Origin of the sequence: Streptomyces sp. NPDC001634, assembly GCF_040298185.1 — a bacterium.
Lineage (GTDB): Bacteria > Actinomycetota > Actinomycetes > Streptomycetales > Streptomycetaceae > Streptomyces.
In genome coordinates this window covers 1-56,939 of record NZ_JBEOZU010000042.1, presented here as the reverse complement: position 1 = coordinate 56,939, position 56,939 = coordinate 1, and the positions used below count along the sequence as shown (strand labels likewise).

At 70.0% G+C, this 56,939-nt stretch carries 49 protein-coding genes and 5 pseudogenes (1 of these 54 running past the window's edge); 20 read left to right on the top strand and 34 right to left on the bottom strand.

Going from position 1 to position 56,939, the window contains the following annotated elements; genetic code table 11:
* Positions 1–1,051, top strand: partial view of an acyl-CoA synthetase gene (locus ABT186_RS26505; RefSeq protein WP_351927149.1) — the 3' portion only. The gene continues 569 nt to the left of window position 1, outside the view; 1,051 of the gene's 1,620 nt are visible here — the last part of the coding sequence; the start codon falls outside the window, past its left edge; its stop codon occupies positions 1,049–1,051.
* 113 nt (positions 1,052–1,164) lie between these two features.
* Here ABT186_RS26505 and ABT186_RS26500 read toward each other — a convergent pair whose 3' ends face one another.
* Positions 1,165–2,214: a GAF domain-containing protein gene (locus ABT186_RS26500; RefSeq protein WP_351229581.1), complete on the bottom strand. Its 1,050-nt coding sequence runs from the start codon at positions 2,212–2,214 to the stop codon at positions 1,165–1,167.
* Between the two features lie 823 nt (positions 2,215–3,037).
* On the opposite strand from ABT186_RS26500, the gene ABT186_RS26495 reads away from it, so the two are divergent.
* The 7 genes from ABT186_RS26495 (at position 3,038) to ABT186_RS26465 (ending at position 12,166) form a co-directional block, all read left to right on the top strand.
* Positions 3,038–4,978, top strand: a complete 1,941-nt coding sequence (locus ABT186_RS26495; protein WP_351229579.1) for a beta-ketoacyl synthase N-terminal-like domain-containing protein — start codon at positions 3,038–3,040, stop codon at positions 4,976–4,978.
* A complete protein-coding gene (locus tag ABT186_RS26490; protein WP_351927147.1) occupies positions 4,975–6,513 on the top strand; it encodes an amino acid adenylation domain-containing protein in 1,539 nt (512 codons plus the stop codon). The genes ABT186_RS26495 and ABT186_RS26490 overlap by 4 nt, the downstream gene beginning before the upstream one ends.
* A 67-nt stretch (positions 6,514–6,580) precedes the next feature.
* The gene (locus tag ABT186_RS26485) at positions 6,581–7,765 is read left to right on the top strand and encodes an NAD(P)/FAD-dependent oxidoreductase (protein WP_351229575.1); all 1,185 of its coding nucleotides are present in this window, start codon (positions 6,581–6,583) and stop codon (positions 7,763–7,765) included.
* Positions 7,766–8,001: 236 nt separating this feature from the next.
* A complete protein-coding gene (locus tag ABT186_RS26480; RefSeq protein ID WP_351927145.1) occupies positions 8,002–10,776 on the top strand; it encodes a sensor histidine kinase in 2,775 nt (924 codons plus the stop codon).
* 14 nt (positions 10,777–10,790) lie between these two features.
* Positions 10,791–11,222 (top strand): roadblock/LC7 domain-containing protein, encoded by a 432-nt coding sequence (locus ABT186_RS26475; RefSeq protein ID WP_351235564.1) that lies wholly within the window; start codon positions 10,791–10,793, stop codon positions 11,220–11,222.
* A complete protein-coding gene (locus tag ABT186_RS26470; protein WP_351235563.1) occupies positions 11,215–11,589 on the top strand; it encodes a DUF742 domain-containing protein in 375 nt (124 codons plus the stop codon). The genes ABT186_RS26475 and ABT186_RS26470 overlap by 8 nt, the downstream gene beginning before the upstream one ends.
* Positions 11,570–12,166 carry a GTP-binding protein gene (locus ABT186_RS26465; RefSeq protein WP_351235561.1) on the top strand — a complete coding sequence of 199 codons (597 nt, stop codon included), beginning with the start codon at positions 11,570–11,572 and terminating at the stop codon, positions 12,164–12,166. Before ABT186_RS26470 ends, ABT186_RS26465 begins: the two co-directional genes overlap by 20 nt.
* Before the next feature lie 245 nt (positions 12,167–12,411).
* Here the strand turns inward: ABT186_RS26465 and ABT186_RS26460 are convergent, their stop codons facing one another.
* A complete protein-coding gene (locus ABT186_RS26460; RefSeq protein WP_351927143.1) occupies positions 12,412–13,248 on the bottom strand; it encodes an alpha/beta fold hydrolase in 837 nt (278 codons plus the stop codon).
* Positions 13,249–13,436: 188 nt separating this feature from the next.
* Between ABT186_RS26460 and paaK the strand changes: the two genes are divergently transcribed.
* A complete protein-coding gene (gene paaK / locus ABT186_RS26455) occupies positions 13,437–14,732 on the top strand; it encodes a phenylacetate--CoA ligase PaaK (protein WP_351235557.1) in 1,296 nt (431 codons plus the stop codon).
* Positions 14,733–14,808: 76 nt separating this feature from the next.
* Here the strand turns inward: paaK and ABT186_RS26450 are convergent, their stop codons facing one another.
* The 3 genes from ABT186_RS26450 to ABT186_RS26440 all read right to left on the bottom strand — a co-directional run bounded on the left by ABT186_RS26450 (position 14,809) and on the right by ABT186_RS26440 (position 19,034).
* Complete coding sequence (locus ABT186_RS26450) at positions 14,809–16,308, bottom strand: acyl-CoA synthetase (RefSeq protein ID WP_351927141.1); 1,500 nt, start codon at positions 16,306–16,308, stop codon at positions 14,809–14,811.
* Positions 16,309–16,377: 69 nt separating this feature from the next.
* Positions 16,378–17,928, bottom strand: a complete 1,551-nt coding sequence (locus ABT186_RS26445; protein WP_351235553.1) for an acyl-CoA synthetase — start codon at positions 17,926–17,928, stop codon at positions 16,378–16,380.
* The gene (locus ABT186_RS26440) at positions 17,925–19,034 is read right to left on the bottom strand and encodes a nitronate monooxygenase (RefSeq protein WP_351235551.1); all 1,110 of its coding nucleotides are present in this window, start codon (positions 19,032–19,034) and stop codon (positions 17,925–17,927) included. Before ABT186_RS26440 ends, ABT186_RS26445 begins: the two co-directional genes overlap by 4 nt.
* A gap of 187 nt (positions 19,035–19,221) precedes the next feature.
* On the opposite strand from ABT186_RS26440, the gene ABT186_RS26435 reads away from it, so the two are divergent.
* Positions 19,222–19,875, top strand: a complete 654-nt coding sequence (locus ABT186_RS26435; protein ID WP_351235549.1) for a DUF4232 domain-containing protein — start codon at positions 19,222–19,224, stop codon at positions 19,873–19,875.
* Positions 19,876–19,910: 35 nt separating this feature from the next.
* Here the strand turns inward: ABT186_RS26435 and ABT186_RS26430 are convergent, their stop codons facing one another.
* The 3 genes from ABT186_RS26430 to ABT186_RS26420 are packed head-to-tail and all read right to left on the bottom strand — an operon-like array spanning position 19,911 to position 24,664.
* Positions 19,911–21,479: a phytoene desaturase family protein gene (locus ABT186_RS26430; RefSeq protein ID WP_351927139.1), complete on the bottom strand. Its 1,569-nt coding sequence runs from the start codon at positions 21,477–21,479 to the stop codon at positions 19,911–19,913.
* Between the two features lie 57 nt (positions 21,480–21,536).
* Positions 21,537–23,765: a serine/threonine-protein kinase gene (locus ABT186_RS26425; protein ID WP_351927137.1), complete on the bottom strand. Its 2,229-nt coding sequence runs from the start codon at positions 23,763–23,765 to the stop codon at positions 21,537–21,539.
* Between the two features lie 56 nt (positions 23,766–23,821).
* Complete coding sequence (locus tag ABT186_RS26420) at positions 23,822–24,664, bottom strand: oxygenase MpaB family protein (RefSeq protein ID WP_351927135.1); 843 nt, start codon at positions 24,662–24,664, stop codon at positions 23,822–23,824.
* Between the two features lie 93 nt (positions 24,665–24,757).
* Between ABT186_RS26420 and ABT186_RS26415 the strand changes: the two are divergent.
* The 4 genes and pseudogenes from ABT186_RS26415 to ABT186_RS26400 form a co-directional block, all read left to right on the top strand.
* Positions 24,758–25,878: pseudogene (locus ABT186_RS26415) on the top strand (phytanoyl-CoA dioxygenase family protein); the annotation flags it as partial.
* Positions 25,879–25,902: 24 nt separating this feature from the next.
* Positions 25,903–26,061: pseudogene (locus ABT186_RS26410) on the top strand (short-chain dehydrogenase); the annotation flags it as partial.
* Positions 26,061–27,011: pseudogene (locus ABT186_RS26405) on the top strand (Gfo/Idh/MocA family protein); the annotation flags it as partial. The pseudogenes ABT186_RS26410 and ABT186_RS26405, both read left to right, overlap by 1 nt.
* A complete protein-coding gene (locus ABT186_RS26400) occupies positions 27,008–28,045 on the top strand; it encodes a Gfo/Idh/MocA family protein (protein WP_351927133.1) in 1,038 nt (345 codons plus the stop codon). The pseudogene ABT186_RS26405 and the gene ABT186_RS26400, both read left to right, overlap by 4 nt.
* Positions 28,046–28,177: 132 nt before the next feature.
* On the opposite strand, the gene ABT186_RS26395 is transcribed toward ABT186_RS26400, so the two are convergent.
* The 12 genes from ABT186_RS26395 to ABT186_RS26340 form a co-directional block, all read right to left on the bottom strand.
* A complete protein-coding gene (locus ABT186_RS26395) occupies positions 28,178–30,034 on the bottom strand; it encodes an RICIN domain-containing protein (protein WP_351927131.1) in 1,857 nt (618 codons plus the stop codon).
* A gap of 65 nt (positions 30,035–30,099) precedes the next feature.
* Positions 30,100–31,836: an amylo-alpha-1,6-glucosidase gene (locus ABT186_RS26390; protein ID WP_351927129.1), complete on the bottom strand. Its 1,737-nt coding sequence runs from the start codon at positions 31,834–31,836 to the stop codon at positions 30,100–30,102.
* A gap of 89 nt (positions 31,837–31,925) precedes the next feature.
* Positions 31,926–32,786, bottom strand: a complete 861-nt coding sequence (locus ABT186_RS26385; protein ID WP_351236783.1) for a carbohydrate ABC transporter permease — start codon at positions 32,784–32,786, stop codon at positions 31,926–31,928.
* A complete protein-coding gene (locus ABT186_RS26380; protein WP_351927127.1) occupies positions 32,783–33,766 on the bottom strand; it encodes a carbohydrate ABC transporter permease in 984 nt (327 codons plus the stop codon). Before ABT186_RS26380 ends, ABT186_RS26385 begins: the two co-directional genes overlap by 4 nt.
* Before the next feature lie 21 nt (positions 33,767–33,787).
* Complete coding sequence (locus tag ABT186_RS26375; protein WP_351236787.1) at positions 33,788–35,029, bottom strand: sugar ABC transporter substrate-binding protein; 1,242 nt, start codon at positions 35,027–35,029, stop codon at positions 33,788–33,790.
* Between the two features lie 148 nt (positions 35,030–35,177).
* Positions 35,178–36,200 carry a LacI family DNA-binding transcriptional regulator gene (locus ABT186_RS26370; protein WP_351927125.1) on the bottom strand — a complete coding sequence of 341 codons (1,023 nt, stop codon included), beginning with the start codon at positions 36,198–36,200 and terminating at the stop codon, positions 35,178–35,180.
* A gap of 208 nt (positions 36,201–36,408) precedes the next feature.
* On the bottom strand, positions 36,409–36,702 hold the full coding sequence (locus ABT186_RS26365) for a hypothetical protein (protein ID WP_351927123.1): 294 nt from the start codon (positions 36,700–36,702) through the stop codon (positions 36,409–36,411).
* Positions 36,703–36,766: 64 nt separating this feature from the next.
* Positions 36,767–36,934: a hypothetical protein gene (locus ABT186_RS26360; RefSeq protein ID WP_351927121.1), complete on the bottom strand. Its 168-nt coding sequence runs from the start codon at positions 36,932–36,934 to the stop codon at positions 36,767–36,769.
* A gap of 45 nt (positions 36,935–36,979) precedes the next feature.
* Complete coding sequence (locus ABT186_RS26355) at positions 36,980–37,168, bottom strand: hypothetical protein (protein WP_351237701.1); 189 nt, start codon at positions 37,166–37,168, stop codon at positions 36,980–36,982.
* A gap of 253 nt (positions 37,169–37,421) precedes the next feature.
* Positions 37,422–37,562: a hypothetical protein gene (locus ABT186_RS26350; protein ID WP_351927119.1), complete on the bottom strand. Its 141-nt coding sequence runs from the start codon at positions 37,560–37,562 to the stop codon at positions 37,422–37,424.
* A complete protein-coding gene (locus ABT186_RS26345; protein ID WP_351237709.1) occupies positions 37,514–37,744 on the bottom strand; it encodes an amidohydrolase family protein in 231 nt (76 codons plus the stop codon). Before ABT186_RS26345 ends, ABT186_RS26350 begins: the two co-directional genes overlap by 49 nt.
* A 60-nt stretch (positions 37,745–37,804) precedes the next feature.
* A complete protein-coding gene (locus tag ABT186_RS26340; RefSeq protein WP_351237705.1) occupies positions 37,805–38,437 on the bottom strand; it encodes a TetR/AcrR family transcriptional regulator in 633 nt (210 codons plus the stop codon).
* Between the two features lie 262 nt (positions 38,438–38,699).
* On the opposite strand from ABT186_RS26340, the gene ABT186_RS26335 reads away from it, so the two are divergent.
* Complete coding sequence (locus ABT186_RS26335) at positions 38,700–39,359, top strand: nuclear transport factor 2 family protein (RefSeq protein WP_351237706.1); 660 nt, start codon at positions 38,700–38,702, stop codon at positions 39,357–39,359.
* Positions 39,360–39,779: 420 nt separating this feature from the next.
* On the opposite strand, the pseudogene ABT186_RS26330 reads toward ABT186_RS26335, so the two are convergent.
* From ABT186_RS26330 to ABT186_RS26310, 5 genes and pseudogenes are all read right to left on the bottom strand, one after another.
* Positions 39,780–40,277 (bottom strand): annotated as a pseudogene (locus ABT186_RS26330) (carotenoid oxygenase family protein); the annotation flags it as partial.
* An 8-nt stretch (positions 40,278–40,285) separates the two neighbouring features.
* On the bottom strand, positions 40,286–40,984 hold the full coding sequence (locus ABT186_RS26325; RefSeq protein WP_351237707.1) for an alpha/beta fold hydrolase: 699 nt from the start codon (positions 40,982–40,984) through the stop codon (positions 40,286–40,288).
* Between the two features lie 22 nt (positions 40,985–41,006).
* A complete protein-coding gene (locus ABT186_RS26320) occupies positions 41,007–41,597 on the bottom strand; it encodes a hypothetical protein (RefSeq protein ID WP_351927117.1) in 591 nt (196 codons plus the stop codon).
* Between the two features lie 178 nt (positions 41,598–41,775).
* The gene (locus ABT186_RS26315; RefSeq protein ID WP_351927115.1) at positions 41,776–42,030 is read right to left on the bottom strand and encodes a putative antibiotic biosynthesis monooxygenase; all 255 of its coding nucleotides are present in this window, start codon (positions 42,028–42,030) and stop codon (positions 41,776–41,778) included.
* Positions 42,031–42,044: 14 nt separating this feature from the next.
* Positions 42,045–43,499: a carboxylesterase/lipase family protein gene (locus ABT186_RS26310; RefSeq protein ID WP_351927171.1), complete on the bottom strand. Its 1,455-nt coding sequence runs from the start codon at positions 43,497–43,499 to the stop codon at positions 42,045–42,047.
* Positions 43,500–43,667: 168 nt separating this feature from the next.
* Here ABT186_RS26310 and ABT186_RS26305 point away from each other — a divergent pair, with 168 nt between their 5' ends.
* Complete coding sequence (locus tag ABT186_RS26305; protein WP_351236728.1) at positions 43,668–44,591, top strand: Lrp/AsnC ligand binding domain-containing protein; 924 nt, start codon at positions 43,668–43,670, stop codon at positions 44,589–44,591.
* A gap of 598 nt (positions 44,592–45,189) precedes the next feature.
* Here the strand turns inward: ABT186_RS26305 and ABT186_RS26300 are convergent.
* The 8 genes and pseudogenes from ABT186_RS26300 to ABT186_RS26265 all read right to left on the bottom strand — a co-directional run.
* Entirely contained in the window at positions 45,190–46,368 is a 1,179-nt protein-coding gene (locus tag ABT186_RS26300) for a Gfo/Idh/MocA family oxidoreductase (RefSeq protein ID WP_351927114.1), read from the bottom strand.
* 233 nt (positions 46,369–46,601) lie between these two features.
* Positions 46,602–47,819, bottom strand: coding sequence for a cytochrome P450 (locus tag ABT186_RS26295; RefSeq protein WP_351236730.1), 1,218 nt, complete (start codon positions 47,817–47,819; stop codon positions 46,602–46,604).
* A 35-nt stretch (positions 47,820–47,854) separates the two neighbouring features.
* On the bottom strand, positions 47,855–49,237 hold the full coding sequence (locus ABT186_RS26290) for an NAD(P)/FAD-dependent oxidoreductase (protein ID WP_351236731.1): 1,383 nt from the start codon (positions 49,235–49,237) through the stop codon (positions 47,855–47,857).
* On the bottom strand, positions 49,221–49,436 hold the full coding sequence (locus tag ABT186_RS26285) for a ferredoxin (protein WP_067051804.1): 216 nt from the start codon (positions 49,434–49,436) through the stop codon (positions 49,221–49,223). The genes ABT186_RS26290 and ABT186_RS26285 overlap by 17 nt, the downstream gene beginning before the upstream one ends.
* Before the next feature lie 478 nt (positions 49,437–49,914).
* Entirely contained in the window at positions 49,915–50,655 is a 741-nt protein-coding gene (locus ABT186_RS26280; RefSeq protein ID WP_351236733.1) for an SDR family NAD(P)-dependent oxidoreductase, read from the bottom strand.
* Between the two features lie 458 nt (positions 50,656–51,113).
* Positions 51,114–51,707: a hypothetical protein gene (locus tag ABT186_RS26275; protein WP_351927112.1), complete on the bottom strand. Its 594-nt coding sequence runs from the start codon at positions 51,705–51,707 to the stop codon at positions 51,114–51,116.
* Positions 51,708–51,794: 87 nt separating this feature from the next.
* Positions 51,795–52,136, bottom strand: coding sequence for a carboxylesterase family protein (locus tag ABT186_RS26270; protein WP_351927110.1), 342 nt, complete (start codon positions 52,134–52,136; stop codon positions 51,795–51,797).
* 82 nt (positions 52,137–52,218) lie between these two features.
* A pseudogene (locus ABT186_RS26265) lies at positions 52,219–52,536 on the bottom strand (response regulator transcription factor); the annotation flags it as partial.
* 404 nt (positions 52,537–52,940) lie between these two features.
* Between ABT186_RS26265 and ABT186_RS26260 the strand changes: the two are divergent.
* The 3 genes from ABT186_RS26260 to ABT186_RS26250 are packed head-to-tail and all read left to right on the top strand — an operon-like array spanning position 52,941 to position 55,572.
* The gene (locus ABT186_RS26260) at positions 52,941–53,594 is read left to right on the top strand and encodes an alpha/beta hydrolase (protein ID WP_351927168.1); all 654 of its coding nucleotides are present in this window, start codon (positions 52,941–52,943) and stop codon (positions 53,592–53,594) included.
* A 29-nt stretch (positions 53,595–53,623) separates the two neighbouring features.
* Positions 53,624–54,172 (top strand): transposase, encoded by a 549-nt coding sequence (locus tag ABT186_RS26255; protein WP_351927108.1) that lies wholly within the window; start codon positions 53,624–53,626, stop codon positions 54,170–54,172.
* Complete coding sequence (locus ABT186_RS26250; protein WP_351927106.1) at positions 54,130–55,572, top strand: multicopper oxidase family protein; 1,443 nt, start codon at positions 54,130–54,132, stop codon at positions 55,570–55,572. The genes ABT186_RS26255 and ABT186_RS26250 overlap by 43 nt, the downstream gene beginning before the upstream one ends.
* Positions 55,573–55,593: 21 nt before the next feature.
* On the opposite strand, the gene ABT186_RS26245 is transcribed toward ABT186_RS26250, so the two are convergent.
* Positions 55,594–56,103, bottom strand: coding sequence for a VIT1/CCC1 transporter family protein (locus ABT186_RS26245; protein WP_351232298.1), 510 nt, complete (start codon positions 56,101–56,103; stop codon positions 55,594–55,596).
* A gap of 191 nt (positions 56,104–56,294) precedes the next feature.
* On the opposite strand from ABT186_RS26245, the gene ABT186_RS26240 reads away from it, so the two are divergent.
* Positions 56,295–56,939, top strand: a 645-nt coding sequence (locus ABT186_RS26240) for a LysR family transcriptional regulator (protein WP_351927104.1), incomplete at its 3' end; no start/stop codon positions are given.

Genomic DNA, 56,939 nt, shown 5'->3' with positions numbered 1-56,939 from the left:
GCGCCAGGAGGACCTGTTCTTCTCAGGGCTGGGCGGCGGCGCCCCGACCGGGGAGCCGGTCAAGAAACCGGAGGAACTGGCCGAGCGGGTGTCGGCCGGCGGTGAGGGCATCACCTTCTTCCCGACTCCCCCGTTGATGCACGGCACCTCGACGCTCACGGCGTTCATCGGCTTCAACTTCGGGCAGCGGATCGTGATCCACCGCAAGTTCGTGCCGGAGGAGGTCCTGCGGACCGTCGAGAAGGAGAAGGTCACCAGCATGTCGCTGGTGGGCGACGCGATGCTCCGGCCGTTGATCGACGCCCTCGACGGGCCGATGAAGGGGACCGACTGCTCATCCCTCTTCAGCGTGTCGTCGTCCGGGGCGATCATGTCGGAGACCGTGCGCGCACAGTTCCGGGCGCTCCTCCCGAACGCGATGCTGCTGAACAACTTCGGCTCGTCGGAGTCGGGCTTCAACGGCACCGCCACGCCCGACTCGGGCCCGGACAACGGTTTCCGCATCCGCGTCAACTCACGTACGCAGGTGGTGGATCCGGCTACCCATGAGCCGGTCGCGGTCGGTGAGCCGGGCCGCATCGCTCAGCGCGGGCATGTGCCCCTCGGCTACTACAACGACCCGGGGAAAACCGCCGAGACGTTCTTCCAGCGGGACGGCGAGCGGTGGGTGCTGCTCGGCGACATGGCGACCGTCGACGAGGAGGGCGTCGTCACGGTCCTCGGCCGCGGCTCGCAGTGCATCAACACGGGCGGCGAGAAAGTGTACCCGGAGGAGGTCGAGCAGGCCCTCAAGTCGCATCCCGACGTGTACGACGCGCTGGTCGCCGGGGTGCCGGACGCCATGTGGGGCAACCATGTGGCGGCGGTGGTGCAGCTGCGCGTGGGCGCGGCCCGGCCGTCCCTGGAGGACATCCAGACCCACTGCCGGGCCCGCCTGGCGGGCTACAAGGTTCCGCGCCAGCTGGTGATCACGGACACCATCCAGCGCTCGCCCAGCGGCAAGGCGGACTACCGCTGGGCCAAGCAGGTGGCGGTGGCGGCGGACCGCTGAGGGCCCCGTCACGGCCGGCCGATGCAGGCGGCCATGGACAGGACGAGCGTCGACGGCGGTCAGGGCTCGGGCAGTTCAGGAACCCGAGCCCCTTGCGGCGGGCACACGGACGGTCAGTTGCGGTATCCGCCGCTCTCCACCCGCTGGCCCGGCATCCCGCCCGGCAGGCCGCCCACGCCCAGCCGCTCGAACCGCTCCTGCACGTTGGCCGCGAAGGCCTGCTGCTCCGAGCCCGGGTAGGCCTGCCCGGTGGTGTTCATCGCCACGGTGAGGACACCGCTGATCGGCGCCCCGGGGGACGTACGCACCGGAGTGCACAGGAAGTTGAAATCCTGCGGTGACGGGTAGTCGTATGTGGTGATCGACGCCCGGGACAGCGTGACGGGCTGCCCGGTGTGGAAGGCGTCGTCCATCGCGTTGAAGACGCCTATGGACTCCAGTCCCGGCAGCACGAGGCGGCCGGGGCTGAACTGCGGAACCATTCCGAAGGCCGCGCCCTGCTTGCCGTTGGCGTAGCGCAGCAGGTGGTTGGGGCCCTCGGTGAGCATGATGGGGAACGGCGCGCCGTCGAAGACGGCGAACAGTTCCTGCTGCTGAGCCAGCAGGCTGTCGCGCAGCTTGAAGTCGGACAGCAGGGTCTGGCTGAGCTCCTGCATGCCCTCCCGCAGGCCGCGGTCCCAGGAACGGGGCTTGAAGTCGGCGACGCACACGGTACCCAGGATCATGCCTGTGTTGTCGCGCAGCGGCGTGCCCAGGTAGGAGCGCACGCCCAGGTCGTTGACGAGGGGGTTGCCCTTGAAGCGCGGGTAGTCGAAGACGTCGTCCAGGGCCAGTTGGGACCCCTGGGCCACGACATGGGGGCAGAAGCCGTAGTCGCCTGGCGCCTCACGGGAGAGGTTGCTCAGGTCGAAGGCGATCCCGCCGCCGTCCGGGTTCACCTTGTCGTCGGGCGAGGCGGTGGGCACATACATGCCGCGGAACATCTGCCGCTCGTCGTTGATGAAGTTGACCATGGCCAACGGTGACTGGGTGAAGCTGGCCGCCAGGCGTGCGACACGGTCGAACGTGGCCTCCGCGTCGACGGTGTTGAGGCCGAGAACCTGCAGTCGCAGCCTTCGCTGCTCGCCCGCGAGCCGGGCCTGGTCAGATGAGAGGGGATCCATAGGATCAGATGAAATCAGAATCCCAGCTTCCGCGGATCGCCCCTCCCGGTAATTTCCGTATCACTTCTCTCACGTCCAACGCCCCTCAGCGCGAGGCGACTTGACTCACGACCCCCTCGCGCCCCCTCCGTCCCGCCAGTCCCCCACGGATGCCCAATCTCGGATTCTGTCCAAATATTTCCAGGTTTCAACCTCCGGCGATCACTTCCCGCCAATCCTTGAGCGGCAATCGAGCGGAAACGATTTTGCGTACGACAATCGTGCGGCGGGCTGGTTTTCGCCGCTGGCATGTTCGACCCGACGCACCATCGGGTGATCGAACTTTGGTTCGAATGCCTGGTGGATGGGGCGGGGCGGGGCGTGTACGGCTGATGCGGCCCGTGTGTAATGAGTTTGTGCGATGCACCTGCGAGAGAGGGCACAGCGGGGTGGGGCAAGTGCGGTTCGAGCTGCGAAGCGCCCGTCGTGAGCGGGAGCGGCAGGGCCGTTTCGGCCAAGACGCCGTGCGTGAGTTCACGCCAAGATCCACACCGCTCCTGACGGTCCGGTGTCCCTGTGCGGGCGAGGGCCCGCCGACCTGCTCGGGAGACTCGCCTGCCTGACGGATGAGCCCGGACGATCAAGTACCGGGCCGAAAACGAACCGTCCTCTTCCGCCCGGAACCGGGGGCCTGGCGGTACGGCGGCGCGACGGACGCCATGCCGCGTTCGCGGCGCCGCCCTCAGCAATGCCGTGATGCCGCGTCAGCACTCACAAGGTCGTGCGGCAAGGTCAACTGCGCCATCTCCTCAGGACAGTGGCGAAGCATCGAAGGAGAAACGTCATGAACAGGTCGGACGTGGACGCCCGGTCGGTGGCGGTGATCGGCATGGCCTGCCGGCTCCCCGGCGCGTCCGGCACCGACGAGCTGTGGGCCCTCCTCAGGAGCGGTGTCGACGCCACCACCGAGACTCCTCCTGAACGTTACGACGTGGACGCCCTCCACTCCCCCGTCCCCGTCCCTGGCCGCATCGCCAGCCGTCGCGCGGGCTATGTGGACGAAGTCGCCGATTTCGACGCTGAGTTCTTCGGGATGTCGGCCACCGAGGCTCTCGACCTCGACCCGCAGCAGCGGCTGTTGCTGATGACGGCCTGGGAGGCACTGGAGGACGCGGGGCAACGGCCCGACCTGCTGGCCGGCAGCCGGACCGGCGTCTTCGTGGGCAACGCCCGCGCGGACTACCTGGAGCTGGCCCTGCGCCGGGGTCCGGACGGTGCCACCGCCTCGCAGCTGAACAACTTCCGCTCGCTGCTGCCCGCACGCATATCCCACACCTTCGACTTCCGCGGGCCCAGCATTGTCGTGGACACGGCGTGCTCGTCCTCGCTCGTCGCCGTCCATCAGGCCGTACAGAGCCTGCGCGCCCGCGAGAGTCCCCTGGCGCTGGCCGCGGGTGTGAACATCAAGCTGCGCCCCGACGAGGGCCTGGTGATGAGCCAGGCGGGCGGCATGGCCGCAGACGGGCGCAGCAAGTTCGGTGACGCCAGTGCGGACGGCCACGCCCCCAGCGACGCCGTGGCGGTCGTCGTCCTCAAGCGCCTGGCCGACGCGCTGGCCGACGGCGACCGCATCCGGGCCGTCATCCAGGGCAGCGCCGTCGGCAACGACGGCCGCACCAGCGACTCGGTGCTCAACCCCTCCCTGGAGGGCCAGATCGAGGTGCTGCGCTGGGCGTACGAGGACGCCGGGATCGATCCCGCGGACGTCGACTACGTCGAGGCGCACGGCTCCGGATCTCCCGCGCTCGACCCGCTGGAACTGAGCGCGCTGGGCCGGGTCCTGGGCGAAGGGCGCCCGGCGGACCGGCCGCTGCTCGTGGGCTCGGTCAAGACGAACATCGGGCACGCGGAGGCCGCGGGCGGCATGGCCGGGCTGATCAAGGCCGTGCTCTGCCTGGAACACGGCCAGGTCCCCGCGAGCCTGCATCTGTCCACGCCGAACCCCGATGTGCCCTGGGAGGAACTGCCGTTGGCGGTACCGGGCACGCTCGTCGACCTGCCGGACACGGGCCGACCGGCCGTCGCCGGGATCTCCGGGCAGGGCTCCTCGGCGCTCAACGCGCACGTGGTGATCCGCCGTCCCGACCCCGTCGAGACAGCCGTCGCACCGGCCGCGGACGGCACGCCGTACCTGCTGATGCTCTCCGCGCGCAGCCCCGCCGCCCTGGAGGCGCTCGCCCGGTCGTACGCCGACCATCTCTCCCCCGGCGGCGCGGGAAGCGCGTACTCCGTGCGGGACATCTGCTTCAGCGCGGCCAGCCGCCGCCAGCACCACGCGCACCGGCTCGCCGCCGTCGGGTCGAGCCACGAGGAGCTGGTCGCGGCGCTCACCGGGTCGCCGGGTCTCGGCGGCAGACCGCTGTCGGCCGTCGCCGACCGCTACCGCCGGGGCGAGGACGTGGACTGGGAGAAGGTGTTCGGGGGCCCCGGCCGCTACGTGCCACTGCCCACCTACCCCTGGCAGACCAAGCGGTACTGGCCCGGTGAGCAGCACGGCGACGGCAGCGACCTGGCGACCTGGGTTCTGCGCGAGCACGCCCGCACCGGCTTCGACGACGCCTCCACGCTCACCGACATCGGCATCGACTCGCTGGCGAAGCTGCGGATCGTGGTCGAACTGACCAAAAGGTCCAGCCAGGAGATCGACCCGGAGGAATTCGGCAGGCTGCGCACCGTGGGCGAGCTGCGCCAGTGGACGCGCGCCCTGGAGGCGGCCGCCCGATGAGCGCACCGCAGACCGCGTACGCCTGGTTCGTCCGTTCCGCCGACGCTTACGGTGACGACGCCGTCGCGCTGGAGGTGGGCGAGGACCGGCTCACCTACGCCCGGCTGCGTGATCTGGCGGAGCGGCTCGCCGCCCGTCTGGTCGCGGCAGCCGGCGGCACCCCGCCGCGCCGGGTGGGCCTCCTGGTGGGCCGCTCGGTGACCGCGTACGCCGGCTATCTCGCCGTCCTGCGGGCCGGCGCGGCCGTGGTACCCCTCAACCCCGAGCATCCGCGGGCGCGTACGGCCGACATCATGAAGGCCGCCGAGGTGGAGGTCGTACTGGCCGATGCCTCCGCGGCGGACACCGACCCCGGGGTGCCGGTCCTCACGGCGGGCCCCGAGGAACTGGCCGCCCTCGCGGACGGACCCGCGCCGGAACTCCCCGGTCCTCGGACCGGTCCGGACGACACCGCGTACATCATCTTCACGTCCGGGTCGACCGGCGCGCCCAAGGGCGTACCGATCCTGCACCGCAACATCTGCGCCTATCTCGAACAGGTCGCCCCGCGGTACGACATCGCGCCGGGCAGCCGGCTGTCGCAGTCCTTCGAGCTGACCTTCGACGGCTCCGTGCACGACCTCTTCGTCGCCTGGGCGGGCGGCGGCACCCTCGTGGTGCCCCAGCGCAGCCAGCTTCTGTCCCCGGTGAAGACGATCAACAACCTGCGGCTCACCCACTGGTTCTCGGTGCCGTCGCTGATCTCCTTCGCCTCCCGCCTCGGCACCCTGAAACCGGGCAGCATGCCCACGCTGCGATGGAGCATCTTCGGCGGCGAACCGCTCACCCTGGACGCGGCCCGGGAGTGGCGGGCCGCCGCGCCCGGAAGCCGTCTGGAGGTGCTCTACGGCCCGACCGAACTCACCATCTCCTGCACGGCGTACCGGTTTCCCGACGACCCGGCCGAGTGGCCCGGCACCCCGAACGGGACCGCCCCCATCGGCACCGGTTACCCGCTCCTCGACCTGCTGCTGCTCGACGAGGACGGCAGCCCCGCCGACAGCGGCGAACTGTACGTCCGCGGGCCGCTGCGGTTCCCGGGCTACCTCGACCCGGCGAACAACGTGGGGCGCTTCCTGGCCCCCGACGGCCGGCCGGGCGACGACGAGCCGCCCACCGACCAGCACTGGTACCGCACCGGCGACCGGGTCGCCATGCGCGACGGGCACCTCGTGCACCTCGGGCGGACCGACCACCAGGTGAAGATCCGCGGGCACCGGATCGAACTCGGGGAGATCGAGGCCATGTTGCGGCAGCAGCCGGGCGTGCGGGACGCGATCGTCCTCGCGGTGCCCGCTCCCGACGGCGAACCGGAGCTGGAGGCCGCGGTCGGCGGCACCGGCTGCACCTCCGACGGGCTGTACGCGGCGCTGGGCGACCGGCTGCCGCCCTACATGCTGCCCCGCCGGATCACCGTCCTCGATCAACTGCCACTGAACGCCAATGGGAAGATCGACCGGCGGGCCCTGCTCGGCGAACTCGGACGCTCCCGCTGAACCACGCGCGTCCGGGTCACAGCACCACAACACCCAACTTCCCGACGTCCGTTGTGAGGCAACCCACATGTTCGACGCCATCGTGGTAGGCGCCCGCTGCGCTGGTGCGCCCACCGCCATGCTGCTCGCCCGCGCCGGGTACCGGGTACTCCTGCTCGACAAGGCACCCTCCGGCACGGACACGCTCTCCACCCATCTCATCCACCAGCCCGGCGTGGCCGCGCTCGCACGCTGGGGACTGCTGGACGCGGTGCGTGCCTCGGGGTGCCCGCCCCTGGACCACGCGGTCTACGAGGTCGCCGACATCCGCCTCGAAGGGTGCGCCCGGGGGGTGGAAGGGCAGCGGGCCGGGTTCGCCCCGCGCCGCCACATCCTGGACGCCATCCTGGTTCGGGAGGCGGTCGCGGCGGGCGTCGAGGTGCGCGACCGTTGCCGGGTGACCGGACTGCTGCGCAACGACAGCGGGCGCGTCGTCGGCGTGGAGGGCAGTCACGGCGGCCAATCCTTCACCGAACGTGCACATCTGGTGATCGGCGCGGACGGAATGCGCTCGACCGTCGCCCGGCTGGTGCAGGCGCCGTACACGGTGGAGGATCCCCGGCTGACGTGCGCCTACTACACGTACTGGCAGGACGTCCCGGCCACGCTGGAGCTGTACGAGCGGCCGGGGAGCTGGGTGGCGGCGGTGGCCACGCACGAGGATGCGACGCTCGTCCTCGCCTACTTCCCTCAGTCCCGGTTCGAGGAGGTCCGCGCCGACGCGCACCACGCCTACCGGGAACAGATCCGCACCACCGCGCCCGACCTGTACGAACAGCTCGAAGGAAAGGAACCCGTCGAACGGCTGCGCGGCACCGGCGACCAGCGGAACTTCTTCCGGCAGGCGGCCGGGCCCGGCTGGGTCCTGGTGGGCGACGCGGGGCACCACAAGGACTCCATCACCGCGCGCGGGATCAGTGACACTTTTCTCCAGGTCGACGCGCTCGTACGCCGTCTGGACGGCCGGCTCGGCGGCGATCCGGCCGAACTCGACGCGGCTCTTGTGGAGTTCGCCAAGGAACGTGACGCTTCTCTCACTCCCGGTTATGAATCCACGCTGGGAGTGGCTCAGCTCACGACGCACGAACAGCGGCTCTCGCTGCTGCGGGCCGTGCAGACCGACGCCGAACTCACCGCGATCTACTTCGACATGGTGGCCGGAATCGAGACGGCGGGGGCCCTTTATACGCCCAAACTTCTCGCTCTGCTCTGAGCCGCTGCGCACTTACTCGGGTAACGGCGGCAATTCATCCAGGCGACTGCCAACCAACTCCTTGGAGTCAGCTGGCAGTTGCCATCGGCGGATGCTGACGCTGCGCCATGATCCTGATACGGTTCAGCCTGATCGCCGACTGCGATGGCGGTGAGTCAAGTCGGCTCGCCGGAAACAATCCGGTATTTCGAACCGTCCCCACCGAATCAGTGTTTCGCTGCCGTACGAGGAATCAGATGCCAGGCAACCGCGACCGGCGGACACGTCATCGGTCCGCCCCGCGCAGATCTCTCCGATTCTCGTTCGTCCTGCCCTTCGTCGTGCCCGCAGTCTGCCTCACCGGACTGTGGGGATACACGGCGGCCGGTCTCGTGGACGAGCACATCCAGTTGCAGGCCGACGCGGACCATGACTCGTCCGTCGCCCGGCCGGCGCAGGCGGTGCTGTCCGCCCTGCAGAACGAGCGCCGCCTCACCGCCGTCTGGCAGGCGAACCGCACCGGCACCACGCGTACCGACCTCGACTCCGCCCGCAAGAAGACCGACACCGCAATCACCGCCTACCGCGGATCCCCGGGGCGGGACACCGCGACCCTGCAGCGCCGGGCGAAGTCGCTCGACGACGCGCTGGCCTCCCTCTCCGACCGCCGCGACGCGATCGACGGACGCACCCTGTCCGCCACCGACACCTTCCAGTACTTCACCGACACCATCTCCCAGGGCGTCCGGCTGGTGACCGCGGCCGTCCGGAGCGACAACGGTTCCCTCGCGCATGGCGGTACCGCCACGGCCTCCCTGGTGCAGATCACGGAAATGCTCTCGCGCCAGGACGCACTGCTGTCCGGCGCGCTGCCCTCCGGCCGTATCTCCGAGGCGACCCGTGCCCAGTTCGCCGAGTACCTGGCTCTCCAGCGTGAGTTCCGCGCGGGTCTGACCACCGATGACCTGCCCGCCGGTGCGGCCGCCGCGTACGCGCGGATCACCGACGGCGCGCAGTGGACGACGCTGGGGTCCATCGGCGACGCGGTGACCGGAGCCCAGGGCACGACACTGCCCAGGACGGCCTCGCCCTGGCCGGACGCCGCCGGCAGTGTCCTCGGCGATCTGCAGCCACTGGGTGCGGACTCCCTGCAGGACCTGGCGGACGACGCGTCGGGCCGGGCCAACGACCTGCTGCTCGGCATACTGCTGGGTACCGCTGCCACCCTGGCCGCGCTGGCCGGCGGCGCGGTGCTGGCGCTGCGCGCCCGCCGCTCGACGCTCACCCGGCTCTCCGAGCTGCAGTCGCGGACCGAGGACCTGACGCGCACGCTGCCCCAGCTGCTCGCCCGAATCGAACGGGGCGAGCGGGTCGACCCGGCCGTACTCGCTCCGCAGGGCCACCACGCCACGGACGAACTGGAGCGGCTGGCCGGGGCCATCGACCAGCTGGGCCGGGTCGCGGCGGACACCGCGATGCGCCAGTCCCTGGGCCGTGAGGGCACCGAGAAGGTATTCGCCCAGCTCATCCGCCGCACCCAGATCCTGATCCACCGTCTCATCTCGCTCCTGGACGACCTGGAGCGCAAGCACGAGGACTCCGACCTGCTGAAGGACATCTTCAAGGTCGACCACCTCGCCACCCGTGTGCGGCGCCACGCGGAGAACCTGGTGATCCTCAGCGGTTCCCCGCCCAGCCGCCGGCTGACCGCGCCCGTCTCCATCACCGATGTGATGCGCAGCGCGGTCGCGGAGACCGAGCAGTACACGCGTGTCAAGGTCAAGAACCTGCCCGCGGACCGGCGCCTCGCCCTTGCGGGCCGGGCCGTCGCGGACGTCACGCATCTGCTCGCCGAGCTGATCGAGAACGGCACGAGCTTCTCGCCCCCGGACACCCAGGTGTACGTGAGCGCGACCAAGGTGGCCAAGGGCCTGGCCATCCATGTCGAGGACCACGGCCTCGGCGTTCCGCCCGACAAGATGGCGTACGCCAACGAACTGCTCGCGCATCCGCCCAAGCTGGACATGACGTCCCTGGGCGAGGACCCGCGCCTCGGGCACTTCGTGGTGGCCCGGCTCGCCGAGCGGCACAAGATCAAGGTGGAGCTGCGCGAGTCGGTCTACGGCGGCACGCTCGTCGTCGTTCTGGTGCCCTCCGATCTGCTGGAGGAACACCAGTCGCCGGTCCTCGACCAGCTCAAGTCGGCGGCCGCGGCGGCCAACCACGTGCTGGAGTCCGAGCCCGGGCAGGCCGCCCTGGGCACGGAGGAGAGGGTACTCGCGGGCGTGGCCGTGGGAGCGGCCGTGGGAGCGGCAGCCCCGATCGGCATCGGTGCCGACATACTCACGCACACCCGTGTCCCGGACCACAGTGGCTTCCCCGAGTACGGAGGTGCAGGTCTGTTGCCGCCCGTGTCGGACCACCCCGTGCCACCTGCGGGCCCCCCGATGCCGCCTGCCGGGCCGGACCCGTGGGCTGCGGCCCAGCAGGCTCCGGTGCCGCAGGCACACGCCGGCCCCCAGGCGTCGGCTCCGGGCGGACAGTCCGGATACCCCGGACCGGAAGTGCCTGCTCCCGGCGGGCAGCCCGGATACCCGGGGCCGCAGGCATCGGGTCCGGGGCCCCGGTCGGGCTACCCAGGACCGCAGGCATCGGCTCCGGGCGGGCAATCCGAATACCCCGGCCGGCGGGCTGGGCAGGCGGCGCCGCAGGCCGGGCCGCCTACCGGCCGCGCGCCCGCAGGGCAGGCTCCCGCCCCCGATGCGGCGCGTCCGCTGACGACTCCCCGGGTCCTGCCGCAACGGAAACGGGGAGCCAGCCTCGCGCAGCAGTTGCGCAGGGAGGCAGCACAGACGCAAGGCCGGCCCGGCGGCGAGGAGGACAACGGCGTCATCTCCCCGGACGCGTCGGCGCGCGCGATGATCGCCATTCAGCAGGGGCTGAAGCGGGCCCGGATGTCCGAGACGGACGGGCCGGCCGGCACGGAGGGCCGGCCGACGGATTCGGGGGACCCCGGTGCCAATCAACTGTGAGGGAACGTTACACAATGACTGAGCAGGTACAACCCGGTCCGCAGCTGGACTGGCTCCTCGACGGCCTGGTGGACCGGATCCCCGAGATCCGCTGTGCCATCGTGCTGTCCGGAGACGGCCTCCTCATCGGCAAGTCGAAGGACCTGCGCCGGGACGACGCCGAGCACCTGTCCGCGGTGGGATCGGGCATGCACAGCCTGGCCCGGGGAGCCGCCCGCCATTTCCACGGCGGCGAGGTCCAGCAGACGGTCATTCAGATGGAAAGAGCGTTCCTGTTCGTGACGGCCGCGGGCCGAGGCGCCCGGCTGGCCGCGATCGCCACGGAGGAAGTGGATGTCGGCATGATGGCCTTCGAGATGGGCACCCTCGTCAAGCAGGTCGGCCAGTACATGAGCGCCGCACCACGCGTCCAGACCCCGTCCGGCGGTCATATTCAGGATGCGTGATCCGCGATGGCTTGACGGTGCGGAGGCCGGGCGTCACTTACGGCCGTACGCCATCACGGGCGGGCGCACCCGCCACAGTCAGCACACCTTCACACTGATCACGCTGGTCGTCTCGCGATCCGAGTACGAGTTCGATCATGAGCATCTGGAGCCGGAGTCGGCCCAGATCCTCGAACTGTGCAGGGATCGCGCGGTGGCGGTGGCCGAGATCGCCGCGCATCTGGACCTTCCGGTGAGCGTGGTGAAGATCCTCTGCGGGGATCTGCTCAACGCCTCGCTCATCATCGTCCAGTCGCCGCCCGGGCTTGACGAGCAGCCGAGTGTGGAACTCATCGAAAGGGTGATGGATGGTATCCGTCAGCTCTGAGCCGGTCATGCCGACCGCACTGAAGATCCTCATCGCGGGCGGCTTCGGCGTGGGCAAGACCACCATGGTCGGCTCGGTGAGCGAGGTGCCCCCGCTGGAGACCGAGGAGCGCATGACCGAGGCGAGCCTCGGGGTCGACGACCTGTCCGGTGTGGAGGGCAAGTCGTCGACGACGGTCGCCATGGACTTCGGCCGGATCACCATAGCGCCGGAACTGGTGCTGTACCTGTTCGGTACGCCCGGTCAGGACCGGTTCTGGTTCATGTGGGACGACCTGGCCACGGGTGCCCTGGCGGCGGTCGTCCTCGCGGACACGCGTCGCCTGGACGCCTCGTTCGCCTCGATCGACTTCTTCGAGGCGCGGGACATCCCGTTCGCGGTGGGGGTCAACTGCTTCGACGGACGGCGGGACTGCACGGCCGAGCAGGTGCGGGCGGCGCTGGACCTCGATCCCTCGACCCCGGTCATCCTGTGCGACGTACGCAACCGCAGCTCCAGCAAGGCGGTACTGCTCGCGGTCCTGGAGGCGGCCCGGGCACAGGCTGCCGCGCGCCTGACACCGCTGGCCGGGCGCTGAACGCTGGAGCGGTCGTCCGGGGCGAAGGGAATCGCCCCGGCCTTGGAGGACGTCGGCCGTCCGGAACGGAAGCCGACGTCCGCGTCATGCACCGACAGCGGCCCGCCCAGCCCGGAAGGGCGCACGTGAGCCGGACCGACGCCCGGCGGTGAAACAACGCGGGCCACTGGTCCGCAGGCCGACCTCCGGGAGGTCGACGACGACGCCGGTCGCCCAGCGAGCCGCAGAGGACCCGCCCGGCACCGTCACCCCGCGAAGAAGTCGCCCACCCGTGCGGTGAACCACTCCGGATCGTCGAGCCACGGATAGTGGCCCCCGTGCGGTTGGACGGTGAACTCGGCGTGTCGGACGAACTCGGTGACATGGCGGGCCAGATCGGGGCGGGGGCCGCCGTCGAGTTCGCCCGCGAGGACGAGGACGGGCGCTGTCAGCCGCGCGAGCGCCGCTTTGGTCGTGGGCGGATCGTAGGCGCCCTCGGATTGGTAGACGTCGGCCGCGTCGTCGTTGGACTGCTCCTCCTCGGCCGCCGCATGGGCCCGTGCCGCCTCGTCCCAGCGTCCGTAGAAGAAGGGGGCGAAGGCGGGGTCGAAGTCGCCGTTCCCCGTCAGCCAGGCCTCGAAGGGCGGGAAGGCCTCCTCGAACCAGGGCTCGCCCTTCCGCAGCCGGGCCGCCGTCAGCCGGTCCTCGGGGGTGGCGGGCATCCCCAGGGCCCACGGAGTGGCGGTGATCAGGGCCAGCCGGGAGACACGCTGCGGATACCTGGCCGCATGGAGCAGGGCGAGGCTCCCGCCCGCCGAGTGCGCGAGCACATCCATGCGCTCCAGCCCGAGATGCTCACGCAGTGCCTCCACGTCGTCGACGAGCCGGTCGCACCGGTATGTGGCCGGATCCGCCGGCACCGCGGAGTCCCCCGTACCGCGCAGATCGAGCAGTACCAGCTGCCGCCGGGCGGTGAGCCCGCCCAGATCCCCGAAATAGGCGGAGGCCCGCATGGGCCCGCCAGGCAGCACGACGAGCGGCTCCCCTTCCCCCCGCAGACGGTAGGTGAGTCGGGTCCCGTCGTACGCGTCGAAGCTTGGCATGTTCCTGATCTTCATGACCGGGGCGTCCGGCCGCAACGGGTTTTCGCAGAGGGCGACGGGGCACTGGGCGCCAGAAAGTTCGTACCGTCCCCTTGCCTCGGGCCGGACGGACTGGATTACTGATCCCCAGCAGATCAACCGAATGATCGGTCGTCCGGAATGACGCGATTGGCGAGGGAGACGTCCCCATGGCGGATGCGCAGGACCTGCTGGACTCGGGGGAACGGCTCGCTCCTGAATCGTTGCGGAGCCTGCAGCTGGAGCGGCTTCGGTCCTCCCTGCGGCACGCGTACGCGCACGTGCCCTTCTACCGGGAGTCATTCGACAAGGCGGGGGTGCATCCGGACGACTGCCGAACGCTCTCCGATCTCGCCCGGTTCCCCTTCACCGTGAAGGCCGATCTGCGCGAGAACTACCCGTACGGGATGTTCGCCGTGCCCCGGGAGCGGATCCGCCGGATCCACGCCTCCAGCGGCACCACCGGGCACCCGACGGTGGTCGGCTACACCGACAACGACCTCTCCATGTGGTCGGACATGGTCGCCCGGTCGATCCGCGCGGCGGGCGGCCGGCCCGGCGACACGGTGCACGTGGCATACGGCTACGGCCTGTTCACCGGCGGCCTCGGCGCCCACTACGGCGCCGAACGCCTCGGCTGTACGGTGATCCCCGCCTCCGGCGGTATGACGGGACGCCAGGTGCAGCTGATCCAGGACCTGAAGCCCGGCATCATCATGGTGACCCCGTCGTACATGCTGACCCTCCTCGACGAGTTCGAGCGCCAGGGCGTCGATCCGCGCGCCACCTCCCTGCGCGTCGGGATCTTCGGCGCCGAACCGTGGACCGAGGAGATGCGGCGCGAGATCGAGGAGCGGTTCGCGATCGACGCCGTCGACATATACGGCCTGTCCGAGGTCATCGGTCCGGGCGTGGCGCAGGAGTGCGTCGAGACCAAGGACGGCCTCCATGTGTGGGAGGACCACTTCTACCCCGAGGTCGTCGATCCGGTCACCGGCGAGGTACTGCCCGACGGTGAGGAGGGCGAGCTGGTCTTCACCTCCCTCACCAAGGAGGCCATGCCCGTGATCCGGTACCGGACCCGGGACCTGACCCGGCTGCTGCCCGGCACGGCCCGTGTGTTCCGGCGGATCGAGAAGATCACCGGCCGCAGCGACGACATGGTCATCCTGCGCGGTGTGAACCTCTTCCCCACCCAGATCGAGGAGATCGTGCTGCGTACGCCGGGCGTGGCACCGCACTTCCAGCTGCGTCTCACCCGCGAGGGCCGGCTCGACGCGCTGACGGTGCGGGCCGAGGCCCGCACCGGTGCCACACCCGAGCAGCGCGACGCGGCGGCGCTCGCCATCGCCGCGGCCGTGAAGGACGGGATCGGTGTCTCGGTCGGGGTCGAGATCGTCGAACCGGAGTCCCTGGAGCGGTCGGTGGGAAAGATCCGGCGGATCGTGGATCTGCGGCCGCGCTGAACCGCGCCGGGCCCGCGGCGAACCGGTTCGCCCGCGGCCCTGGTGAGCCCGCGAAAATCGGTCCGTCCACGACCCCCTACGAGCCCGCGAACCGGTCCCTCAGCTCCCGCTTCAGGATCTTCCCGCTCGCGTTGCGCGGCAGCTCGTCCACGAACAGCACCCGCTTGGGCGCCTTGAAGTGGGCGAGCTGCTCGCGGGCGTGGGCGAGGAGTTCGTCCTCGGTCACCTCGCCGCGCGGTACGACGACCGCGGTGACCGCCTCGATCCACCGCTCGTCGGGCAGCCCGATCACCGCGACCTCGGCGACCCCCTCATGCGTGTACAGGGCGTCCTCGACCTGCCGGGAAGCGACCAGCACACCACCGGAGTTGATGACGTCCTTGACCCGGTCGACGATCGTGAAGTATCCGTCCGCGTCCCGTAGGGCGAGGTCGCCGGAGTGGAACCAGCCGTCGTGGAACGCCTCGGCCGTCTCGTCGGGCTTGTCCCAGTAGCCCTCGCACAACTGCGGTGACCGGTAGACGATTTCACCCTGCTCCCCGTCGCCCACCTCCTTGCCGGACTCGTCGACTAGCTTCGCCTCCACGAACAGCACCGGGCGCCCGCAGGAGTCCATGCGCCCCTTGTGCTCGTACGGGCCGAGGACCATGGACAGCGGGCCGATCTCGCTCTGCCCGAAGCAGTTGTAGAACGAGAGCTTCGGCAGCCGTTCCTTGAGCCGCTCCAGGACGGGCACCGGCATGATCGAGGCGCCGTAGTACGCCTTGCGCAGACCACTGAGGTCGCGCGTGGCGAAGTCGGGGCGGTTCGCGAGGCCGATCCACACGGTGGGCGGCGCGAACAGGCTGTCGCAACGGTCCGCCTCGATCAGCTCGAACAGCCGGTCGCCGTCGGGCGCGTCCAGAATGACGTTCTCCGCGCCGACGGCGATGTAGGGCAGCAGGAACACATGCATCTGCGCCGAGTGGTACAGCGGCAGCGAGTGCACGGGCCGGTCACCCGCGCTCAGGTCGAGGGCGGTGATCGCGCTGAGGTATTCGTGCACCAGCGCGCGGTGCGTCATCATCGCGCCCTTGGGAAGCGCGGTCGTGCCGGACGTGTAGAGCAGTTGCACCAGATCCTCGCCCCGCGGCTCCTCACCGTCGTACGGCTCCGCGATCGCGAGCCGCGCGAGCAGCGAGTCGTCGGCGTCGCGCAGCGGCAGCACCCGTACGCCCCCGGAGATGTTCCCGGCGAGGTCGGGATCGGTGAGGACGAGCGCGCAGCCGGACTGGTCGACGATGTACGACAGGTCGTCGCCGGTCAGATTCTGGTTGACCGGCACATGCACCAGTCCGGCCCGGGCGCAGGCCAGGAAAGCGATCAGATACGCGTCGGAGTTGTGGCCGTAGGCGCCGACCCGGTCGCCGGGGGCGAGTCCGCTCTCGCGCAGGACCCGTGCGGCCCGTGAGACCGCCTCGTCGAGTTCCGAGTAGGTCCACGACCGGTCGCCGTAGTGGATCGCGACCCGCGCCGGGGTGCGCCTGGCGCTGCGCCGCAACGTGCCGTCCACGGTGACGCTTCGTCCCGCCGTCATGGCCTGCTCCTTCGTCCGTCGTCCCTGGCGCGATCCTCGCCGGGGCACGCGAAGGAGGTCAAGCAGCGGTCACACAGGCCGGGTACGCCCCTCCCAGTACGGGTCGCGCAGCCGTCGTTTGTAGAGCTTGCCGTTCGGGTCGCGCGGCATCGTCACGATGAAGTCGACGCTCCTGGGCCGCTTGTACCCGGCGAGCTGCCGTGCGCAGTGGTCGAGGATGTCCGCGGCGAGCGCCGGGCCGGGCTCGTGGCCGGGGGCGGGCTCGACGACCGCCTTCACCTCCTCGCCCCAGTCGTCGTGCGGGATCCCGAAGGCGGCCGCGTCGGCGACGGCGGGGTGGGTGAGCAGCGCCGCCTCGATCTCGGCCGGGTAGATGTTGACTCCGCCCGAGATGATGAGGTCGATCTTGCGGTCGCGCAGGAAGAGATAGCCGTCCTCGTCGAGACAGCCGAGATCACCGACGGTGAAGAAGTCGCCGATACGGTTCTTCCTCGTCTTGGCCTCGTCCTTGTGGTACGAGAAGCCCCCGGTGCTCATCTTCATGTAGACGGTGCCGAGTTCGCCGGGCGGCAGCCGGTTGCCGTCGTCGTCGAAGACCGCGAGCTCGCTGATGGGCCAGGCCTTGCCCACCGTTCCCGGCTTCTTCAGCCAGTCCTCCGCGGTCGCGAAGGCACCGCCGCCCTCGCTGGCCGCGTAGTACTCCTCCACGCTCTCGCCCCACCACTCGATCATCGCCCGCTTCACATGGTCGGGGCAGGGGGCGGCGCCATGGATGGCGTGGCGCATGGAGGAGACGTCGTAGCGCGTGCGCACCTCGTCGGGAAGGGCGAGGAGGCGGTGGAACTGGGTCGGGACCATGTGCGTGTGCGTGCACTTGTGGGCGTCGATCAGGCGGAGCATCTCCTCGGGCGTCCACTTGTCCATCAGGACCAGCCGGTGCCCGATGTGCAGGGACGCGCCCGCGAACTGGAGCACCGCCGTGTGGTACAGCGGCGAGCAGACGAGGTGCACGTTGTCGTCGTACGGCTTGATGCCGAAGATGGCGAGGAAGCCGCCGAGGTACGCCTCCTCCGGCAGCTTGCCGGGCAGCGGGCGGCGGATGCCGCGAGGGCGGCCCGTGGTGCCCGAGGTGTAGTTCATGACCCAGCCGAGGGTGCGCCCGTCGGGTGCCGACTCGGGCTGTCCGTCGAGGAGTTCGGCGTACTGCCGGAACCCCTCGACCGCTCCGACGGCGTACCGCCCCGCGGCCGGCAGCTTCGCCTCGTCGGCGGCGTTCCGTGCCGCGTCCGCGAACCGCTCGTGCGCGATGAGCACCTTGGCGCCGGAGTCGGAGACGATCCAGGCGATCTCGGGTCCGACGAGGTGGTGGTTGACGGGGACGAGGTAGAGGCCGGCCTGGGTGGCAGCGAGGTACGCAGTGATGAACTCGACTCCATTGGGCAGTACGACGGCGAAGGAGTCCCCGCGTTCCAGTCCCGCGGCACGCAGTCCGTGCACCAGCTGGTTGGCCGCGCCGAGCAGCCGTCCGGCGGTCCACTCCTCCCCGTCGGGGGCGATGAGGACGGTGCGCTCGGGGTCTGCCCCGGACTGGGCCCAGAAACCGTTGGCGGCCTGGCTCACTGCCGGCTCCTTCCGGCGATCCGGCTGATGCGGTCGACGGCCTTCTCGAAGCCTCGGGTGAGGTCGTCGACGACGGCCTGGACGCTGCGTTCGCTGTTCATACGGCCGACGATCTGGCCGACGGGCGTGCCGAGCAGCGGCTCCACCTCGTACTTCTGGATGCGTGTGATCGCGTCGGCGACCAGGAGCCCCTGCAGGGGCATGGGGAGTGCGTCCGGTCCGTTCGGGTCGTCCCAGGCGTCGGTCCACTCGGTCCGCAGCTGCCGGGCCGGCTTGCCGGTCAGTGCCCGGGAGCGGACGGTGTCGCCCGATCCGGCGGCGAGCAGCTTCCGCACGAGCGCGGGCGAGGGAAGTTCGGCCTCCGTCGTGGTCAGCCAGATCGAGCCGAGCCAGACGCCCTGCGCGCCGAGCGCGAGGGCCGCGGCCACCTGCTGCCCGCTGCCGATGCCGCCGGCGGCCAGTACGGGCAACGGGTCGACGGCATCAACGACATCGGGGGTCAGCACCATGGAGGCGATCTCACCGGTGTGGCCGCCGGCCTCGTACCCCTGGGCGACGACGATGTCGATGCCCGCCTCCTTGTGCTTGCGCGCGTGCCGGGCGCTCCCGGCGAGCGCGGCGACCAGGACGCCCCGGTCGTGTGCGCGCCGGACGACATCGGGGGGTGGGGAGCCGAGTGCGTTGGCCAGCAGTTTGATCGGGTAGTCGAAGGCGACGTCCAGCTGGGAGCGGGCGACCTGCTCCATCCAGCCGGTGATACGCCATCCGGACGCCTCTCCCTCGGCGAGTTCCGGCACCCCGTACTTCGCCAGGGTGTCCTTGATGAACTCCCGGTGCCCCTCCGGGATCATCGCCTCGACGTCGGCCTCGGTCACGCCTTCGACCTTCTTCGCGGGCATGACGACGTCCAGGCCGTAGGGCCCCCCGTCGACGTGCGCATCGACCCAGTCGAGATCGCGCTTGAGGTCGTCGGGGGCGGTGTAGCGGACCGCGCCGAGCACGCCGAAACCGCCGGCCCGGCTGATGGCCGCGGCGACGGCGGGAAACGGCGTGAAGCCGAAGAGGGCGTGCTCGACTCCCAGTTTCTTGCTCAGCTCCGTCTGCATGGGCGCAGGATGCCGCAGCGGCCGGGAGGAGGGAAGACTATTTCTGATACTCCGTCAGATTTCCCGGACCTGACCTCTGCATGCACTCCGGGGAACCTTTTCGTGGGCGCTTGCATCTTTCTGTGGGGAAGGTCAGGAGCGGCGCCACCCGGCTTCCGCAGGACCGGCTTCACCGGGGGAAGGTTCTATGGCACGGCGGACAGCAGCAGCCTTCGCGATCGGCCTGACGGTGGTTCTGACCGCCGCGGCCTGTCGCGGGGAAGACCGCGCTGCCACACAGCCGGCCACCAGGTCGTCACGGACGACCGTGCCGACCGCCGGGCCGACACGGACGACCGCACCGACCGCCGGGCCGTCACGGACGACCGAGTCGTCCCCCTCGGCCTCGGCAGACACCCCACGAGTTGCCGGGTGCGGAACCCCGCAGCTGCGGTGGAGGCTGACACACCTCCCCGACAAGCCGGGCACCAAGCCGACGGCCCTGCTGCGCGCGACCAACAACGGCACCACACCCTGCGCCCTCGACGGCTATCCGGAGCTCAACGTCCACGTGGGCAAGGGGCCGTCGGTAACGTCGAAGCCGAAGACGACCACACCGGTCCGGCTGGTGCTGAAGCCCCGCCACGCCGTCGACTACCCGCTCTTCTACGAGGCTTCCGCCTCCCGTCACGGGGGCTGCTTCATACCGGCCTACAACAACCCCCGCATCGAGGTGCGGGCCCCGCACCCCGCACCCACCGACTACGGCACCTTCGTGCTGATGACCGACGCTCACGGCCGTCATGTGCGTGCTGCGGTGTGCGGGATGACCATGCACATGGGCGCACCTCGGCTGCGGTAGGCGGTGCGGTCGACAGACCGACGCGGAGCCCTTCGTCAACTCACCGGATCGCCGAGGTCCTCCAGCACCACCATCGCCGCGTTGTGCCCCGGCACCCCGCTGACCCCGCCGCCACGTGCCGCGCCCGAGCCGCACAGCAGGACGTTCGCGTGGCGGGTCTCCACACCCCAGCGGCCTGTGCCCTCCTGGGCGTACGGCCAGGCCAGATCGCGGTGAAAGATGTTGCCGCCGGGCAGCCGCAGATCCCGCTCCAGGTCGAGCGGGGTCCTCGCCTCGATGCAGGGGCGCCCCTCCGCGTCCTTGGCCAGGCAGTTCTCCACGGGCTCGGCGAGATGGGCGTCCAGCTGCGCCAGCGTCGACTTCAGCAGCTCCTCCCGTACGCCGTCGTTGTCACGCTCGAAGAGCCGCGCGGGTGTGTGCAGGCCGAAGAGGGTGAGGGTCTGGTAGCCCTGCTCGACGAGGTCCGGGCCCAGGATGGTCGGGTCGGTGAGCGAATGGCAGTAGATCTCGGAAGGCGGCGCGGTGGGCAGCGCACAGGCGGCGGCCTGGGCGTACGCGGTGGCCAGCTGCTCATAGCCCTCGGCGATGTGGAAGGTCCCGGAGAAGGCCTCGCGCGGATCGACGGCGGTGTCGCGCAGCGCGGGCAGCCGGGTGAGCAGCATGTTCACCTTGAGCTGGGCGCCCTCGGCCGGGGCGGGCGGGGTGTCGCCCGTGAGCCGGGCCAGCTCCTGCGGCGAGGCACTCACCAGGACATGGCGGGCGGAAACGGTACCGTCGCCGTCCACGCTGCGGTAGGTGACCTCGGCGGCGCGCCCGTCGGTCTCGATCCGTACCGCCTCGCGCCCGGTGGCGATCACCGCGCCGGCCGCGCGCGCGGCCGCCGCCAGCGCGTCGGTGAGCGCGCCCATGCCACCGACCGGGACGTCCCAGGCACCCGTGCCGCCGCCGATGACGTGGTACAGGAAACAGCGGTTCTGCCGTAGTGAGGCGTCGTGGGCGTCCGCGAAGGTGCCGATGAGCGCGTCGGTGAGGACGACGCCCCGGACCAGGTCGTCGGCGAAGTTCGCCTCGACGGCGGCGCCGATCGGCTCCTCGAACAAGGCCCGCCACGCCTCCTCGTGGTCGATGCGGCGGCGCAGCTCGTCCCGGGTGGGCAGGGGCTCGGTGAGCGTGGGGAACACCCGCTGGGCGACGTGCCCGGTCATCGCGTAGAAGCGCTGCCAGGCCTCGTACTCGCGGTCCGATCCGGTGAGCCGGGCGAACGCCTCCCGCGTCCGCCGCTCTCCGCCGCCGACGAGCAGCCCGGTGGGGCGCCCGTCGCGCTCGACCGGGGTGTACGAGGACACGGTGCGCGCCCGCACCCGGAAGTCCAGCTCCAGGTCCCGTACGATCTTCCGGGGCAGCAGGCTGACCAGGTACGAGTACCTCGACAGCCGTGCGTCGACCCCGGCGAAGGGCCGCGTGGACACGGCGGCACCCCCGGTGTGGTCCAGCCGCTCCAGGACCAGCACGGAGCGCCCGGCCCGGGCGAGATAAGCGGCGGCGACCAGCCCGTTGTGGCCACCACCGACGATCACTGCGTCGTATCCCTCGTGTGCAGGCATGCTTCTTCGTAACATGCGAAGATCCGGACCGGCCAGAGATCGGCGCACGTCGGTGACTCAGGGGCCGCCAGCCGCCTGCTGCCGGCGTAACGCAGCCACCCTCCGGTACAGCTCCACCGCCTCCTGGCCGCGGCCCAGCTGTTCCAGGCAGTGGGCCTCGTCGTTGCGGCTGGCGAGGGTGTCGGGGTGGCCGGGGCCCAGGACGCGCTCGCGGGCGGCGGCGACCTGGCGGTACTCCGTGAGCGCGTCGGCCCAGCGGCCGAGCCAGCCGAGGCCGACGGCGACCTCGCGGCGGCTGACCAGGGTGTCGGGGTGGTCCGGGCCCAGGACGCGCTCGCGGAGGGCGCACACGTCGCGGGACTCGGCGAGGGCCTCCTCCCAGCGGCCGAGGCGGCCCAGGTTGACGCCGAGGCCATGGCGGGCGCGGAGGGTTTCGGGGTGCGCCGGGCCGTGGACACGTGTGCGGTCGTCGACCAGTTCGCGGTAGAGCGTGAGGGCCTGCGCGGTGCGTCCCAGCCGGCCGAGGCTGATCCCGACCTCGTAGCGGGCCGCCAGGGTGTCCGGATGATCCGGGCCGAGCGCCCGGGCGCGTTCCTCGGCCACCTCGCGGTATGTCTCCAGTGCCTCGGGCCAGCGGCCCAGCTGTCCCAGCGCGTAGGCGACTTCGTACCGAGTGACGAGCGTGTCGGGGTGCGTGGCACCGAGCACCCGAGCGCGGGCCTCGGCCACTTCGTGGGCCATTCGGTACGAGTCCTCCAGGCGCCCCAGCCGGCTGAGGCTGAAGGCGAGGTTGTGACGACAGCGCAGGGTGTCGGGATGCTCGGGTCCCATGGTGCGCTCCCGGGCCGCCAGCACCGACGTGTACACCTGATGCGCGTCGAAGTGACGGCCCAACTGGCCCAGCACGTAGGCCATTTCCTGACGGGCGGCCAGGGTGTCGGGGTGGTCGGGGCCGAGTACGCGCTCCCGGGCGCGCGCGACGTGTGTGTACGCGCGCAGGGCGTCGGCGGGGCGGCCGGTGCGGCTGAGCGTGAAGCCGACCTCGTAGTGGCTGGCGAGGGTGTCCGGGTGGTCCGGGCCGAGGAGATGCTCGCGTTCCGCGGCGACCGCGCGGTGCACCTCGCCGGCCTCGGTCCAGCGGCCCAGCCGCCCCAGGCTCAGTCCCGCGTTGTGCCGGCCCGCCAGGGTGCCGACCGCCTCCGGTGGCGGGGTGGGCCGTTCGGCGCGTACGGGCTGGAACGGGCGGCCCGTGGTGGGGCGGGCGATCCACTCTCCGGTGAGACCGGCGGAGCCGTCGGGCGGGGTGGCACGCAGTCCGGTGCCGGCCGCCTTGTGGCCGGTGGTCATTCCGCGGGTCCAGGACGGCAGCCGGGGTTCGCGGGACGGCTGCCGGGCGGTGGGCGCGGGCGCCACCATCGTGGGCACGTAAGCGGACCGGGTGCGGGCCGCGCCGATCCGCCGGATCAGCTCGCGTGCGTCGTCCGGACGCTCCTCGGGGCGCTTCGCCAGCAGGTCCAGGATGATCCGCTCGAGGTACTCGGGAAGGTCGCTCCGGTGGCTGCGGGGCGGTTCCGGCGGGGTGTCGCGGTGCCCGATCAGGATCGCCCATGCGTCGTTGCGGTCGAACGGCGGGACACCAGTGGCGATCTCGTACAGCACGCACCCCAGCGAGTACAGGTCGCTGCGCTGGTCGACGGGGTCGCCGCCGATCTGCTCCGGGGACATGTAGTGCGGGGTGCCCATCGCGATGCCGGTGCCGGTCAGACGCGCCGTGAAGCCGATGTCGTGGCCGAGGCGGGCGATGCCGAAGTCGCAGATCTTCACCGTGCCGTCGCCGGTCCGCATGATGTTGGCGGGCTTCAGGTCGCGGTGCACGATGCCCCGCTGGTGCGTGTAGGCGAGGGCCGCGGCAACCTGGTCGGCGATGTCGACGACGTCGGTGACCGGCAGCGGATGGTGCTTGTTGTCCTCCAGGAGCTGGCTGAGGTTGCGTCCCTCCAGCAGCTCCATCACGAGGTAGAGCACTCCGTCGGACTCTCCGAAGTCGTGTACGACGGTCACCCCGCGGTGCTGGAGGGCGGCGGCCACGCGCGCCTCGCGGCGGAACCGCTCCCGCAGGACCCCGGTGAACGACCGGTCGTCGTGCGGTCCCAGCGGTTTGAGGCATTTCACGGCGACCTGTCTGCCCAGGGAATCGTCCCGCGCGCGCCACACCTCGCCCATCCCGCCGCGCCCGATCAGATCGAGCAGCCGGTACCGGCCCTGGATCAGCCTGAAGTCCCCCATCGCCTACGATCGCCCCCGTCCCGCCCCTCCCCCGGCACGTCCAGTATGGCGAGTTATCAGCCGACTTTGTACGGTGCGGGGCGCGCGCCGGGACCGAGTCTGGCCATGGCCCGGAGGATGTGTTTGGGCGGGAGTTGCCAGCGCAGACGTGCGGGAATGCAGCGCAGCAGGGTTCCGGTGAGGCGCAGCCGCTGGGTCACCGCGGCGGGCCGCGGGGCGGGCCTGCCGTACAACTCGTGGGCGTACGGGGGCAGGGCGGCGTACGCCAGGTTCGCCACGCGCCGCCACAGCAGGTCGCGCGCCGGGAGAAGCAAGGGGGGGACCGGCGGGCGGCGCAGGAAGTCGTCCACCTCACGTGCCTCGGGTCCGGCGGCCAGTTCGGGCCGCACCTTCTCGAAGTACGCGGCCAACTCGGTCTGATCACCCGGGACTTGCTCCGCATCGAGCCCCACGAGCTCCGCGCCGACCCGGTTTTCCCGGATGTACCGGTCGGCCTGCGCGTCGGTGAGCCGGAAGCCCGAGCGGCGCAGGACGTGGAGGTAGGAGTCGATCTCGGCGCAGTGCACCCACAGCAGCAGCTCCGGCTCGTCGATCCCGTACCGCTCCCCCGTGTCCGGGTCGGTCGCCCCAAGCATGCTGTGGATCTTCCGCACCCGGGCGCCCGCCCGCTCCGCGGCCTCGGTGGTGCCGTACGTCGTCGTCCCGACGAAGTTGGCGGTGCGCATCAGCCGGCCCCAGGCGTCCCGCCGGAAGTCGGAGTTCTGCAGGACGCCGCGCACCGTCGGCGGATGCAGGGCCTGCAGGTAGAGGGCACGGATGCCGGCGACCCACATCATGGGGTCGCCGTGCATCTGCCAGGTCACCGAGGAGGGCCCGAAGAACCCCGGATCCGCGTCCATCTCGTCAGTGTGACCGTCCCCGGTTCGCCCCATCAAGCCTCCGCAACGACCTCCGACGGCATGTTGAACGGTGTGACCACCTGAATCGGCTCCCTGATCGACCGGCACACCGATCCCGGCGACCATCCGCTCGCCGAGGGGGTCGAGCAGAACGTCCTCCTGTACGACAGCGACCGGCTGCGGGCCTCCGAGCCGCGGCAGGTGCAGACCGAGTGGGTGCGTGCCCTGCTGGACGGGCCCGGCATCGTGGTGCTCAGGCGGGCGTTTGCCGACCTCGACGTGGTCGACCGCGCCAGTGCCGCGTTCCGCGCGCTGATCGAGGCCACCGGGCGCAGGATGTCGGCGGCGGAGGAGCGGGCGGCCGGCACCGCCCGCGGGGACCACTTCGCGAAGCCCGGCGCCAACGACCGGGTGTGGAACGCGCTCGACAAGATGGCCGTACGCGCCCCGGAGACGTTCGCCGAGTACTACGGGAACGACATGCTGGCGCTGATCGCCGAGGCCTGGCTGGGCCCCGGCTACCAGTTCACCTCGCAGATCAACCAGGTCAACCCGGGCGGCGCGGCGCAGAGCGTGCACCGTGACTACCACCTCGGGTTCCTGGGCCAGGAACAGGCGGCCCGCTACCCGGCCCATGTCCACCGGCTCTCCCCCGTGCTCACCCTCCAGGGCGCGGTGGCGCACTGCGACATGCCGGTGGAGTCCGGACCGACGCTGTATCTGCCGCACTCGCAGAAGTACGAGCCCGGCTACCTGGCCTGGCGACGGCCGGAATTCATCGAGTACTTCGACGAGCACCACGTCCAGCTGCCCCTGGAGAAGGGCGACGCGGTCTTCTTCAACCCCGCGCTCTTCCATGCCGCCGGGCACAACAGGTCCGCGGACATCGGGCGCATGGCGAACCTGCTGCAGATCTCCTCCGCCTTCGGCCGCGCCATGGAGACGGTGGACCGCGAGACGGTGTCGAACGCGGTCTACCCGGTGCTGCTGCGGCGCAAGACGGAGGGGGCGGCCGAGGACTGGCTGCGCCGGGTGGTCGCCGCCTGCGCCGAGGGGTACCCCTTCCCCACCAATCTGGATCTGGACCCGCCGGTCGACGGGCCGGCCCCCCGCCGTCCCAGGCGGACACCGTGTGGCGGGCCGTGTCCGAGGACTGGAGCCCGGAGCGGCTGCGCCAGGAACTGCGGGCCGGCGCCGAGCGCCGTCGCATCTGAAGGGAAGCTCGCACTCATGGCACTTCGCTGCTCGCCACCACGCCGGAGCTGTTCGACGAACACGTCGCGATCAATCTGACGGCGCCGTTCTTCGCGATGCACGCGGCCGTGCGGAACATGGTGGACCGGGGCGCGCCCGGCACCATCGTCAACATCATCACCTCCTCGGCCCACGGCGGGCAGACTCCCTGGTGGTCAGCGACCCCGTGGCCGCGGCCACCGCCTCGGCGGCGGAGCGCTTCGGGGCGACGGCGGTCGGCTCACCCGAGGCACTGTTCGCCGCCGGCGTCGACGGCGTCGTGATCGCCGCCGCCACGGACGCGCACCCCACGCTGATCCTCGCCGCCGTCGAGGCGGGCGTCCCCGTCTTCTGCGAGAAGCCGGTGGCGAAGACCGTCGAGGAGAGTCTGACCGTGCTGCGCGCGGTTCAGGACAGCGGCATCGAGGTGCACATCGGTTACAACCGGCACTTCGACGCCGGTTGTGTCGCCGCCCGCAAGGCGGTCCTGAGCGACGAACTCGGCAAGCTGCACACCGTACGGTCCACCACACTGGACCCGGCGCCGCCGCCGGAGGCGTACGTTGCCGTCGCCGGCGGCATCTTCCGTGACTGCTCCGTGCACGACTTCGACATCGTGCGCTGGGTGACCGGGCGGGAGGTCACCGAGGCGTACGCGGCCGGCGGCAACCGCGGCGCCGAGTACATCGCGGCCGCGGGCGACGTCGACACCGCCTCGGCGATCCTCACCCTGGACGACGGAACCATCGCGCTGGTCTCCAACTCCCGGCACAACGCGCGGGGTTACGACGTGCGTCTGGAGCTGCACGGCATGAAGGACAGCATCGCCGTGGGTCTGGAGGACAAGCTGCCGCTGCGGTCCGTCGAGCCGGGCGCCACCTTCCCGGCCGGTGCCCCGCACCACTTCTTCATGGATCGCTTCGCGGACGCCTACCGCGCCGAACTGACCGCGTTCACCGAGGTAGTGGCGAGGCGCACGTCCTCGCCCTGTACGGTGGCCGATGCCATCGAGGCGAGCCTGATCGCGGAAGCCTGCACGCTGTCGCTGGCGGAGCACCGGCCGGTGCGGATGGACGAGGTCCGACAGGGCCTGGAGGAGGTACTCGAGGGATGAGCGAACCCCTGCGCATCGGGGTCCTGGGCGCGGCCCGGATCAGCCAACTGTCTCTCGTCTCCCCGGCCCGAGCGGGCGGCCACCGGCTGGTGGCGGTGGCCGCCCGCGACCGGGACCGGGCACAGGCGTTCGCCGACGCCCATGGCGTGGAGCGGGTCGTGGGCTCGTACGCCGATCTCGTCGCCGACCCCGAGGTCGAGGTCGTCTACAACCCGCTCGCGAACGGGCTGCACGGCCCGTGGAACCTGACCGCGCTGGACGCGGGCAAGCATGTGATCAGTGAGAAGCCGTCGGCGAGCAACGCCGAGGAGGCCGCCGAGGTGCGCGACGCGGCAGTCAAGGCGGGCACGGTCTTCATGGAGGCCTTCCACTACCTCTTCCACCCGGTCACCCGGCGGCTGCACGAACTGCTGGCCTCCGGCGAACTGGGCGAGCTGCGGCATGTGGAGACCGTGGTGGCCATGCCCGCCCCGCCGGACGACGACGTGCGCTGGTCGCTCCCGCTGGCGGGCGGCGCCCTCATGGACCTGGGTTGCTACGGTCTGCACGCCCAGCGGATGCTCGCCCCGTGGGCCGGGGGCCGGCCCGAGGTCGTCTCGGCGCGCGGCGGCGAGCGCAGGGAGATGGGGGTCCCCCCGGACGGAGCCCGGGGGAGGGCCGGGGCGCCCGGCGTCGACGCATGGCTGGATGCCGAACTCGCCTTCCCCGGCGGCGCCACAGGCTCCATGCGCTCTTCGATGGTGCACGACACCTGGCAGGCCACCTGCCGGGTGGTCGGCACCCGGGGCGAGGCCACAGCGCTCGACTTCGTGCTGCCGCACCAGGACGACCGGGTCGTGGTGCGGACACAGTCGGGCGAGCGCACGGAGGAGCTGGGCCGCAGGTCCTCGTACACCTACCAGCTCGAGGCGTTCGCGGCTCATCTCCGGGACGGCGCACCACTGCCGCTCGACGCGGAGGACGCGCTGGCGACGATGCGGATCATCGACGAGTGCTACGAGAAGGCCGGGTTCGCGCCCCGGCCGCGCAGCTGAAGCGGCCGCTACTGCGGCGCGGTTGCGGAGGCGAACGCCTGCGACGTATGACGGCTACCGAAACACGCGCGGCTGTGCGGCAGTGATGCCGGACGGCCGCGCGGGCCGGGAGATCTGGAGAGCTACCGGGTCTCAGCTCTTGCCGGTCAGACGCCAGATCTGGTTCTTCTTGGTGCTCAGCGCGCTCGCGGGGTCGCACGTCCACTGGTGGATCTTCGCGCCGGCCGTGGTCGAGACGTCGCTGACGTCGACGCATTTGCCGCTGTGCACGGCGACCAGCTGGTAGTCCTGGTGGTTGCTGAGCGCCGTGACGGGGTTGAGCGTGAACTGCTGGTTTGTCTGGCCGTTGCAGGTGTACTGGATGACGGCGGCGCCGTCGGCGGTGGAGGCGCCGGAGACGTCGAGGCACTTGCCGCTGAGCTCGTTGACGACGGTGTAGGTGTTGGTCTTGCCCGCCACCGGCTTGAGGTCGAGCATCTGCTGGTAGCCGCCCTCGCAGTGGTACTGCTGGTACTGGGTGCCGTTGGCGATGCTCAGGTTGGTGTCGTCCAGGCACTGGCCGCTGTTCTCGCTGACCGCCACGGTGGAGATGGTGGTGTTGGAGGGCGGGAGCAGGGTGACGGTGTAGCCGTCCTTGGCGTTGCTCCAGGGGATGCTGACCGAGGCCGCGTTGTTGCTGACGGTCAGGGTGGTGTCGGAGATCGTTTCGGGCCCGGCCACCGCGGCGCCGCCGTTGTACGGGAGGCGCTGGACGACGGCGCGGACCGTGCCGTTCTCGACCACCGATGTGGTGTTGAGACCGGTGAGGTTGACGGTGACATTGCCGGTGTTGCCGTTGCTGCCGAGCAGGATCTTGGCGTTCTTGGCGGTGTTGTCCTTGGTGGCCAGGCCGTCGGTGTTGGTGCCGGGGATGTAGTTGACGATGTTGCCGGTCTGCGAGCCGTAGTAGCGGTACATGAACCACTCGCCCAGCGGCAGGTACTGGCCGGAGCTGTTCTTGGTGAGCAGGTTGGCCTCGTAGTCGTGCAGGTTCGTGCCGGAGGCCCAGTTGCCGCGCAGGCCGTCGGCGCCGGCGCGCTCCAGGCGGCCGATGAACCAGGCGCCGCCGCCGGGGTTCTGCTGGGAGAGCGCCGCGTACTCGTTGATCTGGTACGGGCGGGTGTTGGTCAGGCCTGCCGCGGCGAGCGTGGAGTTGGCGCTGGCGACGCCCGGGACGGGATCGGCGGGTTCGTCGTGCCAGCTGTAGATGTCGGGGGCGACGTTGTTGGCCTTGACGTAGTTGAGGTAGGTGGTCCACCAGGTGTTGGAGGAGGTCGGCTGGCCCGCCATGCTGGGGCCGACTATGAGCTGACCCGGGAAGGCCGCCCGCACCCGGGCGTAGAAGCGCGACCACATCTGCAGGTACTGGCTCTGCGAGGGAGCCCAGAAGCCCCTGCCGTCGGGCTCGTTCCACAGGTCCCATTCGACGGTCATGTTGTTGGCTTTGACGTCGTTGATGAGCTGCGTGACGAAGTTGTCGAACTGCGTCCAGTCACCGTTGTCGCCGGGCCAGCCCTGGCTGGTGGTGCTGTCCGCGCCCCACAGGTCGTGCGGCAGGATGACGAAGGTGCCGCCGAGGGAGGCGGTGCGCTTGTACTGGGCGAGGGTGGCGTTCCAGCGGGTCTGGTAGTCGGCGAGGCTGGTGCCGTAGCCGCCGCTGTTGAGCTGCGCGCCGCCGGCCCGCATGAAGTGCCACTTTATGTCCTTGAAGAAGTGGTCCTGCGGCAGCGAGCCGTTCGGTGTCATCCCGTAGATCATGCCGGAGGCGCGGTAGGTGGGCGCGCCTCCGGCGGTGGCGAAGTCGATGGTGACGCCGGTGTCGGCGGCCTGTGACGGGGCTGCGGGCACCAGGGTCGTCGCGGCCAGTGCGGTCAGCAGTACGGCGACGGACGGAACCGTTCGGCGTCCGGTGCGGGTGGTGGGGCTGGGGTGTATTCGGGGCGATTTCATGGTGCGGCTCCTACATGAGTGTGGCGGGGCCCGGACGGTCCGGGGGCTATGGGGGAGGCAGCCGGTCAGCGGCCGTCTCGGTGTGCGTGTGCTTCGGCCAGCAGGAGATAGCTGCTGGCGGTCCAGGTGTAGGCGCGGTCACGCAGGCCCGTTCCGTCGAGGGCGTCGAAGTTCTCGGCGAAGCCGTGGGTTTCGCACAGGGCGCGGAAGCGGGCGCTGATGTCGTCCGCCAGCCGGTGGTGGCCGGCGCGACGCAGGCCGTCCTCGACGAGGACGGTGGCCGGGGCCCAGATCGGGCCCCGCCAGTAGCCGTCCGCGAGGTAGTGCGGGGAGGTGGTCAGTTCGGTGGCCAGGCCGTACGGCGTCAGATGGGCCTTGATGTGGTCGGCCAGCGCGCTGCCGACCTCCCCGGGCAGGTGCTCGCCCAGCACGATGGGCATCAGGTCGAGGAGGCTTGAGCTGCTCCAGATGTCCCCGCTGGCGACGCCTTGGGCGACGAATCTGTCCCCGGTCCAGAGCTGCTCCAGCAGTGCCGTCTGGGTATCCTCGGCCGCCCGCGTCCACCGGTGCGCCTCGTCCTGCCTGCCCAACTCGGTCGCCAACTCGGCGAGTTCGCGCAGTTGGAGGACGAGGAAGGCGGCCAGGTCGGCGGTGACGACCACGCGCTCGGGGTCGAAAGTGGTGGCGTTGTCCCAGCCGCTGTCGTTGCCGTGCTGGTAGTGGGCCAGTTCGGCGCCGGGGGTGCGTCGTGCGGTGAGCCAGAAGTCGGTCCAGCGCTCCAACCGGCCGTACACCTCTGCCAGTTCGGCCTCGCCAGGAGGGGTCGGCAGGCGGCGGCGCAGGTGGCTGAAGGCCCAGCCGTGGATGGGAGGTTTGACGAAGTTGTAGAGGACCTCGGAGTGCGTGACCGAGTCGGGCAGGGCGCCGCTGTCGTCCTGGTGGTCGAAGGGCAGGGCGAACTGGTCCAGGGCCAGTTCGGGGCAACCGGGGGCCAGGGCAAGGGCGTTGAAGCAGTGGTCCCAGCTCCAGACTTTGTCCATCCAGTGCTTGGACATCAGCACGGCAGGTCGGGTGACCAGGCCCGTGGGACGTACGGTCGCCGACCAGACGACGTAGGCGGCGAGTTCGGCAGCCGGGGTGGCGGACGAGCGCCATGGGGCCACGGCGTCGACGAAGTCCCTGAAGCCTCTCTTCGCGGCCTCCACGATCTCGTCGAAGCGCGCCGAGGACGCGTACGGCGGACGAGAGGTGTCGAGTTCCTCGATCGCCATCTCCCAGGTCCCGTCCGCCGCGGCGGTCACGGCGAGACCGCGGTCGCCGCTGCCCAGCGCCTGGGCTCCGGCCGTTTCGGCGACGGTGCCGGACAGCACGGTGACGCGGTAACGGTGTCCGGTCTCGTACGACGTGAACACGTGCGCGTCCGCTGCCGGATCGCGGAAGAAGTACGTCCCGCTGAACGGGGTCAGGGCCTGCGCGGCCGCGGAGACGCGCATGCCCAGTCCGCTCCCCCGCAGGCGTACCGTGTCCGGCGACTCGAAGGCGAGGTCGACGCGCCCGCCCGCGCCGATCCAGCTGAGCAGGCCCGGTGTCGCTTCGACGCGGGCCTCGGTCCGGTCGCCTGTCGCCGTGTCCAGGGGGATCAGGCGCAGGACGGCGTGCATGCCGTTCTGGTGCGAGACGAGGTGGAGGTCCTCGGCGTACGTCTTCTCGGCCACCACGGGCGAGATGTCGAACCAGGATCCGTGGGTACTGAACGGAATGTCATGGACGGAGAAGGCCGGGCCGGGTCGGGCGGCGGTCATGAAGGGTGACTCGTTTCTTGAGCAGGAGGCAGTGGCCGACCGAGGCGCGGACAGATCGGTCGTGCCGGGGCGTGGGGATGGGGAGAGGCTCAGTCCTTGACGGCACCGGCGGTCACGCCGGCGGCGACGTAGCGCTGGGCGAGGACGAGGATCACCGCGGCCGGCAGCGAGGCCACGACGGCCGTGGCCATGATGGCGTTCCACTGCTGGTTGTTGTTGCCGATGTAGTGGTAGATGCCGAGGGTGATCGGCTCGTGGGCGCCGCCGCCCGCGAGGGTGCTGGCGAAGACGAAGTCGGACCAGGACCACAGGAAGGCGAACAGGGAGACCGTGACGACGGCGTTGCGGCTCATCGGCAGGACGATCGACCAGAAGGTGCGCAGCGGCCCGGCGCCGTCGGTCTTCGCCGCTTGGAGCAGTTCGCCGGGGATGCCGGACATGAACGCGGTGAAGATGAGTACGCCGAAGGGGACAGCCAGGGTGGAGTCGGCCACGATGAGCCCGGGGACGGACTGGAGCAGGCCGAGGCTGAGGTAGATGGCGTAGAAGCCCATCGCCATGATGATGCCGGGGATCATCTGGGCGGCCAGCAGGATGAAGCTCAGGATGCCGCCGCCTCGCGGGCGCAGCTTGGCGAGGGCATAGCCGGCGGGTGCCGCGAGGGCGACCGTCAGGACGACGGTGCCCAGGCCGATGACGAGGCTGGTGCCGAGGTAGGGTAACTGCTCGTCGAGGACGGCGCGGTAGCCGGCCAGGGTGCCGTGGATCGGCAGCAGGTCCGGCGGGCTCTTGCGCATGTCCTGGTCACGGGTGAGTGAGACGTTGAACATCCAGTAGACCGGGAAGAGCATGACCGCCGTGAGCGCGAGGCCGGTAGCCGTCTTCCACCAGGTGGGCCGCCGCCGGCGCGGTCGGGCCGGGGCGGCGATGGATGTGGTCGCGGTGGTCATGAGGTGGCCTGCTTTCGCTGTGCCTTCACATGGATCAGACCGAGGATCAGGGCCGCGACGACGAGCAGGTTGCCGACGGCCGCGCCCGGGCCGAAGGCGGGCAGGAGGTTGCCGAAGCCGAGACGGTAGGACCAGGTGGCGAACGTGGTGGACGAGTCCGCCGGGCCGCCCTTGGTCATGATCCAGATGATGTCGAAGACCTTGAGCGTGTAGACCAGGCCGAGTAGCAGCGTGATCGCGGACACCGGGCGCAGCAGCGGGAAGGTGATGCGCCAGAAACGCTGCCAGGCGTTCGCCCCGTCCAGAGCCGCCGCCTCGTAGAGGCTCGCGGGTATGGACTGCAGCCCGCTGTAGAGCACCACCAGGTTGAACGGGACGCCGATCCAGATGTTCGCGATGATCACCGAGGTCAGCGACCACGACGGCGAGGTCAGCCAGTTCACCGGCCCGATGCCGATGACATGCAGGGCAGCGTTGACGACTCCCGACTCGCTGTTGAGCATCCACGACCAGGTGGAGGCCGACACGATCAGCGGCAGCAGCCAGGGCACCAGGAACAGGGCACGCAGCGTGGCCGACAGCCGGAAGTGCTGGTTGAAGAAGACCGCGAGGGCCAGGCCGATGGCGTACTGGAAGACCAGGCACACCGCGGTGAAGACCACGGTGTGGAGCAGGGCCGGAGCGAAGGCCGGGTCGTCGAAGATGGTTCGGTAGTTCTTCAGGCCCGTGAAGGGCGCGTTGCCCTGGACGAAGGAGCGGACGGTGTAGTTGCGCAGGCTGAGGTCGATGTTGCGGTAGAGCGGATAGGCGTAGAAGAGGACGAGGTAGAGGGTCACCGGGGCGAGGAATCCCCAGGCGGCCCACTGGGTGGAGGCGGGCCGGCTGCGATTGCTGCCGCGGACCGGGGGCGGGGCGGCGGTGGCCGCCGCGTTCCTGACACGGGCGGCCCGGTGGTCCGGCAGCTGTGTGGTGTGGTTCATCTGCGGTCCGGGGGATCCTGGTTACCTGGTGGCGGACTGGGCCGCGGCCATGGCGTCCTTGGGCGACTTGGACCCGCTGAGGGCGGACTGGACGGCCTTCCACATCTGTTCGGAGATCTTGGGGTACTTGGTGCCCAGGTTGTCGCTGGTGCGCCCCTTGGCCGCCTTGACCGCGTCGACCCAGGGCTTCAGCTGGGCGTTCGCCGCCACCTGCTTGTCCTGGACCTCGCTGGTGGGTGCCACGTAGGAGAGGGTGGTGTCGGTGTCGTACAGATTCTGGGTGCTGGTCAGACAGGTCGCCAGCTTCTGGGAGGTGGCGTAGCGGCCGGTGTCGCTCTGAACCGGGATGGTGACGAACTCACCGCCCGTCGGGGCCGCGGCCTTGCCCCCCTCGGCGCCGGGGATGGGCAACACCCCGTAGTCGAAGCCTGCCTTCTTGGCATTGGCAAGCTGCCAGGTGCCATTCTCGCTGAACGCGTACTCGCCGCTTGCGAACTCCTGCCAGCTGGTGGTCTGGGTGTTGTTGAGCACCGAGTTCGGGGCGTAGCCCTCCTTCAGCCAGTCCTTCCACAGCGACAGGGCGGACACGCCCTGGGACGCATCGAGTTGGGTGAGCTTGGCGCCCGCGCCCCAGAACCACGGCAGGAACTGGAAACTTCCCTCCTCCGTGCCGATCGCCGAGAATGTGATGCCCTTCTTGCCCGCCTTCTTGACCTTCTCCAGCGCCGCCGTCAGAGACTTCCAGTCCTTGACCGAGGCTATGTCCACCCCGGCCTCCTTCAGCACCTTCTTGTTGTAGTAGAGGGCGAGGGTGTTGGCGCCGATGGGCGTGCCGTAGGTCTTGCCGCCCGACTGACCGGCCGCGAGCAGGTTGGGATCCACCTTCGAGGTGTCCAGCTTGTTGTCGTCGGTCGTGGTGAGCACGCCCGCCTCGGCCAGGGTCGACACCACCGGGTTGTCGACGATGAGGACGTCCGGCGAGTTGCCCTGCTGTGCGGCGAGCAGCGTCTTGTTGCCCAGGTCGCTGGTGTCGAAGCCGGTCCGCTTGATCTTCACTCCGGCCTTGGTGCCGCACTGATCCAGCAGTTTCGCCCAGGCCGAGCCCCTGTCGAACTGCGGGTACGGGTCCCAGATGGTGTACGTGCCGCTGTCCGCACCCTTGGCGCCGGTGCTGCCCGAACCGGAGGAGCAGGCGGTGCCGACGACGGCGACGACGGTTGACACGGCCACGGCGGCAAGGAGCCGTCTGGAGGAGCTGTGCATGGCGGGTCCTTCGTTCTTGGCACACGGGTGCCGTGGAGGGGTGACGCGGGGAGACCGGGCACGCCGATCGGCAACGGTGAGGAGATGGCGTACTCGGGAAGGGTGTGAGGGAACAGGGAGCGGTGATGTGGAGTCAGGAGTCCGGGGCTCAGGCGGACGGCCTGTCGGTGGCGGGCCCGGTGCTGGCCCGCAGCGAGATCGGCGGTGCGAGCAGGTGGTGCCGGGCAGGCGTGTCGGGATGGTCGAGCCGCTCGATGAGCAGGTCGACGGCGCGCCGGCCCATCTCCTCCGCCGGTACGTCCGCCGCGGTGAGTTGCGGGGTCACCGTCTCCGCCCAGCGGCCGGCCACGACCCCCGTGACGGAGAAGTCGCGCGGCACATGGCGGCCCGCCTGGGCGAGCCCTCGGTAGAGGCCGCCCAGGGCGGCCTCGTTCAGTGTGACCAGCGCCGTGGTGGCCGGTTCGTCGTGCAGGATCCGCTCAAGGCACTCCTGGCCCGAGGCGGCATCGTCCCCGCAGCAGTACGTCCGCGCCGTCAGCCCGCGCTCGGCCGCGGCCTTGGTGAATCCGTCCAGTCCCCGGTGTGCGGACTCGTATCCGGCCCGCAGGAGGTCTTCGGGCCGATTGACGAAGGCGATCCTGCGGTGGCCGAGGTCCGCGAGGTGATGGACGCACGCCTCCGCGAGCGCGGTGTGGTCCAGCCCGACCCACCAGCCGCCCTCCGGATGGGCGGTGCGGCCGATGGCGACGGAGGGAAAGTCCAGAGCGGCCAGGTGATCGACCCGGTCGTCCTCCAGCCTGATCTCCATGAGAATGGCGCCGTCGACCCGCCGCTCCCCCAGCAGCCGCTGGAACGAACGGTCGCTGTCCACACCGCTCGGTGACAGCAGCACGTCGTAGTCGTGGGCCGCGGCGGCCTCCACCACACTGCCGATGAAGTCCAGCTGCATCCCGGTGTAATGGTTGCCGGCCGGCGGAAAGACCAGGCCGATCGTGCTGGTCCGGCCGTTGGCCAGGGCGCGTGCGCTGGCGTTGGGCCGATAGCCCAGCTCGTCGATGACCTGCTGGATCTTCCGGCGTGTCTCGTCCGACACCGGACGCTTGCCGCTCAGTGCATAGGACACGGTGCTCCGCGAGACACCGGCCCGCCGGGCGATCTCACCGATGTTCACGTGGAACTCCTTGCTCGAACCGGTTCGATTCCTGTGTGTGGTGAACGTCCGGTTGCGATGGGTGCTGGGGTGAGGAGGAGAGCGACCGGCCGGTCATCGAACCGGTTCGCGTGAAGTGAAGTTAGGAAGAAGCGGGACAGCTGTCAACTGCCCCGCCGCTTCCTTTGGCGATCCTGAAGTTCTGGACGGACCGACCCGCATTCTCGCGTCAGGGGTGTTGCCGGGGGATTTCGCCGGTGCTAGCTTCCTCCAGCGAGTCGAACCGGTTCGATCCCGTTGCACAGTGTCCGAGCAGTGCAGAACCCACGGAGTCCTCAGCATGACGCCGCCAGGCGCACGAGCGTATGACCACAACCGCCCCGCCATACATCTCGGCGGTGTCGAACCAGTTCACCCCGCCGGCCGGCGCCCTGCCGACGATTCCGGTGGTGGTGGCCGCGTCGAGCGGCGTGTGGATCGGATGGATGCGGGCGGGCCGGGCGGCGCAGAGCGGCGACATCACGAAACAGGTATGCCCCGGAGCGAGGGCTCGGCCGGGGGGTTCTGGGCAGCGTGCTGCCCAGCGGTCACGCCGACTCGCGCACCATGACCCGGCCGGGCACCGGCGCCAGCCCCTCCGTGTCGATTCCGAGGGGCCCTCGGGCGGCGCCGAAGTCCTCGGGCGGCGGTCCGTCCGAGGACTTCGGCGCCGATGCGGACGGTAGGCGGCCCGTCGCCTGCTCATGGGTCGGCACAGGATCCCTTCGTGGCGACTTCCACACACTGGCGGCGCAGGTGGATCAGCTGCGGATGAAAATTTCGACTGCCGGCTTCTCCGCGCGGGCACCGCGGTAGACGGACATGGCGCCGGTCTTGAGGGTCAGGCCGCCGCCCCGTACGGGACGGGTACGCCCTCCGCTCTGGTCGTTCTCGTCGAGGACGGCCACGCATGGGGCGCCCGTCACCGGCCAGATCCCCCAGGTCGACACGGTGTGTTTCTGTAGTCACCTCTGTGGCTGTTCTTCGACTACCCGCCGACCGTTCCCCGATCGCAGTCGTCTTTCGCAGCCTTGCCAAGCGCGGCGTGGCCAGGCGGCCTGTCACCACGCCCGCTCGCCGGAGCAGTAGGAGCCCGGCCGCCCATGCCCACAAGCAACCAGACTCAGGCCCCTGGAGTCCAGGCACTTTTTCCTCACCTGATGTGTCCGGGCTCGCCGTACCGTGTGCGCGCCTTCAGTGCTCTTACTTCGATTCCGGCCGTGGGCGCAATGTGCCGTCGAGTGGAATGTCGGCGGCCGCCGCGATCCTCTTGCGTGATTCGAGCAGTCGGGTCTTCAGCGCCGCCAGGTCCACGTCCACGAGTACCCAGTCGCGTTGGACCACGCGGCCAGGACGAGAACGGTATCCGCCAGGCCGGGATGGCCGGCGCTGACGATGGTGGCGGCCGGGTCGGTGACCGGGAAGACGGTCAGGTCGTTGGCGCGCAGAAGGATGAGGTCGGCGTCCTTGCCGGGCGTGACGCTGCCGGTTCGGGCGTCGAGTCCGCACGACTGCGCGGCGTCGATCCGGGGTTGCGCGCCAAGGGCAGTCGACCCTCACGTCCAAGCCGGCTGTATCAGCCCGGTTCAGCCGACGTTCGGGGAGCCGCTGAGTGCTCCGGCCAACACGGGGACCAGCCACCGTTCGATCTGCTCCGGGGGCTCATCGGCCAGTTCGGTTCCTATGGGCGCCAACACGAGCCAGTTCAGCAGGCCGGCCGCGCACCTGATGCGGAAGTTCCACTCCCGCTCGTCGACGCCGGGAATCTTCGCCGAGAGGTGCCTGACAACATCCCGGCGGGACTGCTGAAACTTCGCCGTCAGCCGGCCCCAGCCCTCAGGGGGGTCGATCCCGACGCGAGCCACCGTCCGCATGACCGCCAGATCCCGTCCGCCGACCGCCAGCGCACGCATCATCGGCCCGGCGAACGCCGCGGCCACATCCTCGACACCGGACGCGGTGCCGAGCGAGGCGACCTCGTCGATCTGCGCGTCGAGGTACCGCTCCAGCGCGTTCTCGATCGCCGAGTCGCACAGCGCCTTCAGTGACCCGAAGTGGTAGCTCACCGCAGAGACGTTGGCTCCGGCTCGGTCGGTGATCTCGCGAAGGCTCACGCCCTCCTGGCCACGTTGCGCGAGCAACTCCTGCGCGGCAGCCAGCAGGCCGTCCCGTGTCCGCTGGCCGGCCTCACGGCGCTGGTCTGTCCGTTCTGTCACCATGAAGAGAACTCAAACAGCTGCTTGATTTTACTGTCAAGCAGCCGATCACCCCCGGGGGCTCGCCGACGACCGCGGAACGCCAGGCCGGGACCCCTCTAGGCGCGCGATAGGCGCCACCAAGCAAGTAAATCAATCATTCGCTTGACATGTCTGCCGACCCATCCATAAAGTCAAGCGAGCGTTTGATTTAAGAGGCGCCGCAGCGGCGCGAACCCGTCTCGACGGATCCCGGATCCGGAGAACCGACACAGAGGAACACGACATGAAGTCGCTCGAATGGAAGACGATCATCGCCACGGCCGCGGTCACGAGCCTGGCCGGTCTCGCCATCGCCGCCGCACCGACACAGGCCGCGAGCCCCGTCCCCGGCACCGCGCACGTCCACACCGCCGGTCGCACTCAGGCCCCCGCGGCCCTGAGTCCTCGCGAGCTGTCGGCGCTGCCCCTCACCAACCGCCACCTGACCCGGCACGAGATAGCCAATCTCGCGGTCGTGCTGAACGCGTACCACGTGGCGGAGGGCAACAGCCTGGACCCGGACGCGTTCGTCGACAGCTTCGCCAACGACGGCGTCTTCAACGACATGGTTGCCGGCGCGGCCTACCGCGGCAAAGCTCTCGGTGACGTCCCGCGCTACATGGTCGGCCTCTTCCCCGACGTCCACCGTGAACTCAAGCGCATCACCGTGAACGGTGACACGATCAGCATCGAACTGTCCATCCAGGGCACGTTCGAGGGGCCGCTGCAGTCACCGGCGGGCACCGTCAAGCCGAACGGCGCGAAGGTCGACGTGCCGACCGCCGACTTCTGGTACCTGCGCAATGGCAAGGTCGAGAAGTTCAACTGCTTCGTCGGCTACACGAAGATGTACGCCGACATGGGCGTGAACATCGACTGGGCCTCCGCGGTCAACAAGCACTGAGCCGTACCCCGGAGGGCGCGGGTCCGGCCCCACCGGCCGTCCCTCATCGGCCGCACTCGACTGTCGCGGCACGTGGGGCTCTTCGCTCTCGACACCCCGCTTTTTGCGCACATCTGGCACGCGACAACTGATCACCATGGACAGCGAAAAGGCCCGGGTCCCTGACCCGGGCCTTCTCCATCGAGCGGGTAACGAGAATCGAACCAGCGTGACGCGGCACACTCCATCGCGGTAGTGGACCAAGACTGCTGGCCCCGGATCCCGGACTGCGGCAGGCCGCCACGACGACTGCCATGCGGAGCTGGACCAGCAGCTCCGGCGACCAGAGCCGACTGATCTCCTGGGTGTCGATTCCTTTGGCGGCAAAGGTGGTCACGCTCGTCGTGACGCCTGGCCAGTGGCCGCCCCGCGACCGTTCACAGCGAACCCGGTGCCGAACAGGTGCAGTTCGCCCGTGACTGGGTCCTCCTTGGGATGCGCGGTCATCGCCGTCCTCAGCCGTCCGCTGAAGTCGTACGGCCCCACGGTCTCCAGCGTGTCGGTGACCCAGTAAGGCAGGCCCACCTCGCACAGGGTCAGCACCATGCCCGCGTGCCGGATCACGTGCGTATTGGCGGGCGTCGCCGCCAGGTCGATGGTGAAGTCCTCACGGATGAAGGGATGCCCCTCCAACTCCCTGGTGCGCACCCAGCGGTTGCGGTACCACTCGGCGCGCCCGCCGCGCAGCCGGATGCCGTGCAGCATGCCCGGGCCAGTGAACCAGTGACCGGAGACCTCGCCCGGCAGCGGGTTGGGGCCGTTGCGCAGGTAGCGGCCATCGAGCTCGGGCGGCAGCGAACCCCGCACGGTGAGACCGGCCGCCTCGCGCTCCTCCGGGACCGGTGCGAAGCGGCCCCGGAGGTGGCGAGGAAGGGACATCCCCTCGGTCATGCCCGCGTTCCGGGCGACGCGGCCTTCCTGACCAGCGCGGCGACCTCGGCGGGCTTGGACACGTACACGGCGTGGCTCGCGCTCGTCTCGTTCACCGTGGCCCCGGCCCGGTCGGCCATGGCGCGCTGGGCCGGCGGCGGGATCATGTGGTCGTCGGTGGCGACCAGGTAGAAGCTCGGCTTGGCACGCCAGGCGGGACGGGTGACGGTCCCGCCCAACGCGTCCACGCCCCATGGCACTTGGGAGTCGGCCAGGAACCGCGCCTCGTCGGCGGGCAGGTCGGCGGCGAAGGACGCGGCGAACTTCTCCCGGTCCAGGAAGAGGAAGCCGTCACGGGGCGGCAGGATCGGCGGAACGGGCGCGCCGGGCGGCGGGTCGGCGATCAGGGTGTTGACGGATTCGTCCTTGTCGGGCGCGAACGCCGCGATGTACACGAGCGCGCTCACCTTCTCGTGGTTGCCCGCCTCGGAGATCACCGCGCCGCCGTAGGAGTGCCCGACCAGCACGGTCGGGCCGTCCTGCGCGTCGAGGATCAGCTTGGTGGCGGCGACGTCGCCGTCGAGGGAGAGGGTGGGGTTCTGCACGACGGTGACGGTGTAGCCGTCGGCGGTCAGCAGGTCGTAGACCTCCTTCCAGCCCGAACCGTCGACGAACCCGCCGTGGACCAGGACGACGTTCCTTGCTTCAGTGCTCATGTGTACGCACTCCTTCGGTGGGCTACTGCGACTGCTGCGGTACGACCGTGACCGGCGCCTGGGCGGCCTGCAGGCGCGCCTCGGCGCGGGCGGGATAGACCTTCGTGAAGACGGCGGGGGCGACGAGGCCGATGACATGGGCGGCGATGCCCACCCAGGCAGGGGCATCCGCCGCGCCCGCGACGGCCAGGCTGACGCCGATGAACGTGAAGCCGGTGCCCCACGCGCTGGTGATGTGGTTGTTGACGCGGAGGAACTCCGGCATGTCCCAGAACTCACGCGGCGTCTGGCGCTTGGCGATGCCCAGCGTGAAGGGGCGGCGGATCGCCAGAGTCCCCCAGGCCGTGGCGGCCAGCCAGGCGAAGGAGAGGACGTCGGTGTGATGCGACAGGGACGAGTGCGGCCGTGCGACGGCGACGGCGCCGACCAACACGAAGTACACGATGGTGCTGGCCTCCAGGATCAGCGCGTCGAGGTCGACCCCGCGACGGCGGTCCTGGAGCAGGAGCAGCAGCCCCGAGGCGAACCCGCTGACCGCACCCCAACGCCAGTCGACGAAGCCCGACACGAAGCCGGCGACGATCCAGGGGATGAATCCGCGCAGATAACCCATTGAGCCTTCCTTGGTGAGCCGAAACGAACGTGGCCGACGCGGACTAGATGCGGGGCGGGCAGGAAAGTTCGAATCCCGACATGTGATGCCCGTCACACATAGACGCCTGGGTTCTTACCGCTGTGAAGACGCGATGGCCGGCGTCCCACGGGTGCGGGACGCCGGCCATCGGCGGGGTTCAGTGGGCGGCGGCCGTGTGCAGGGCCTTCGCGTACAGGGTCTTCCAGAGCCTGCCGGCGCCCGGCATCACGAAGAAGACGAGGAGCGCGATGGAGGCCAGGGTGAAGGGGAATGGGCGTACCCACTGGTTCCAGCTCGCGAAACGGTCGGCGACGGTCAGGGAGTACAGCCGGTCCGAGGAGTAGATGGTGACCAGCAAGGTGAGGAACTCGGCCCAGTGAGGCATGGTCGGCGTGCGGAAGATGTGCTTCATGACGGTCTCCTCTCTCAGCCGAAGTGGCGGATGCGGGCTGCGGTCGCGGGCGCGTAGGGCAGCCAGTTGCTGGTCGTTCCAGTGGTGACGAATTCGGCGACGGCGGTTGCGAATTCGAGGCTCAGGGTGCGCTGGGCGTCGTCGGCGCCGGCGAGGACGGGGCTGCCGGGGTAGGCGTCGAAGGTGTTGAAGAGGAAGGGCAGTTCGGCGCAGTGGGTGGCGCCCAGGGCGTACGGGTCCTCGGCGGGGGCGTAGTCGAACTGGTAGACGTAGGTGGTGTTGCCGCCGGCCGCGTGATGGTCGGCGATCTCCAGCGAGCCGTCGCGGAAGAGGCCGTCGGTCTGCACCGAGGTGAAGATCTGCGCCGGTGTCGCCTGCGGGAGGCGGGCGGCGTGCTGCTGGTAGACGTCCAGGGCGGCCTGTCGGCCGACCTGGGCGGTGAGGATCTCCAGGGCGGTGTCGGTGGTGAGATTCTGGATGCGGGGGTCGAAGGCGAAGAAGGCCGTCGCTTCGTCGCGGGTGGTGCCGATCAGCAGGGTCTTGCCCTCCAAAGCGCCGTCAGTGAGCGCCTGTTGCCGGGTGCGGGGCATGCCGGGGGCACCGAGGACCGGGTACATCGGCGGAGCCGCGCTACCCGGAGCCGCGAGCTGGACGGAGAGGCGGCCGTAGGCGTCCAGCAGCTGCTCGGCCGGCAGGGCACGCAGGGCCTTCGCGGCATCAGTGCCGACTGGGATGTCCAGCAGGCGCAGGTAGGCGTCGGCGTTCTCGGCGGCCTGGTGCGGATCCTGTGGGTTCAGGCCGAAGGGGCCGCTCTGCAGCAGCACCCGGGTGATGGACCCGTTCGTCTCGGGGTCGAGCGCGAGCGACAGGGCCGAGTACGCTCCGGCGGACTGCCCGCCGACGGCGACCGTGCGCGGGTCGCCGCCGAAGGAGGCGATGTTGTTCTGCACCCAGCGCAGCACGGCGGCCTGGTCCTGGGGGCCGAGGTTGGCTGCGCCGATCTGCGGCAGGTAGAGGTAACCCAGCGGTCCCACCCGGTAGTTGGCGGTAACGACCACGATGTCGCCCAGCGCGGCGAGGCGGCCGCCGTCGTACCAGTCCCAGCCGCCGGAGCCGCTGGTGAAGCCGCCGCCGTGCCACCAGAGCAGGACGGGTCGGGCCGCACCGTCCGCCAGCGCCCGGCGTGGAGTGAAGACGTTGACGGTCAGGCTGCCGTCCTCGTTCCAGTCCGGCACGCGCTGCCCCTGCACCTTCTCCAGCCGGGAGGCCGCCTGCGGAACGGAGGGGCCGGCCTTGGCCGCGTCCCGCACGTCCGTCCAGCCCGGGTGCGGCTGCGGCGGCGCGAACCGCAGCTCGCCGACCGGTGACGCCGCGTAAGGGATTCCCCGGAAGGAGACCGCCTCGCCCTCCGCAACTCCCCTGACCTTGCCCCGGTCGGTGTCCACCACCCTGTGCTCGATACCGGTCATCGTGCTCACCCGCTCTCTCGTCTCGGTTTCCCTGAGACGTTTCTAAGCCGAGGCGAGAATCTGAGCCAGAAATGACCATCTGGATCGAGGAAAAAGGACATATTATCTCGATCTATGGAGAGAGTGCGCCATCTGTTGAATGAAACAGACAGTCGAATCGCTGCCGCGATGCTGGCCGCTCCGCGTGCCTCGTGGCGCACGGTCGGCCGGGTCCTGGGCATCTCGGAGCGCACCGTCGTACGCCGGGCGGCACCGCTGTTCGGCGACGGGACGCTGCGGGCCACGGCCGTACGCAACCCCGTGCATTTCCCCGAGTTGATTCCGCTTGCCCTGCGGATCCGCTGCCGGCCCAACCGGATCAGCGCCATCGCCGCCACCCTCGCCCGCCGCCCCGACACCATCTGGGTCGACGTCCTCGGCGGCGGCGACGAGATCTGCACCATCCTGTTCCTGGACGGACCGGACGCCCGCAACAACCTGCTGTTGCGCGACCTGCCCGCCACCCCCGCGGTCCAGTCGTGGACCTCGCACGTCCTCCTGCGGGTCTTCCCGGCCGCCTTCGACTGGAGTGGCGGCCTGCTGACACAGACCGAACTGACCAGCCTGCGGCCCGACCTGTCCGCGGCACCTACCCGCCCCATCCTCCAGCCCCTCGACCACCAGCTGATCACCGCACTGATCGAGGATGGCCGAGCCCCGTACACCGACCTCGCGCGCCGCGCCAACACCACCGCCCTGACCGCTCGCCGCCGGGTAGAGGCACTGGTCAACGGCCAGGTACTCAGACTCGCGACCGAAGTCGATCTCGCCCGGCTGGGCGTCCGGACCGAGGCACTCCTGTGGATCACCGTCGCACCTGGCGGACTGGAGGAGACGGGCCAGCAGCTCAGCCGCCACCCACAGGTCCGCTTCGCTTCCGCCACCACCGGCTCGGCCAACCTCCTTGTGGCCGTCGCGGCAACCGACCTCGACGCGCTCTACCACTTCCTGAGCGCGACCATCGGCGCCCTCGAACACATCACCACCCTTGAGGTCACCCCCATCCTGACCGGGGTGAAGAGGACCGGCCTGGTCCGCCCGGGCAGTCTCTGAGCCGATCACAGGTTCCGGGTAGGCAGGGCCTCACGTCCGTTCGGCTGCGGACAACGGACAAGAACAAGCCCTGTCAAGGACGAAACCGATCACCCCGCCCTCACTGATCAGCGCCTGATCCGGATCATGCGGTCCTACCTTCTTCCTTGGGTCGGACGGGCCAGTCGTAAGGTCCAGAGATCCAGGGACACTGGGTATGGCTTTTATGCGGTTGCACCCGATGGTTCTGGCCACCTGGCCGCCCGTGTCCCACGACGACTCGGCCGCTGGTGAGGGGCGGCGGGGTGATCTTGAAGCCCTGAGCGCCCGGAGTCATCTCCAGCACTGGCGTGGGAGTCGATGCCGTGTGGGGAGAGGAAGTCGCCGACCCAGTTGATGCTGGTGAGCAAGGCGTCCAGATGGTCGGCCATCCACGAACCGGCGGCGTGGAGAAGGTCGGATTCCTCTGAGCCGGTGAACGTGATGACCTGGATATTGCCCTGGTAGGGCCTGCTCTCGACGGGGCCGTGATACGTCCGGTAGCCGCGGGGACACCGGAACCGTGGCATTCTCGCCGAGGGCAAAACGGTCGAGCTCCCGACCCGACTCACTTCGGGGCCTACGAGCCTTGCTCTGCGAGTGTGACCTTCCGGCCCGCGCGCGCCGCCTGTCGGATCCGCTCCAGCATGCGGTGTCGCCGGACGGCGTGCCGGAAGTCGGGAACGCCGTCCTCATCCGGCGCAAGGTTCCCGGTGATCTGGTCGCGCAGAAGCGCGTACTCGTGGGCGACGTTGTAGGCGGGCTCGTCGGATCGCCCGGTCCATCGGGTCAGCGACCGCTGATAGCGGGCGGGAACCGGAAGTTCGGCCAAGGCGCCGCCCTCTCCCCGGGCGCCGTACAGCCGCAGCCGCCCCTGGAACCACAGAGCCTGGTTGGCCTTGACGACGAGATCGCCCTCCGTGCCGTTGATCTCCCAATGAAACGTGGTGGCGCGGGACGCCCCACCGCGCAAGTGCATCGCGGCCACAGCCCCCGACTCCAGCACGCCAGTGACGGCGATCTGGTCCTCTGCGCTCTTGGCCGCGACCGCCCCGCTCGTGACATGGGTGACCTCCGGGCGCAGGTTTTCGATGTGAGCCGACACCTCACGGAACTCCCCGAGCACCATGGTCAGTGCGTCGACCGAGTGCCCGAAGGGGATCGACAGCAGCGTGGCGCCGCTGGTGACGTCCAGAATGTACGCATAGTTGTCGTCGTAGGTGGCGCCGCCGATCCAGCCCGACCCCAGCATGCTGGTCGACAGCACCCGCCCCACGTAGCCGTCGGCGACCAGGTCCCGCAGATACCGCAGTGGCGGAGCCGACCGGGCCTGCAGGCCGACGGCCGTGAGCACACCCCTGCGATGCGCGAGGCCGGCCAACTCCTCGGCCTGCGCGAGGTCGGCACCGAGCGGCCACTCGCTGAACACCATCTTCCCCGCTTCCAGCGCGGGTCGGATGAGCTCCAGGTGATGAGGAACCTTCACCGTCACCACCACGAGATCGACTTCCTCACTGCGGGCCAGCTCCTCTGCGCTGCCGAAAGCCAGCGGCACCGCATACTTCTCGCCGGCCGCACGCGCCGATTCGGCGGTGCTGGCGCTCAGCGCCCGCAACTCGTAGCCGTCGAGCCCGGCCAGTGCCGGCACATGGGCAGCGGCCGCCCACCCGCCGCTCGCGCTCAGACCCACGACACCGACGCGGATCGGCTCCCGATGAGGGGAAGTGGACGTCATGTGCGCCCCGGCGTTCGCGGTCATCTGCTCTCTCATCTCAAAGCGGCCCATAGCCATGGAGGACACGGTCTGAGCAACACGGTCAGTTACACGTCGATCGGCTTGCCGTTCGTTACAGCGGAACCTCACTCGGCGAGCTCGCTCCGCCGCGCCCTGCCCCTGTGGCGCGTCGGCGCCTCCGAACCGGCCGAGGAACAACCGAACGAACGACCGGCGCGGCTCTACTTCGCGTCCTGGGGCGAGGCGGTTCATTGCGTCTACGGCGACGGGGCCAGCTCGATGGGAAGGTGCCGGGGGCCGCGCAGCACGGCGCTGTGCCGGTAGGGGGGAGGGTCTTCGACCAGGGTTGCGGTGGTGAGATGGGGAAGGAGTGCTCCCAGGGCGATCTGGGCTTCGACCCGGGCGAGGGGCGCGCCGTAGCAGATGTGGACGCCGCTGCCGAATCCGAGGTGCTGGTTGTCCCGGCGGGTGGGGTCGAACCGGTCGGGGTCGCGGAACCGCTTGGGGTCACGGTTGGCCGAGGCCAGCGCGAGCACCACGGGTACGCCCTTGGGGATGGTAGTGCCCGCGACGTCGACGTGGGTGAGGGGCGTGCGGTCCAGCAAATGGACCGGGGGCTCGTAGCGCAGCAGTTCTTCCACTGTGCCGGGAAGCAGGTTGGGTTCACGGCGCAGGCGCTCCAACTGGTCGGGGTGGCGCAGCAGAGTGAGTACGCCGTTGGTGATCAGATTGACCGTGGTCTCGTGTCCGGCGACGAGCAGCAGCACGGCGGTGGCCGCCAGTTCCTCGCGGGTGAGCGCTCCGGCCGGGTCGGGGTCGTTGACGAACGCGGACAGCATGTCGTCCCCCGGATGGCCGCGGCGCTGTTCGGCGAGGTCTACCAGGTAGCGGCCCATCTGCGCTCTGGCCTGGTTGCCGGCCTGTTGGCTCATGGTGAGGTCTTCGCCGGGCCGGATGTCGCCGGAGTCGGTGATGGCGTTGGACCACTGCCGAAAGGTCGGCTCGTCTTCGCGCGGTACACCGAGTAGTCGGCAGATGACGGTGACAGGCAGGGGGTAGGCGAAGTCGTCGACGATGTCGACTTGCGTACGTCCCTGGAGCGACTCGATCAGTTCGTCGGTGATCCGGGTGATTTCGTCTCGCATGGCGTCGATCCGGCCCGGACTGTGCGGGGGACCGAACGGCCGTGTGGCCAGGCTGCGCAGCCTGTGGTGTTCGGGGTCGTCGAGCCGGATGAAAGGGTGGGGCTCTTCCTCTTCCGCCGGCAGGCCGCTGTAGGTGCCGGCGCGGTTGCGGCGGTCGGAGCTGAGCCGCGGGTTGTGGAACAGGGCGACGATGTCGTAGTACCCGCCGACCAGGTAGCTGCCGTCCGTCTGCCGCGCCACGCCCGCCTCGCGGAGTTCGGCGTACAGCGGGTAGGGGTCGGGGCGGTTGGCGTAGTCGGTGATCCGCTCCAGCAGGGTGTCGACAGCCATCGACGGGCTCCTCGTGACAGGGAAGGACGAAAGGGTCAGCCAGTGGGCCGGACCACGGTCAGTCGGCGGTCCGGCAGGTGACCGGTCAGCGCGACGGTGGGGCCGTGGGACAGTCCCTTCGAATCCGGCACGTCGGAGGGGAGCGCGAATTCGGTCACCAGCGGGTGGCCGTCGGCAGCACCGGGCGCAGGCGGGAACGGGGCAGCGATCTCGATCAGGCCCTGGTAGTACTCCAGCCACTTGGCCATGTTGACGGTGACGGCGGCAGTGATGCGGCCCCGGTAGCCGTAGACCGCCACCAGACGGCGTTCACTGAGTGAGCCCTGGGCTATGACCACCTGGTCGGAGTAGGTGGGGACGCCCACGGACTTGATGTTGACCCCGAACTGACTCGACCAGAAGACCGGAACCGCGAGGTGGGGGCGCCGCGGCGGCCCGGGACTCATCATGTTGTGGGCCGCCACCTCGGCCTGCGCGACCGCGTTGCCCCAGTGCTCCAAGGAGAGCATCTGGTAATCGAAGAGTGGGTGGGGGAAGCGGGAGACGTCGCCGGCCACAAAAACATCGTCGGTGACGATCCCGTACATGTCGAAAGCGCGGCACCCCGCATCACAGGCGACCCCGTGCGGGCCCGCCGCCAGCCCGGAATCCGCCAGCCACTCGACGTTGCGGACCGCACCCATGGCGATGACGCACACGTCCGCGTCGATGTGGCTGCCGTCGGAGAGGTCAGCTCCGGTGAACCGCCCGCTCGCGTTCCCGCACAGCGCCGTGACCGTCACTCCGCAGCGCAGGTCCACGCCGTGGGCCCGCTGCAGGCCGGCTGCGAGCTTCGCCAATGTGCCGCCGAGGGCGCCCACCAGCGGTGCGGTGCCGCGTTCTGCGACCGTGACCTCGATGCCCCGCTCCCGGCAGGCTGAAGCGATCTCCGAGCCGGTGAAGCCTGCGCCGATGACCAGCACCCGGCGCGGCCCGGCGGTCAGCCGCTCGGCCAGGCACCCGGCGTCGTCACGAGTGCGCAGGGTGAAGACTCCGTCCAGGGCGGCCTGCTCCGGTTGGGGCCAGGGGCGCGCCCGGGTTCCGGTGGCGATCAGCAGCCGGTCGTAGGGCAGGGACTCGCCGTCGGCCAGCAGGACCTGCCGGCCGACCGGGTCGAGCCCCGTGGCACGCACTCCGAGGCGCCAGTCGGCGTCCGGGTCGCGGCGCATCGGCAGCCCGGTAGTGTCCGCCGCCGACATGCCGAGCAAAACCTGCTTGGACAGCGGCGGTCTGTCGTAGGGCGGGTGGGGCTCGTCCCCGACCACGGTCAGCGAGCCGGTGAAGCCCCTCTCGCGCAGTGCCTCAGCGGCCCGCAACCCGGCCAGCGACGCGCCGACGATGACGATGGGGCCCTCCCGAAGGTCACCGGGCCCGGGCACCGGCGGTCACCGCCTCACCCACGAGGATCGCCTGGACCGGGCACGCTGCAGCGGCCTGGCGCACGCGCTCCAGCTGCTCGTCCGGGACTTCCTGGCGGTACAGCAGCGCTTCCTCGCCATGCAGCTCGAACATCTCCGGTGCGAGAAACACGCACTGCGCATACGCCTGGCAGCGGGTGAGGTCCACGACGATCCGCATCCCAAGCCTCTCCCTCCGTCGCCTCGAGCCCCCTTTCCCTTTTTAGGCCCCGGAAGGCGCCAGGCGCTCGCCCGGCTACTCCGTCGGGACCAGATCCAGCGGGCAAGGGTGTTCGAGAACGCGCAGGTGGGCCGGAATGAGGCTGCGATCGGGCACCAGGAACGGAGGCGCCGCGAAAGAGATGAGTGTGGGGATCACCGGCGCCGACCCGACCGCAGGTACACGATCACACAGAGCTCTACCATCACGTCAGCCTCGCCCAGACGGGCCCTGACCGCACGCCGAAGAATGCAGACCGACAGTGGCCGGCACGGCCACCGGATGCTTTGGGAAGCGGTCATCGTCTCGCCTGCTGCTGCCGTAACTACACCGCGTCAACTGCTCACGCCAGGATCAGAAACAGCTTCTTTGCGGGGCGAGGCAGACATCGTGGGCATGGGCGTCGGGTTTGGCACATCCATCGCGGCCCAGCCCAAAGTCATCCGATCGCGAGCTGTCCGCCGCGTACCTCGAGAACCGCGCCGGTGATGTAGCTGGCGCGGGAGGAGGCAAGGAACAGAACCGCTTCCGCGATTTCTTCAGGGTCTGCGACCCGCCCCAGTACGGTGGTTCGCCCGATCGCCTGGAGGGTTTCACCTCCCATCTCCTCCGTCCCGGGGGTATGGACAGGGCCCGGAGCCACGGCGTTCACGCGGACGCCCTGGGCGCCGAACTCGTCAGCCCATGCTCGTGTGAAAAGTTCGAGTGCAGCTTTGGAGGCCCCGTAAGCACCCGTTTCCCGCACCGGCGTGGTAGCCGCCGCTGTACTCACATTCACGATGACGCCACGCCCCCGCGCAGCCATTCCCGGAGCGAGAGCACCGACCAGGAGCATCGGCGCGCGTGAGTTGACGGCCATCTGAGCGTCGAACATCTCGGCGGTGGTGTCCGGCGTGCTGGCGAACCGGTAGATACCGGCGTTGTTGATCAGAATATCCACTTCGCCTGCTTCAGCGGCAAGACGCAGGACATCTTCAGAGCTACTCAGATCCGCAGCAACGAACCGAGCCTTCCCGCCTGCGGCAGCGATCTCTTTGACAGTCTCAGCACCCCGCTGCTCGTCCCGCCCGTGGACGATGACCGAGGCCCCCAACGCTGCCAGGCGCAGGGCCACGGCCCGGCCGATGCCGGCGGTAGCGCCAGTGACAAGAGCGGTGGATCCGTCCAGTTCTGCAGCCATGAAAAGCTCCTCCAAGCCGAGAGGAACGACATGCTGTCGGTTGTTCCTCGTGTAACTGATGATCCTGATGGTTCATGCCATGGCGACGACGGACCCACGCCGGACCGATCGTTGATCATGGTCCAGCCCGGGGCCGTGGCCCACGCGGTCTTGGGAGGCCGGCGAGCTCGCCTTCGCTGATCACGTCCGCGGGCTACTGAAACGCGCCGTACTGCCGCCGGGGGGTGGAGGCGCCACCCCCGCTGTCCGGCGTGCCAATGCCCCGGCCCCGACAGTGGCGCAGACTTCCGGGTACCCGGCCGGCGAGCGTGACGGCCCCGCTCGGGCGCCTGGCGCGGCTGCTCGACGTCCCGCCGGAACTCGCCCATAGCAGTCCGGCATACGGCTGTCGCGCGACGGCCATGGGGCCGGGCGGCGCGTGTGCGCACCAGGCACTCGGTGCGGCTGCGAGCCTCGCTTCACGTCCGCAGACGTCGGCGGTGCATCGGGCACGTGTCCCGTGACCGTGGGGCTTCAGCTTGCCAGTGGTAAGTGGGGAGGAGTGCGCTGTGTGCTGCGGCCAGGGAGTGTCGGTGGTGGGGGTGTCGGTGGTGGGGGTGCCGGTGCGGATGAGGCCGAGCCAGGCGGTGCACACGGCGGCCGAGGGACTCGTTGTCCTGCGGGCGGGCGCCGGCGAGCATGGGGACGTCGGCCCAGTCGGCGTCGATGCCGAAGAGGAAGCGCAGTTCGATGCAGTGGGCGGCGTCGGGGGCGGCGGCGTCGAACCGGTAGGCCCATACGCGGGCGCCCGCCTCACTGAGCTGGACGGCCGACGTACGGGAGGGACGGACGAAGGCGAACTCCCTCGCGGCGTGTTCCACGCCGTCGGCGGCGAGCGCGGAGCCCGGGACGGGGACCTCGCGCACCCGGCGCGGCACCGGGTTCACGGCGTGGAAGGCGACCATCTCCCGTTCGGTGATGGCGATGGTGGCGTCCAGGCCGGGTGCCCGGCGGGTGAGAACGTCGGTCCAGGCCGCGCCGTCCGGGAGCGGGCCGACGCCCGCGACCGGCACGAACGGTGGACGGAGTTGAGCCCGAGCCTGCCGGCGGCCTCTCGGGCGACGGCGCTCTGGGCGCCCAGGATGTCCGACACCGGGGCGTCACGCGGATTCGTGCCGAGCCGGGAGAGGAAACGCTCGGCGGCGCGCTTGGCATGGTCGGCCTCGCCGAGGCTCAGCCCTGCCGAGGTGCTGTTCACGATGACACCGTGGAACGGGCCCTCGGTCCCGGGCATGCCCAGCAGGCACTGCACGCTGTGGGCGCTCGCGGGCCGGCCGGCCAGGGTGACATGGCCGGTGTGCCCCGCCGAACGAGGCGATGCCGTCCCGCACCCAGCGCAGCGCCGCCAGCTGGTCGGAGACGCCGAGGTTGCCCTCGGGGATCCCCGTGGAGCGCAGACAGCCGAAAGCGCCGAGCCGGTAGTCGACCGAGACGACGATCATGGCGTCTGACCAACTGGTCGGGCGCCGACTACCGCGGGCCGGGGCTGAGGCTGCGCATCCGGATGCGGATTCGACCTGACGCTCACGGCCGGTCCAGCTGTGCCAGCGCGTCGTGCAGAGCGGCCCGGGACGTGACGCCCAACTTCGGGAAGAGCTGATAGAGATGGGTCGAGACGGTCCGCGGAGACAGCAGGAGCCTTTCCCCGATCTGCTTGTTGGTCAGACCTGTGGCCGCCAGGCGGGCGATCTCCCACTGCTGCGCCGTCAAAGCGCCACCAGGCAGGGTACGGGCGGGCACCGGGATGCCGCAGGCGCGCAACTCCTTGTTGGCCCGGTCCGTCCACGGGTGGGCACCGAGCCGCCCGAAGGTTTCCGCGGCGGCACTCAGATGCTCACGGGCTCCGAGCGCGCCAAAGCGAACGTCACCGAGACCCCCGGCAGCCACGCCGTCTACGTCTCCCGTCCGGCCGTTGTGGCCGCCGTCATCTCCCAGGCCGCCCAAGGGATCAACGGCCAGTCCTAGAGGTAACAGCGCCACCGCACCGCGTCGCCGGCAGGTCTCGCACGGCTTCCAGCCGTGCGGGGCCTGCTTCTGTCCCGACCCGCTTTGAAGGAGTCTCCTATGGGCCCTGAGCTCACCCGCCGCCGAGTCCTCGCCACCGGTGCCGCCGTCGCAGGCACGGCAGCGCTGCTGGGACCGCTCGCCTCCACCGCCGGCGCCGCAGACAGCACCACGGCCGGAGCCAGACCGACCATCGTGCTGGTGCACGGCGGTTCGCCGACGGCTCCTGCTGGAACGGCGTCATCGAACGCCTCCAGGACGCCGGCTACCCGACCATCGCCCCCGCCAACCCGCTGCGTGGCCTGCCCACCGACGCCCCCTACATCGCCAGTGTCCTGAAGTCGATCACAGGCCCGATCGTCCTGGTCGGCCACTCCTACGGCGGTGCCGTCATCACCAACGCCGCGGCTGGAATACCCAATGTCAAGGCACTGGTCTCCATCGCCGCGTTCGTTCCCGACCAGGGCGAGCAGCTCGGCGTTCTGATCAACAAGTACCCCGGCAGCATCATCCAGGCCGCGACGCAGGCGGTGCCCTACCCCAACCCCGACGGCACGACCGGCACCGACCTGTACCTGGTGGCCGACAGGTTCCGGACTGTCTTCGCCGCTGACGTGCCCGTCGCCACCACCCGCCTCATGCAGGCCACGCAGCGGCCCTTCAGCGCCTCCTCCTTCACCGACGTCACCACCGCTACCGCGTGGCACACCATCCCCTCCTGGGGCCTGGTCGCCGGCGAGGACAAGGCCATCCCACCCGCTCTGGAACGCTTCTTCTACCAGCGGGCGGGCGCCCGCAGCGTCGTCGAGGTGCCGGGGGCGTCCCACGTCGTCATGATCAGCCACCCGGGCACCACCGCCTGCCTCATCGAAGACGCCGCCAAGGCCACCACCTGACCTGCCGTCCACCAGCCCCGGTCCGTCCCATGGCGCGCCGGGCCGCAGTCGTCGAGGAGCGGCACCAGACAGCGCGAACGCCCGTGAGCTCACCACCGGCCACGGGGCCGTTGTTGCCGAAGGGCATCACGCCGGGCCGTCCGCCGGTGTGGACACGGCGGCAACTGATAGACGGCATGCGGTGGCGGACCCGGACCAGTGTTCCCTGGCGCCGTGTTCCGGAGCGGTACGGACCCTGGGACCGGGTCCACGCCCTGTTCCGCCGCCGGCAGCGCGAAGGCGCCTGGGTGGGGATCGGGGGCGATCCGAGTGCCCCGGCTCGGTCGTGGGCGACTCCGAAGGAGACCGGGCCGGGTGCGAGCAAACAAGGGGCGAACGTGGTCGTCGTTGTTGCGGAGGTCTGTCTCATCGCATCCCTCGTGGCATCGGGTGCAGAGCATCGCTCGAACGGTCCAGCCAGGGCGCGGATGGCTGCCCCCGGGGGTTTCGTGGTGTTGAGCTACGCGAGACCTGGATGTCCATCACTGGAGACGTCATGCGATCCCGATCCACGCTGCCTCGCATCACTATGGCGCTGATCCTTGCCGTCGGCGCCCTGATGAGCGGCTGCACCAGCGCCCCGTCCCAGTCGTCGTCGATGATGTCGTCGCCGTCGCCCGAGCCCTCGTTCGCCGAGGGTGCTCCGCTGCGGGAACCGACGCAACTGGTCAGCCACAACGGGCTGCTGCGGGCGGATCTCGTCGTGGAGAGACGGCGCGTGAACCTCGGCGGCCACGCATTGTGGGCGCTCACCTACAACGGCAGCTACATGCCGCCCACGCTGCGGATCCGGCCGGGGGACAAGATGGAGTTGGCCTTCAAGAACACGCTCGGCGAGGAGACCAACCTGCATGTGCACGGTCTCCATGTGTCACCGAGCGGCGACGCCGACAACATCTTCCTCCACATCCATCCGGGCGAAACCTTCCACTACTCCTACCAGTTCCCCAAGACGCTGCGCGCCGGCACCTACTGGTACCACCCGCACCCCCACCTCACCTCCGCGCCGCAGGTCGCCGGTGGCATGTCGGGCATCCTCATCGTCGACGGCCTGCAGCAGTACCTTCCGGCGAACCTGCGCCACATCACCGAGCACGTCATCGCGCTCAAGGACTTCCAGCTCCAGGGCGATGCCATCAAGACCCAGGGTCTGCACATCGGTGCGCCCACCCATCGCACCGTCAACGGCCAGCTGAATCCGGTCATCCGCGTCCGGCCGGGTGAGACCCAGTTGTGGCGGCTGGCCAACATCAGCGCCAACATCTACTACAAGGTCCGCCTGCGGGGCCAGAAATTCCATGTGATCGCGCACGACGGGACACCCGTCGACCGCATCTGGACGGCCGACTCGCTGCTCCTCGCGGCCGGGGCCCGCTTCGACGTGCTCGTCCAGGGCGGTCCGGCCGGCCGCACCCAGCTGGAAACGCTCCCCTACCAGACCGGACCGGGCGGCAATTCCTTCCCGCAGGCGACCTTGGCCACCCTGGTCTCCGCAGGGCCTTCCGCGCGACCGGCGACGCTGCCCACCTCGTCCTTCGCGCCGACCGTGGATCTGGCCCACGAGAAGATCGCCGCGCGGCGCACCGTCGTGTTCTCCGAGAACAGCGCCGGCACCACGTTCTACATCAACGGCAAGCAGTTCGACCCGAACCGGGTGGACCTGCGGGCCAAGCTGAACACGGTCGAGGAGTGGACCGTGGTCAACGAAAGCAACGAGGAACACTCCTTCCACGTGCACACCAATCACTTCCAGCTGATGAGCATCAACGGCCGTCCGCACCAGAGTCACGGCCTGCAGGACGTCGCGAACGTCTCCGCCCACGGGCGGCTCGTCATCCGGATCCGGTTCAAGGACTACACCGGCAAGACCGTCCTGCACTGCCACATCCTCAACCACGAGGACGGGGGCATGATGGCGGTGCTGGACATCGAGAAGTGACACACAGCGCTGCGAGCGGGGTCAGCCGGCGGCGCCGAGCGCGGCGCTGACGCCGGCGATGACCGCACCGCCGATCGCGATCGAGACGAACGAGCGAAGGAAGCCCGTCTTGAAGAAGCGCCAGCGAATCCAGGCCAAGGTCACCAGTTCGAGGGTGATCGTGACCAGTGCCACCGCCAGCGCGAGGCGGTATTGAGGGATGAGGAAGGGCAGGGTGTGCAGCACTCCGCCGAGGAAGGTGCCCGCCCCGGTGATGGCTCCGCGCAGGTAGGGGCTGCCGCGGCCGGTCAGGTCTCCGGTGTCGGACAGGCCTTCGGAGAAGGCCATGCTGACACCGGCGCCGATGGCGGTGGCCAGTCCGGCGAAGAACGCGTAACGCGGCTGCTGAGTGGCGAACGCTACGGCGAAGATCGGGGCCAGCGTGGACAGCGAGCCGTCGATCAGGCCGTTCATGGCAGGTTGCGCCCGCTGCAGGAGGAACGATCGCTCGACTTGGTGTTCGGACGGGCTCACTGCCGTGGGGGTGGTCATGGTGTGTCTCCTGGCTGGTCATTGCCCGTCAGGGACTCGAAGGAGAGCCCGGGGAGCAAGCGAGTGCCGTTCTTCCCCAGAGGCGGGGACAGCGGGTCGTGTCTTCGAAGCTCGCAGAGGCCCGACCGCTGCGGTAGCGGCCGTAGGCTTGAGGGGATACAACCCCGGCTTGGCAGCTGGGAGGGCGGCTCATGGCTCTCAGTACGCATGTTCCCGACCTGGCCGCGCTGGAATTGTTGCTGGGTGTGGCCCAGGAGGGCAGCCTGAACGGCGTCGCCCGGGCGGTGGGGGTGAGCCAGCAGGCGGTCTCGGCGCGGATCAGGGCCATGGAGGCCCAGACCGGCGTCACGCTCGTGCACCGGAGCCCGCGCGGCTCCAGACTGACCGCCGAAGGTGTCGTGATTGCGGAATGGGCCGCCCGCCTGCTGGGTGTCGCCGCGGAGATGGACGCCGGGATCGCCGCCCTGCGCGCCGACCGCCGTGACCGGCTGAGGGTCAGTGCCAGCCTGACCATCGCGGAGCAGCTCCTGCCGGGCTGGCTGTCGTCCTTCCGTGCGGCACAGCGGCCGGGAAGCACAGCGCCCGAGATCCTGCTGACCGCGATCAACACCACCACAGTGATCGCACACGTCACCGAGGGCACGGCGGACATCGGCTTCACCGAGGGCCCTCAGCGGCCGGCCGGGCTCCATGGGAGGGTCGTAGGCCACGACAGGCTCGCCGTGGTCGTCACTCCGGGCCACCCCTGGGCCCACCGGCGCCGACCGGGCGGCGGCGCCGAGCTGGCCGCCACACCGCTGGTCAGCCGCGAGGGCGGTTCCGGCACCCACCACACC

Coding starts and splice junctions, on each gene's coding strand:
- ABT186_RS26295 (WP_351236730.1), bottom strand. CDS start 47,819: ATGGCTGTCGACACCCTGCTGGAGCGGATCACCGACTACGCCAACCGC.
- ABT186_RS26245 (WP_351232298.1), bottom strand. CDS start 56,103: ATGACCACCCCCACGGCAGTGAGCCCGTCCGAACACCAAGTCGAGCGA.
- ABT186_RS26490 (WP_351927147.1), top strand. CDS start 4,975: ATGAGCGCACCGCAGACCGCGTACGCCTGGTTCGTCCGTTCCGCCGAC.
- paaK (WP_351235557.1), top strand. CDS start 13,437: ATGGCGGATGCGCAGGACCTGCTGGACTCGGGGGAACGGCTCGCTCCT.
- ABT186_RS26340 (WP_351237705.1), bottom strand. CDS start 38,437: ATGGTGACAGAACGGACAGACCAGCGCCGTGAGGCCGGCCAGCGGACA.
- ABT186_RS26380 (WP_351927127.1), bottom strand. CDS start 33,766: ATGAACCACACCACACAGCTGCCGGACCACCGGGCCGCCCGTGTCAGG.
- ABT186_RS26465 (WP_351235561.1), top strand. CDS start 11,570: ATGGTATCCGTCAGCTCTGAGCCGGTCATGCCGACCGCACTGAAGATC.
- ABT186_RS26315 (WP_351927115.1), bottom strand. CDS start 42,030: ATGAAGCACATCTTCCGCACGCCGACCATGCCTCACTGGGCCGAGTTC.
- ABT186_RS26495 (WP_351229579.1), top strand. CDS start 3,038: ATGAACAGGTCGGACGTGGACGCCCGGTCGGTGGCGGTGATCGGCATG.
- ABT186_RS26470 (WP_351235563.1), top strand. CDS start 11,215: ATGCGTGATCCGCGATGGCTTGACGGTGCGGAGGCCGGGCGTCACTTA.
- ABT186_RS26480 (WP_351927145.1), top strand. CDS start 8,002: ATGCCAGGCAACCGCGACCGGCGGACACGTCATCGGTCCGCCCCGCGC.
- ABT186_RS26320 (WP_351927117.1), bottom strand. CDS start 41,597: ATGGGTTATCTGCGCGGATTCATCCCCTGGATCGTCGCCGGCTTCGTG.
- ABT186_RS26460 (WP_351927143.1), bottom strand. CDS start 13,248: ATGCCAAGCTTCGACGCGTACGACGGGACCCGACTCACCTACCGTCTG.
- ABT186_RS26395 (WP_351927131.1), bottom strand. CDS start 30,034: ATGAAATCGCCCCGAATACACCCCAGCCCCACCACCCGCACCGGACGC.
- ABT186_RS26335 (WP_351237706.1), top strand. CDS start 38,700: ATGAAGTCGCTCGAATGGAAGACGATCATCGCCACGGCCGCGGTCACG.
- ABT186_RS26420 (WP_351927135.1), bottom strand. CDS start 24,664: ATGGACGCGGATCCGGGGTTCTTCGGGCCCTCCTCGGTGACCTGGCAG.
- ABT186_RS26385 (WP_351236783.1), bottom strand. CDS start 32,786: ATGACCACCGCGACCACATCCATCGCCGCCCCGGCCCGACCGCGCCGG.
- ABT186_RS26500 (WP_351229581.1), bottom strand. CDS start 2,214: ATGGATCCCCTCTCATCTGACCAGGCCCGGCTCGCGGGCGAGCAGCGA.
- ABT186_RS26440 (WP_351235551.1), bottom strand. CDS start 19,034: ATGCAGACGGAGCTGAGCAAGAAACTGGGAGTCGAGCACGCCCTCTTC.
- ABT186_RS26305 (WP_351236728.1), top strand. CDS start 43,668: ATGCTGGCCGCTCCGCGTGCCTCGTGGCGCACGGTCGGCCGGGTCCTG.
- ABT186_RS26325 (WP_351237707.1), bottom strand. CDS start 40,984: ATGAGCACTGAAGCAAGGAACGTCGTCCTGGTCCACGGCGGGTTCGTC.
- ABT186_RS26255 (WP_351927108.1), top strand. CDS start 53,624: ATGGCGCGCCGGGCCGCAGTCGTCGAGGAGCGGCACCAGACAGCGCGA.
- ABT186_RS26285 (WP_067051804.1), bottom strand. CDS start 49,436: ATGCGGATCGTCGTGGACCTCACCCGCTGCCAGGCGTATGCGCAGTGC.
- ABT186_RS26485 (WP_351229575.1), top strand. CDS start 6,581: ATGTTCGACGCCATCGTGGTAGGCGCCCGCTGCGCTGGTGCGCCCACC.
- ABT186_RS26310 (WP_351927171.1), bottom strand. CDS start 43,499: ATGACCGGTATCGAGCACAGGGTGGTGGACACCGACCGGGGCAAGGTC.
- ABT186_RS26435 (WP_351235549.1), top strand. CDS start 19,222: ATGGCACGGCGGACAGCAGCAGCCTTCGCGATCGGCCTGACGGTGGTT.
- ABT186_RS26270 (WP_351927110.1), bottom strand. CDS start 52,136: ATGATCGTCGTCTCGGTCGACTACCGGCTCGGCGCTTTCGGCTGTCTG.
- ABT186_RS26430 (WP_351927139.1), bottom strand. CDS start 21,479: ATGCCTGCACACGAGGGATACGACGCAGTGATCGTCGGTGGTGGCCAC.
- ABT186_RS26280 (WP_351236733.1), bottom strand. CDS start 50,655: ATGGCTGCAGAACTGGACGGATCCACCGCTCTTGTCACTGGCGCTACC.
- ABT186_RS26475 (WP_351235564.1), top strand. CDS start 10,791: ATGACTGAGCAGGTACAACCCGGTCCGCAGCTGGACTGGCTCCTCGAC.
- ABT186_RS26375 (WP_351236787.1), bottom strand. CDS start 35,029: ATGCACAGCTCCTCCAGACGGCTCCTTGCCGCCGTGGCCGTGTCAACC.
- ABT186_RS26300 (WP_351927114.1), bottom strand. CDS start 46,368: ATGACCGCGAACGCCGGGGCGCACATGACGTCCACTTCCCCTCATCGG.
- ABT186_RS26250 (WP_351927106.1), top strand. CDS start 54,130: ATGCGATCCCGATCCACGCTGCCTCGCATCACTATGGCGCTGATCCTT.
- ABT186_RS26400 (WP_351927133.1), top strand. CDS start 27,008: ATGAGCGAACCCCTGCGCATCGGGGTCCTGGGCGCGGCCCGGATCAGC.
- ABT186_RS26390 (WP_351927129.1), bottom strand. CDS start 31,836: ATGACCGCCGCCCGACCCGGCCCGGCCTTCTCCGTCCATGACATTCCG.
- ABT186_RS26425 (WP_351927137.1), bottom strand. CDS start 23,765: ATGGGGGACTTCAGGCTGATCCAGGGCCGGTACCGGCTGCTCGATCTG.
- ABT186_RS26450 (WP_351927141.1), bottom strand. CDS start 16,308: ATGACGGCGGGACGAAGCGTCACCGTGGACGGCACGTTGCGGCGCAGC.